We start from the raw sequence: 55,902 nt of genomic DNA on the forward strand, positions 1-55,902 counted from the left end.
TTCCGCAACGACATCCTAGAGGGACCAGGCGGACGACAAATCCTCTGCGAAGACCCGTCCGGCAACGCGATCGAATTATTCGAACCCAAAAGTTCCTGAGATCTCCGCGCTCTCCTGAGGACGTTGAGACTGTTCTCCTATTCCGCCGCTAGCAGAACCTTCTTCTCGCGCGCCGCACGCAGGCGGGCGAAGTCGTCGCCGGCATGGTGGGACGAGCGCGTCAGCGGGCTGGAGGCGACCATCAGGAAGCCCTTGGTGTAGGCAACAGTCTCATAGGACTTGAACTCTTCGGGGGTGACGAAGCTCATGACCTGATGATGCTTGCGGGTCGGCTGCAGGTACTGGCCGATCGTCAGGAAATCGACGTCCGCTGTCCGCAGGTCGTCCATCAGTTGCAGCACTTCGTTGCGCTCTTCGCCGAGGCCGACCATGATGCCGGACTTGGTGAACATGGTCGGATCGAGTTCCTTGACCCGCTGCAAAAGCCGGACCGAGTGGAAGTAACGCGCGCCGGGACGCACCGTCAGGTAGTTTCCGGGTACTGTTTCCATATTGTGATTGAAGACGTCTGGCTTGGCGGCCACGACGCGCTCCAGCGCGCCGGGCTTCTTCAGGAAGTCGGGCGTCAGGATTTCGATCGTCGTCATCGGTGAAGCGGCGCGGATCGCCCAGATCACCTTTTCGAAGTGTTCGGCACCGCCGTCCGCCAGGTCGTCGCGGTCGACGGAGGTGATGACGACGTGGCTGAGGCCCATTTCCTTGACGGCCTTGGCGATGTTTTCAGGCTCGGCCATATCGAGCGCATTCGGCTTGCCAGTGGCGACATTGCAGAAGGCGCAGGCGCGCGTACAGATCTCGCCCATGATCATGAAGGTGGCGTGCTTCTTCTCCCAGCACTCGCCGATATTCGGGCAGCCTGCCTCCTCGCAGACCGTGACGAGCTTGTGCTCCTTCACAATCGAGCGTGTCTCGGCATAGCCCTTCGATGTCGGCGCCTTGACGCGGATCCAGTCGGGCTTGCGCAGAACTTCCGTGTCCGGCCGATGTGCCTTTTCCGGGTGCCTTACGCGCTTTGCGTCTGGATTGATCCTGTCGAGAATCGTGACCATGAAACGTCTACTTTCCGCCGCTTGTCCGCGGCCCATTCATCGCCGGGCGAATTTGGCGAGGAATATCAGAATGCATGCACCAATGAAACCGGTGACGAAAAAACCAAACCTTCCGCCGGGTACGCCGACGTGCAGCCCCGCGAGAATGGCGGCTGCGACCACCGAACCGGCAATGCCGAGGACGATGTTGAGAATGACGCCATACCGCACCTCCATCAGCTTACCCGCGAGCCAACCCGCAAGACCACCGATGATAACCAGACCTAACCAGCCGATACCTTCCATCGAATCTTCGCCTTTAAGCTATCAATCTTGCAAATAGCACCACGACAATCGCGCCCACGGTCGCGTGAATAATCTCGACCACCAGCGGGCTCTCAATTCCCAGCGAGATCCCGAACCAGTTGAACAGGAACCCGCCAACGAAAGCACCGATCACGCCGCTGACCAGGCAACCGATCAAACCACCGCCGCCGCCAACGATCAGGCTGGCGAGAAACCCCGCCAACAGACCGATCAAAAGAAAGACGACCCAAGCTTCCGTACCGATAGACATGATGATTTCCTTTGCAATTTTCCACCCTCAGCATAGAGGGCGTGCAAGGAAATTATCAAGCGTTCAGTACACGGCCGTATGCGTCCAGCACGGCTTCCTTCATCGATTCCGAAACGGTCGGATGCGGGAAGATCGTATGCATCAGCTCCTCTTCCGTCGTCTCCAGGTTCATGGCGACGACAAAGCCCTGGATCAGTTCGGTGACTTCAGCGCCGACCATGTGCGCGCCGAGCAGCTCACCGGTCTTCTTGTCGAAGATGACCTTGACCATGCCCTGATCTTCGCCGAGCGCGATCGCCTTGCCGTTGGCGACGAAGGAGAAGCGGCCGACGCGGATATCGCGGCCCTGCTCCTTGGCCTTGGCTTCCGTCAGGCCGACGGAGGCGACCTGCGGATTGCAATAGGTGCAGCCTGGAACCTTGCTCTTGTCGGTCGGATGCACGTTCGGCAGGCCGGCGATCTTCTCAATGCAGACAACACCTTCATGCTCGGCCTTGTGCGCCAGCATCGGCGGGCCGGCGACATCGCCGATCGCGTAGATGCCCGGCACGTTCGTCTTGCCGTAGCCGTCGATGACGACGCAGCCGCGATCAGTCTTCACGCCGAGCGCTTCGAGACCGAGATTTTCGATATTGCCCTGCACGCCGACGGCGGAGATCATGCGATCGGCAACGATCTGCTGCACCTTGCCATCTTCGGTCTCTACATGGGCGGTGATGCTGTTCGCACCCTTCTCGACCTTGGTGACCTTCGCCTTGGTGATGATCTTCAGGCCGCGCTTTTCGAGCTGCTTGCGGGCGATGCCGGAGATTTCGGCGTCTTCGACCGGCATGATGGTCGGCATGACCTCGACGACGGTGACGTCGACGCCCATGGAGCGATAGAAGCTGGCGAATTCGATGCCGATGGCGCCCGAGCCCATGACCAGCAGCGACTTCGGCAGGAAATCCGGCTTCAGCGCTTCAAAATAGGTCCAGATCAGCTTGCCATCCGGCTCGATGCCCGGCAGAGCGCGCGGACGGGCGCCGGTGGCGACGATGATGTGCTTGGCGGTGTAGGTGCCCTCGCCCTTGACGTTCTTAGGCAACGGATGCTGCGGCTCGACGACGGGCTTGGTCGACTTGCCGACGACGATTTCTCCGGGCTTGGTGATCTTGGCTTCGCCCCAGATCACGTCGACCTTGTTCTTTTTCATCAGAAAGCCGACACCGGTGTTGAGGCGGGCGGAAACGCCGCGCGAACGGGCGACGACTGCCTTTACATCGGCGCTCACCTTGCCCTCGAGAACAAGTCCATAATCCTTCAGATGGTTGGAATGGTCGAGAATTTCGGCCGAGCGGAGCAGCGCCTTGGTCGGGATGCAGCCCCAATTGAGGCAGATGCCGCCCAGGTGCTCGCGTTCGACGATCGCCGTCTTCAGGCCAAGCTGACCGGCGCGCACGGCGGCGACATAACCGCCCGGACCGGAACCGATGATGATGACGTCGTAATTCTCAGCCATGTGTTTCCTGCCTTTTTGGTGGCGGCCGGTAAAGCGTCAGCCTGCCTTGAATTGTTAGATACCCAGCATCATCCGCACGATCGACTCCAGGCCGCGACCGAGCGCCCGGGTGTTTTCCGCATCGAGATGCACGCCGTCGAGCGGCGTTGTTACTGCAACCGAAGCGCCGTCGAAAAAGCCGCAGCCTTCCTCGTCGGCAAGATCACGGTAAAGCGTGGCCAGCTTGCCTGACTCTTCGACCCCGCCAAGGAAACTCGACGCGAAAGCCGCATTGGCTGTTTCGGTGATGACAGGCGGCGCAACAATCAGAATATCGGGGACCTCATGATCGAAACCCCATGTATGATTGCGCACGAGCTGGATCAACCGCCGCACACCCTGCATCGCCGCGAAAGCGGGACCTGCAACAACCGGCTTCATGTCGTTGGTGCCGAGCATGATGATGACGAGATCGAGCGGCGCATGCGTCTGCAGGATCGTCGGCAAAACCCTTGCGCCATTGCGGTCGCAATCGGCAAGATGATCATCGAAAGCGGTCGTACGGCCGTTCAGCCCTTCCGGGATGACGCGGGCCTGATCGCCGAGCGCCTTTTGCAGCACGCTCGGCCACCGATCTTCGAAGGCATGACGACCGATCGTCTCGGCGTTATAGCCCCATGTGAGCGAGTCGCCATAACACAGAACGGTCTTGGTCATTCATGCCTCCGTTTGACGACAAGGCTCAGACGAGCATCCCCATCGGGTTTTCGATGTAGCCCTTGAAGGCACCCAGGAGTTCGGCGCCAAGCGCACCGTCGACAGCGCGATGGTCGGTCGACAGCGTGACGCTCATCACCGTGGCAACGACCATTTCGCCCTTCCTGACAATCACCCGCTGCTCGCCCGCGCCGACGGCGAGGATGGTCGCATGCGGCGGATTGACGACAGCGGCGAAGTTCTTGACGCCCATCATGCCCATGTTGGACACGGCAGTGGTGCCGCCTTGATATTCCTCGGGCTTCAGCTTGCGCTCCTTGGCGCGCTTGCCGTAGTCCTTCATCTCGTTGGAGATGGCAGACAGGGTCTTCAGCTCGGCGCTGCGAATGATCGGCGTGATCAGGCCGCCCGGGATGGAAACGGCAACGCCGACATCGGCATGCTTGTGCTTGACCATGTTGCTGTCGGTCCAGGAGACGTTCGCATCCGGCACGTCGCGCAGAGCCAGTGCCAGGGCCTTGATGACCATGTCGTTGACAGAGAGCTTGTAGGCCGGAACGCCGTCCTTTGACTTCGGAGCGGCATCATTGAGCTGCGTGCGCAGCGCCAGCAATGCATCCAGCTCGCAATCAACGGTGACGTAGAAATGCGGGATGGTCTGCTTGGATTCCTGCAGGCGCTTGGCAATGGTCTTGCGCATGCCGTCATGCGGCACGAGTTCATAGGAACCGGGCTCGAACAGCTTGAGAACGGCGTCTTCCGATTGGCCCTTTGCCAAAGCGGGTGCCGAGGCAGCCGCGGGCTGGGCAGCCGGAGTGGCCTTGGCAACACCGCCGCCGGCAGCAGCGGCTTCGATGTCCTTCTTGATCACCCGGCCATGCGGGCCGGAGCCGACGAGCGCGGTCAGATCGATGCCGGCGTCCTTAGCAAGACGACGGGCTAGCGGCGACGCGAAAGTGCGCTGACCATCCGTTGCTGCCGGAGCCGAAGCCACGGCAGGAGCGCTCGACGCCACCGGAGCAGGCGTTGCCGCAGGAGCCGGAGCAGCTTCAGCCTTTGGCGCAGCGGCCGGAGCCGCACCAGCGCCGGAAGCAGCCGCTGCAACATCCTCGCCTTCGCCGGCCAGAACCGCGATCAGCGCATTGACCTTGACGCCTTCGGTCCCGGCGGGAACGAGGATCTTGGCAACCGTGCCTTCATCGACGGCTTCGACTTCCATCGTCGCCTTGTCAGTTTCGATCTCGGCGATGACGTCACCGGACTTGATCTTGTCGCCTTCCTTGACCAGCCACTTGGCGAGGTTGCCCTCCTCCATGGTTGGCGAGAGGGCAGGCATGGTGATGTTGATAGGCATCGAAAAGCCCTCCCCTTATTTGTAGCAAACGGCTTTCACCGCATCGACCACTTCGCCGACATTCGGAAGCGCCAGCTTCTCGAGGTTGGCGGCGTAGGGCATGGGAACATCCTTGCCGGCAATCGTCAGGATCGGCGCATCGAGATAGTCGAAGGCCTGCTGCATGACGCGGGTGGCGATTTCCGTGCCGACGGAGGACTGCGGATAGCCTTCCTCGACGGTGACCAGACGGCCGGTCTTCTTGACGGATTCGATAACCGTCGGCAGGTCCATCGGACGGATGGTGCGCAGATCGATCAGCTCGACATCGATACCCAAGGCTTCCAGCTCGGCAACCGCCTTGATGGAATAGCTCATGCCGATGCCGAACGAGACGACCGTCACGTCCTTGCCGGTGCGATGGATGCGGGCCTTACCGATCGGAAGAACGAAATTATCGAGCTTTGGCACATCGAAGTGCTGGCCGTAGAGAATTTCGTTTTCAAGGAAGACGACCGGGTTCGGATCGCGGATAGCTGCCTTCAGCAGGCCCTTGGCGTCGGCTGCCGAATAGGGCATCACGACCTTGAGGCCGGGGATCTGGCTATACCAGGCCGCATAGTCCTGGCTGTGCTGAGCGCCGACGCGGGCTGCAGCACCATTCGGGCCACGGAACACGATCGGAGCGCCCATCTGGCCACCCGACATGTAAAGCGTCTTGGCGGCGGAGTTGATGATCTGGTCGATCGCCTGCATGGCGAAATTGAAGGTCATGAACTCGATGATCGGACGAAGGCCGGCCATGGCAGCACCGACGCCGACGCCGGCAAAGCCGTGTTCGGTGATCGGGGTGTCGATAACGCGGCGAGGACCGAATTCCTGCAGCAGGCCCTGAGTGACCTTGTAGGCGCCCTGGTATTCGGCGACTTCTTCACCCATGACGAAAACGTCAGGGTTGGCGCGCATTTCCTCGGCCATGGCGTCGCGCAGTGCTTCGCGCACCGTCATCGACACCATTTCCGTGCCGGCCGGGATTTCCGGATCGGCAGGAGCAGCAGCCTTCGGCTGTGCCGGAACGGGCGCCGGAGCAGCAGCGGCTGCCGGTGCTTCGGTCTTGACCGGTTCGGCAGCCGGAGCAGCCTTGGCGCTGGAGATGTCGGACGCGGATTCACCGTCCTGCAGCAGGATGGCGATCTTGGCGTTGACCTTGACGCCTTCGGTGCCGGCTTCCACCAGCAGCTTGCCGATGATGCCTTCGTCAACGGCTTCCACTTCCATAGTGGCCTTGTCGGTTTCGATTTCCGCAATGACGTCGCCGGAGGTAACCTTGTCACCTTCCTGCTTCAGCCATTTGGAAAGAGTGCCCTCTTCCATCGTCGGAGAAAGGGCGGGCATGAGAATATCGATGGGCATGGTTCTTCCCTCCCCGATTTAGAGCAGAATGTCGGTGTAGAGCTCGGATGCATCCGGCTCCGGATCGGCCTGGGCGAAATCGGCACTGTCGGCGACGATGTCGCGGACGTCCTTGTCGATCACCTTCAGGTCGTCTTCCGACGCCCAACCCTTGTCCAGAAGACGGACACGAACCTGCTCGATCGGATCATGCTCGGAGCGCATCTTCTGCACTTCATCCTTGGAGCGATACTTGGCCGGATCCGACATGGAATGGCCGCGGTAACGGTAGGTCAGCATTTCCAGAATGATCGGACCCTTGCCGGAACGGCAATATTCGACCGCTTCGTCAGCAGCTGCCTTGACGGCACGAACGTCCATGGCGTCGACCTGGATGCCCGGGATGCCGAAGGAGGCGCCGCGCTTGGAGAAGTCGGGCTGCGCGGTGGCGCGCGCCGTCGACGTACCCATGGCGTAGCGGTTGTTCTCGATCACGTAGATCACCGGCAGCTTCCAGAGCTGCGCCATGTTGAAGCTTTCGTAGACCTGGCCCTGGTTGGCAGCGCCGTCGCCGAAATAGGCGACGCTGACGCTGTCATTGCCGCGATACCAGTTAGCAAAGCCGAGACCGGTGCCGAGCGAGACCTGCGCGCCGACGATGCCGTGGCCGCCGTAAAAATTCTTTTCCTTGGAGAACATGTGCATGGAGCCGCCCTTCCCTCGGGAATAGCCGCCCTTGCGTCCGGTGAGCTCGGCCATAACGCCGCGGGCGCTCATGCCTGTTGCCAGCATGTGACCATGGTCACGATAGCCGGTGATGACCTGGTCGCCATCCTTCAGGGCCATCTGCATGCCGACAACGACAGCTTCCTGGCCGATATAAAGGTGACAGAAACCGCCGATGAAGCCCATACCGTAGAGCTGGCCAGCCTTCTCTTCGAAGCGGCGGATCAGCAGCATCTCACGATAGGCACTCAGTTCCGCATCGCGGTCAAATTCCGCGATTGCGCCGCCATTGGTTTCTTTGGCAGGCCTCGATGCTGTCTTGCGGCTGGAAACGGACGCGGATTTACGTGGCGCCATTCAACCCTCCCTGTGTGAGTAGCCTCGTTTTATAGTGTGGCGTAACATAGGGAAGATTGTCCGCCACAGCAATGCTATAATTGCATGGCTCATATTCATCGTAAGCTATTGTTATAGCTTAAAAAAATACAATTAACTTGAATTCGGTTAATTGCGGCTATTTGTTGAAAATGACGATTTCGTCGGCCCTAGAATAGGTCAGCTGATAGCGCGCATATTGATCAAGCATATCCTTATCCAGCGAGCCGTCGCTCAGCAGCGCCACGGCCTTTTCAAGGTGCTCGCGCTTGGCAACGAGATCGGCAAGTTCCTTGCTGCGATCGATGCGACGCTGTTCGAAAACCTCGGTGGCCTTCAGACCATAATCGCCATGAATACAGTGATAGCCGAAATAGCTGACAAAGGCGATCGTGATGGCGGGAAGGACGAAACGACCGAATCTTCTCTTCTTATGATATTTTGTCCACATACTCGCCCGCTCGAAACGCCCTACGGAGTATGATCCCGAACCTTGGGTCCGCGCAGCGCAAATGCGAAGCGGGTTTCCGGATAAGATCATGCCAAATCAAACATCTATGACGACTCTAGCCGGTAGAGATTAACCATCCGTTGACTCTAACGTTTCGCCAACGAAAAACCGCGCCCGAAGGCGCGGTTCAAGACATCATAGACTTTCGAGCCGGTCCGGATCATTTGTCCGAGCCAAGCCCTAATCAGCCGCGAAGAATGGAGGTACCGGCGTACTTTGCCTGCGGGCCGAGGCCTTCTTCAATGCGGATCAGCTGATTGTACTTGGCGAGACGATCGGAGCGCGACAGCGAGCCGGTCTTGATCTGACCGCAGTTGGTGGCAACTGCGAGATCGGCGATGGTCGAGTCTTCGGTTTCGCCGGAACGGTGCGACATGACGGCCGTGTAGTTGGCCTTATGCGCGGTTTCGACGGCGTCGAGCGTTTCCGTCAGCGTGCCGATCTGGTTGACCTTGACGAGGATGGAGTTGGCAACACCCATGCGGATGCCGTCGCGCAGGCGAGCCGAATTGGTGACGAACAAGTCGTCGCCGACGAGCTGCGTCTTCTTGCCGATCAGATCGGTGAGCGCCTTCCAGCCTTCCCAATCGTCTTCAGCCATGCCGTCTTCGATCGAAACGATCGGGTACTTGGCGGCAAGTTCGGCAAGGTATTCAGCCATGGCGCCGGGTTCCAGCGTGCGGCCTTCGCCTTCCAGCACGTATTTTCCGTCCTTGAAGAACTCGGTCGAAGCGCAATCGAGGCCGAGAGCAACCTCTTCGCCTGGCTTGTAGCCGGCCTTTTCGATCGACTTCATGATGAAGTCGAGGGCAGCAGGAGCGCTGGAGAGCCCAGGTGCAAAGCCGCCTTCGTCACCGACATTGGTGTTGTGGCCCTGGGACGCCAGTTCCTTCTTGAGGACGTGGAAGATTTCCGAGCCAATACGCACGGCGTCACGGAAAGTGTCCGCGCCGACCGGCAGAATCATGAATTCCTGGAAATCGATCGGATTGTCGGCATGGGCGCCGCCGTTGATGATGTTCATCATCGGAACCGGCAGCAGGCGAGCGTGAGCACCGCCGACATAGCGGTAGAGCGGCAGGTTCGCACTCTGGGCAGCAGCCTTGGCAACGGCGAGCGATACGCCGAGGATGGCGTTGGCGCCGATGCGCGACTTGTTCGGCGTGCCGTCAAGTTCGATCATGATGTCGTCGATCTGGATCTGGTTTTCAGCGTCCATGCCGCCGATCGCATCGAAGATCTCGGTATTGACGGCCTCGACGGCCTTTTCGACACCCTTGCCGTGATAGCGCTTACCGCCGTCACGAAGCTCGACGGCTTCATGCGCGCCGGTCGAGGCACCCGACGGAACCGCTGCACGGCCCAGGCTGCCATCTTCGAGGTAGACATCGACTTCAACAGTCGGATTGCCACGGCTGTCGAGAATCTCGCGGGCGATAATGTCGGTGATTGCGGTCATGATAGCTTCCTGCTCGCTGGGTTATAAATCGATTGAAATCGTCTTAATCGAAGTCGCGGAAATTACAATGCCGCTCCGCACCTCGATCTGGCGCTCCAACAGGCCGCGTATAGCAAGTTCATGTCAGCCTGTTGAATGCCGCTTAAAGTCTCAAGCCTTGGCGATGGCGTCGAAGGCCAGCAGCTTTTCCAGAAGCTGCGGCATGTCCTTCAAATAGACCATGTTCGGACCATCGGACGGTGCGTTGTCCGGATCTTCATGCGTCTCGACGAAAACGCCGGCAACGCCGACGGCGACGGCTGCGCGTGCCAGCGTCTCGACGAACCGGCGGTCGCCGCCCGTCGAACCGCCCTGCCCGCCCGGCTGCTGCACGGAATGAGTCGCGTCGAAAATCACCGGAGCGCCCATGGCCGCCATGATCGGCAGCGAGCGCATGTCGGAGACCAGCGTGTTGTAGCCGAAGGAGGCGCCACGCTCGCAGAGCATGATGTTCGGGTTACCGCTGTCGTTGAGCTTGGCCAGCACGTTCTTCATGTCCCAGGGCGCCAGGAACTGGCCCTTCTTGACGTTGACGACGCGGCCGGTCTTGGCGGCGGCAACGAGAAGGTCGGTCTGGCGCGACAGGAAGGCCGGGATCTGCAGGATGTCTACCGTCTTGGCAACGACAGCGCACTGCTCCTCGGTGTGAATGTCGGACAAGACCGGAAAGCCATATTCCTTCTTGAGATCAGCAAAGACTTCCATGGCCTTTTCCAGGCCGATGCCGCGCTTGCCGGAGAGCGACGTACGGTTCGCCTTGTCATAGGAAGACTTGTAGACAAGGCCGATGCCGAGCTTGCCGCAGAGCTCCTTCAGAACGCCGGCAACCATGAAGGCATGATCGCGGCTTTCCATCTGGCAGGGGCCGGCAATCAGCGACAGCTTGGCGGTGTTGGAAAACAGAACCTTGGATGCGCCCTCGCCGACGATCACTTCGGAATTGGTGCTCATGCTATCTCCTCGAAGGCGAACAACGCGCCCTGTCCGGGGGCGGGCTTTGCCAGAATACGATTGTTCTTACGCGTGTATGTGACGCCGTTAGCAGCCAAATGCGACGATGTCACGGAAAGATCGCATGTCCTGAAAAGGATTGCGCGCGCCCGAAGGCCAGGATCGCCCGTCGGCAAGGGAAAATCGTAAAAAGCTTCCATGCCTTGCGGGGTCAGGACCTCGATCCTGGCGTTCGCCGTCTCGATCGTCAGCCCGAAGGAATGTTCCGATATCTTTGATCCGTCGGCAACCCGTTCGAAGAAGCCCCGAAACACGGTTGGCTTGGGCGTCGAAACAGCAACGCGCGCAATGCCGGTCACACCATTGGCATGCCGCTCCAGGGCATCACGATCAGCCGGCAAAGGGTTGATGCGCTGGCAGCAGAAGGCCAGGAAATCCGGGGACCGCAGGTCGGCCGCGAAAGCGAGACGGAAACCGGCGATGGTTTCCGAGCCATCCGGCATACGCATCGGCCTCTCGAAATCCAGCATCCGCCCAGCAGACATGGCATTGGCCAGGAACCGCTTGTCATCGGCGACGGCATCCTTCGTGCCGAGAACGATGGCCGAAAACCCTTCCTCACTGACGCGAAAACGATAGGCCTGGTCACGGGCAACGAAAACATTGCCTTCCTCGATGCTCGCTTCGTATTGCTCTTGCGACGCGACGCCTAGGGGCTCCAGATAGGTCTTGTCGGAAAAGAACACGCAGGCATTCTCGGTGCCGAAGGGATGGCGCGCATCGGCGGCGACGGTAAAACCAAGCTTGCCCAGCCGTTCCCGCGCCATGGCAATATTGACCGTCGGCAGTACGAGATGATCCAGCGGATGCGGCGATGAAACCATGGCTTCCCCCTTGATGCATGTCGCAGGTTTGCGCTCTTCCGACGCTCAATTCAAGATGAAAACGCAGCGTTTAAAACCAGGCCGATCGCAAATGGGAGGGCTCATTATCGAATGTGTTGCAACTGCGCGGAAGCCGGGATTGCTCCGGGTTTCAGTGGTTATCGGCTCTCATTTCCGCAGAATCGATCATCGTCGATTTCCGCATATGCTTCATTGATCAGCGCTGAATACTCCGCCGTTCTGCTTACTCGGGACTTGTTATGTTCCCCTTTATTTGATGCGCCGGCAAAACATTCATCGAAAATTAGGGACTTGCGGAACACATATGGAACATATAGTGTCCGTTCTGGATTTGTTTCACGACACCTTCACGATTCTGGGGTTCAAATACGATGTTGACACGCAAGCAGCAGGAACTGCTTCTCTTCATTCACGAACGGATGAAGGAGTCCGGCGTTCCACCTTCTTTCGATGAAATGAAGGATGCGCTGGACCTTGCGTCCAAGTCGGGCATTCATCGTTTGATCACGGCTCTGGAAGAGCGCGGCTTCATCCGCCGACTGCCGAATCGGGCTCGGGCGCTGGAGGTCATCAAGCTGCCGGAAGCCTATAGTCCAAGCCTGCAGCCGCGCCGCGGCTTCTCGCCGAGTGTCATCGAAGGCAGCCTGGGCAAGCCCCAGCCCGTACAGCCGCCGGCCCCCGCCAAGCCGGCAAATGACGAGAACAACAGCGCCGTTTCGGTGCCGGTCATGGGTCGCATCGCTGCCGGTGTTCCAATCTCGGCCATCCAGAACAATACCCACGATATCACTGTCCCCGCCGACATGCTTGGCTCCGGCGAGCATTATGCGCTCGAGGTCAAAGGCGACTCGATGATCGATGCCGGCATCTTCGATGGCGACACCGTCATTATCCGCAACAGCACGACCGCCAATCCCGGCGATATCGTCGTTGCCTTGGTCGACGATGAAGAGGCGACATTGAAGCGCTTCCGCCGCAAAGGTGCCTCGATCGCACTTGAGGCGGCTAACCCTGCCTACGAGACCCGTATTTTCGGACCGGATCGCGTCAAAGTGCAGGGCAAGCTCGTCGGCCTTATCCGCCGCTATCACTGATAGGTGACACGGGCGCGATCGGTGCGCCGAATGTGCCCGTTCGCCAATCATAGGAGCGATGCAAGTTCCACGGCCGCGTTAGAGTATCATACGCGGTCGAGACGATTGGCTTGCCGGCACTGAGATCCATTTCGATAGATCCTGTTCGCCGCAATGTGGCCCCTGTGAACAGCATGGCACCCGAGCGGCAGCGATCGAGCCGCAGCCGGACAGGGGTGACGACGATATTGGCAGTGTCACAGGCGGGAGAGAGATAGGCCGCATCCTCGATGGTGATGAGCATATCGCCATTGTCCAGCATCGCCACGCACCACGCCCGTTTCTGGCAGGCAAAGCCACCCTCCCCCGCTTTATCCAATGCGGCATCCATCGCCTTGCGGACAGCGTTCTCTTCGTCGACAGTCAGGCGGCGGTTCCTGTCCGACTTGCCGATCTTGGGAAGCTGGCTATCGGGTGGAAGCATTGTCGGCGGGCGGAGATCGGTCATCGCCAGTGCCCTTTGCCACTGCTCGAAAATGAAATCAGGCGGCTTTTCGCGATTGGTCGTCAGAGCATCGTCCCGCCGCAAGGCTACCAGCGTGCCATCCTCGGAAATCATTAGATCGGGCTTGTGGGCATCAGGAACAAGCGCCGCAACGACAACCGAGCCAATCATCAGCAACACGCCCGCATGCCGCAACCATGTCTTCAGCAAAGCCATCAATACGAAGCCGGCAATGAATGTCGGGAACAGCCAGACCGGCATGCGGCCGAAAGGAATATTGCCACCCCAGGAGGCGACAGTCTTGGCGATGAGGATGACGATATCCAGCCCCTCGCCAGTGATCTGCCAGAACCATGCATCTAGGCCAAAGGGCATCAGTAGCATCGCGGCCATGCCGAACGGCATGACGATGAAGGAAACGATCGGCATGGCCGCCAGATTGGCGGCAAGGCCATAGGTCGACAGCCGATGAAAATGCTCGATCGAGAAGATCGCCGTCGATGCACCGCCGAGAAAGGAGGTCGACAATACGCCGCCGAAGAAACGCGAGACGAAGAGCAGCGGACGCAATATCCGAAACCGCGAAAGAACGCTCTCCCGATGCCGCCGACGCGTCCAGAGCGAATAGCCGGACACCAAAGCCAGCGTCGCGGCGTAGGACATCTGGAAACTCGGTCCCAACGCTTGCGATGGGGAAAGGACAAGTATGATGATCGCCGATAGTGCGACATTGCGCAGGCTGATGGAGGGCCGGTCGAAAAGCACGGCAACCAGCATGATCGCCATCATGATGAAGGCGCGCTCCGCTGAAACACCGAAACCCGAAATCAGGTAATAGGCAGTGACCGTCAGCAGCGCGCCGATGGCCGCGATCTTCTTCGTCGGCCACGCCTGTGCCACCCCGAAGAACAGGCTGAGGGTATAGCGCAGGCCGACATAGAAGATGCCAGCCGAGAGAGCCATGTTCAGGCCGGAAATGGCGATGATATGGGTCAGACCCGCCGCCCGCAGCGCCTCTGTCGTGTCATCCGATATTGCGCGTCTCTCATCGGTGACAAGCGCTGCCGCAAAGGCACCGGTATCGCCGGGCAGGGTCTTCCTGATCCTGTCACCAATGCTGTTGCGCAAACCCGCAAGCCAGATATCCGCTTTATCGAGAAGAGTTCCATCGCCGATATCGCCGGCAGGTGACATGAGTGCCGGTGTTCCAAAGGCAAAACCATTCGCGCCGATGCCGTTGAAATATGCGCTGAAGGCAAAATCGTTGAGGCCCGGCAGGGCGGGTCCCGCCGGCGGGGTCAGCCGCACCCTGCCCTGGATGCGATCACCGAGTTGGAAGGGCTGCGGCTGTTTGCGCACGAAAATGGTAACCCGCTCCGGTGCCCGGCGGATGCTCGGTTTCTCGGTTGCTTCAAGTGCAACGACATAACGCCAGCGCCCGTTATCGTCCGATTCGCGTCGTTCGATCCGCCCGGTAATCGTGGTCGTCACGGCAGAGTCGAGCATGACGGTCGAGGCTCGCCAGGCCTCGCATTGGGCCAATCCCATGCCGCCGCATGTCAGCATTCCGGCCAGCAGAAGGTGCCGCAGCCAAGGCTCCGCGTGCTGCTTCAGAAAGAAAGCACCCGCCAAGATCAGGAGCGCCGCGAAGACAGCCTGCGGCGGCGGATCGGCGCCGGCTTTAAACCAGAAGATCGCGCCAAGACCGATATAGACCGGCACGAAGAGGAGCGCCCGCCCATGCGCCGCCTCCTCTTCGACCGATTGGTAGATGCCGAGTCTGATCCGGTTCGCGGCCAGATGCAGCCGCGTCACCGATGAGGCCTGATCCTGTGTCCGATCCACCGGCCTGATTTCGGCCGAAACAATAGCGATAGCGGTATCAGAGCCGTTGTCGCGCTCGGCAACCACGGCAAGTTTCAGGCCATCCCTTCGCCGATCCGGTGCCTCTATATTAGGCATGCGCCCCCGCGCCTACGCAAAACCACAGCTATAGCGAGATTTTTGCCGTCACCAGCAGGTGAATTCAACCAAAATCATACGCATGATGGATAAATCGCCTCACTGCCCCTGGAAGCGGGGCAATTTCCTCTACCGCAGTGCCCAAAAGTTGATACCGCAACGCACAAATAGGCGTAAGGATAACTTGGCATTAGGCTCTGGATCATATAGCTAAGCGATAGCCGCTTAACCTTTTGGCGCTTTTTATGGCGTCAACCCCCGCCAAATCTTGGAGGACCAGCATGACGGAACAAAGCGCGAAACTAACTTGGGGCGAAAAGACGGTGGATCTGCCGGTAAAATCCGGAACCATCGGCCCAAGTGTCATTGATATTGGTGCCCTTTATAAGAACACCTCCACTTTCACCTACGATCCTGGCTTCACCTCGACCGCGTCGTGCGAGTCCAGCATCACCTATATTGATGGCGACGAAGGCGTTCTGCTGCATCGCGGTTATCCGATCGAACAGCTTGCCGAACACGGCGATTTCCTCGAAGTCTGCTACCTGCTGCTCTACGGCGAACTGCCGACCGCAGCCCAGAAGAAGGACTTCGACTATCGCGTCGTGCACCACACTATGGTGCATGAGCAGATGTCCCGCTTCTTCACCGGCTTCCGCCGCGATGCGCATCCGATGGCCGTCATGTGCGGCTGCGTCGGCGCTCTCTCAGCCTTCTATCACGACTCGACCGATATCACCGATCCGCATCAGCGCATGGTCGCGAGCCTGCGCATGATCGCCAAGATGCCGACGCTTGCCGCCATGGCCTACAAGTACCATATCGGCCAGCCCTTCGTTTATCCGAAGAACGATCTCGATTATGCGTCGAACTTCCTGCGCATGTGCTTTGCCGTTCCTTGCGAGGAATATGAGGTCAACCCGGTGCTGGCGCGCGCCATGGACCGCATCTTCATCCTGCATGCCGACCATGAGCAGAATGCCTCGACGTCAACGGTTCGCCTCGCTGGTTCCTCCGGCGCCAATCCATTCGCCTGTATCGCCGCTGGCATCGCCTGCCTCTGGGGCCCCGCCCATGGCGGCGCCAATGAAGCTGCGCTGAACATGCTGACGGAAATCGGTTCGGTCGACCGTATTCCGGAATTCATCGCCCGCGCCAAGGACAAGAACGATCCGTTCCGCCTGATGGGCTTCGGCCACCGCGTTTACAAGAACTACGATCCGCGCGCCAAGATCATGCAGAAGACGGCGCACGAGGTTCTCGGCGAACTCGGCATCAAGGACGATCCGTTGCTCGACATCGCGATCGAGCTGGAGCGCATCGCGCTGACCGATGAATATTTCATCGAGAAGAAGCTCTATCCGAATGTCGACTTCTACTCCGGCATCACGCTGAAGGCTCTGGGCTTCCCCACCACCATGTTCACGGTGCTGTTCGCGCTTGCCCGCACCGTCGGCTGGATTGCCCAGTGGAACGAGATGATCGAGGATCCGCAGCAGCGCATCGGCCGTCCGCGCCAGCTTTACACCGGCGAACCGACACGCGAATACGTTCCGGTTTCCAAGCGTTAAGCCAAGCGGCAGAACAACAAAAAACCCGGTCAGAGATGGCCGGGTTTTTTATTGGCTAAAACATCGAGAAGGACCGCCGCCGCCTTCTCGCCGGGCGGCTCTTCCGTCTGCATTCGCTCCCAGACCAGATCGTAGCCCTCCAGCATGGCCGCCCGCTCCAGCGTATCGTTCGACAGGCGTTCCATATGACGCGCCACTTTACCGGCCCGCAGCACATCGTTGAGGAGCTCGGGCACGACGACATAATCCGCAATCAGGTTCGGCAAAGCCGCTGTCCAAACCTTGATGCGGGACATCACAAACCGGGCAAGCCACTCCGTTTTATACGTCGAGAGGACGGGCACGCCGGCAAGTCCCAGCTCCAGGATAACGGTACCGGAGGCGGCAACCGCCGCATCCGCTTCCGCAAAAGCCTTCCATTTGGCCTCCTGGCCGACGAAGATATCCGGCTTGACGCTCCAGTTTTCGACAAGGGAGCGCACCAATGCTTCCTGCCGTGGAACGGTCGGCAGCAGATAGCGAATGCGATCATTTCGCCGGCTAAGTTCCATCACTGACTGCTCGAAAACCGGCATGAGCTTGCGGATTTCCGAGGAGCGCGAGCCGGGAAGCAGCAGGATCGTCTTTTCGCTATCGGGGGGGCTCACGGCTCGGAGCGCACGCTGACGGCGGGTCTCCACCAGGCTCGCATCTACTGTTAGCCGATGTCCGACATAGGTGGTTGCCGGTCCCGCCAACCGCTGCATCGCGGCCGGTTCGAACGGCAGGATGGCCAGGACATGATCGACATAGGCGAGCATCTTCTGCGCACGATATTCCTTCCATGCCCAGACGCTGGGGCAGACGTAATTGACGACCGGCAGGTCAGGCAATGCCGCCCGCACCTTTTTCGCGACACGATGGGTGAAATCCGGGCTGTCGATGATCAGCAGCACATCCGGCTTGGCCGCGATGATGGCATTCGCCGTCTGCCTGATGCGAGCGAGCAGCTTCGGCAGTTGCTTGATCACTTGCGCAAACCCCATGATCGACAGTTCGGAATAATCGAACAGCGATTGTAGGCCCTGCGACTCTAACGCTTCGCCGCCGACACCGATCAACTCCACCGGACCGTCATAACGACGCTTCAGTGCGGCTACGAGATCGCCGCCAAGCAGATCGCCTGAGACTTCGCCAGCAATCACGGCAAGTTTCAATGGCATGCCGCTCACATGAAGCCCTCCGCGCTCAGGCCACGATCGATACCACAGACAAAAAGCCCAGCTTCGTCGGCGGCCGCACTGACTGCTTCACGCTCCAGCACCAGCGCCCTGCCCGCCTCGACCGCAACACCGGCAAGACCGGCCTTCTTGGCGTTCAGTATGGTCGACACGCCAATCGATGGTAGATCGGCGCGTACATCCTGCTGCGGCTTGCAGAGCTTGACCAGCACGCCGCGACGGCGCGTCGATATGCGCCCTTCGACACGCAGACCAGCGACACGCTCGATCATCTTGTCGGTGCCCTCGGCACCCTCCAGCGCCACGACGCGGCCGCCGACGCTGACGGCACCCTGACCGACATCCAGCAGCCCGAGCGCATCGGCAGCTTTCGCGCCCTGGGCGATATCTCTTAGATCCTCTTTGGATGGCGAAAACTTGCCAAGCGGCCCGATAGTTGCCAGCAGATCGGGTGCAATTTCATGCGCGCCGATAACGCGGACATCGCACGCCTCGATCAAACGAATAACCATCTGCAGAACGGCATTATCGCCGCCGGAAAGAAGCGTGCGAATGGTCGAGGGAAGTTCTTTGACCACCCGCCAGGTCGGATGGATCTCTCGCCACGCCGGACGGCGCGCGACACCGCCGGACATGACGACCCGATCGACGCCATAGCGACGGAACATCGCTTCAAGACCGGCAAAATTGCCAACGCCGAGATTGGCATGGTCAAAAGCGGACCAGTTGCGGTCCGCCTCGTTGGTTAGCGCAATAATAACTGGATCTTCGCCGGCTTGACGGGCGGCCTCGGCGACATAGGCGGGCAAAAAGCCACTGCCTGCGATAATCGCCAACCTGCCCTTATTGTCCTGACCGCTCGCGGCCACCTCAGCCCTTACCGCGATTGGGCGAGGACAGTGCGCGATCGCTATCGGCGGCAATGAAATCAAGGATTTCCATCGCTTCCTTGCAATCGGCATATTCGTCGCGGATCGCCGCCGCATTGTCGCGGATCGAACCTTCGCCTTCGAAAATGCTCTTGTAGGCGCGGCGAACCCTGTGGATCACCGAACGCTCGATACCGGCGCGAGTCATGCCGACGATATTCAGGCCCGACAGGACGCCAGGATTGCCGTTCAACATGCCATAAGGAATGACGTCGTAGCTGGCAGCCGAAAGGCCGCCGACGAAGGCCTGACGGCCGATACGGGTGAACTGATGCACCGCGCAGCCGCCGCCAAGAATGGCGCGGTCTTCAACGGTGACATGTCCGGCCAGCATGACGTTGTTCGACATGATGACATGATTGCCAACGCGGCAATCATGGGCGACGTGCGAATTGGCGAGAAAGAGATTGTTGTTGCCGACGATCGTCTTGCCGCCGTAATCGGCCGTGCCGGTATTGATCGTCACGCCTTCACGGATGGTGCAGTTTTCGCCGACATCCAGCGTCGTCTCTTCGCCGCCATGATGCACGCTCTGCGGATCGCCGCCGACGACAGCCATTGGGAAAATCTTCGTACCCTTGCCGATCGTCGTCCGGCCGGTCACGACCGCATGCGTCAGCAGCTGGACAGAGTCATGCAGCACGACCTTCGGACCGACATGGCAGAACGGACCGACGACAACATTCTCGCCGATGACCGCCCCGTCTTCAACGACCGCGAGCTTATGAATGCGCGCGCTTTTTGCAATGCTGCTCATGCCTGATCCGGGTCCTTCCGTACAATCATCGCACCGATATCGGCCTCGGCAACCACCGAACCATCGACCTTGGCGTCGCAGTGGAATTTCCAGATCGTGCCGCGCTGCTTCTGCTTGACGACATGGAACTCCACGCGGTCGCCAGGAACGACCGGCTTGCGGAAGCGGGCATTGTCGATCGTCATGAAGTAGACGAGATTACCGCCAATGCCGTCCTTGCGGGCGCAGATCGCGCCTGCCGTCTGCGCCATGCCTTCAATCAGCAGAACCCCCGGCATGATCGGCGAGCCCGGAAAGTGTCCGGTGAATTGCGGCTCGTTGGCCGTAACGTTCTTGATGCCGATGGCGGAGTTATCGCTATCGATCTCGATGATCCTGTCGACCATGAGGAAAGGATAGCGATGCGGCAACAGCTTCATAATCTCGATGATGTCAGCCGACGACAGCGACGTCTTGGCGTCTTCAGTCATGCTCCGCACTCCCATCCTTCTTCTCTCTGGCTCCGGATCGCTTTGCGACCTCCGCAGCTTCTCTCAGAAAATCCCACAAAGGCCGCGCCGGAATACCCGCGAAGCGCTCGCCCGCCGGGACACTGTTCATGACGCCGCTCATGGCGCCGATCTGAACGCCATCACCGATCTGGATATGACCGTTGATGCCCGTATGGCCGCCTATCTGCACGCCATCGCCGATCACCGCGCTGCCGGCTATGCCGACCTGGCTGACGATAGCGCAATAACGGCCAATCCGGACGTTATGTCCGATCTGCACCTGATTGTCGATCTTGGTGCCTTCACCAATCACGGTATCATCCATGGTGCCACGATCGATCGTCGTGTTGGCGCCAATCTCGACATTATCCTGAATGATGACGCGGCCGATCTGCACGATCTTGATCATGCCGCGCGGGCTTGGCGCATAGCCGAATCCATCCTGACCGATACGTGCGCCGTTGTGGATGATGACGCCGTTGCCGAGATAGGAGCACAGAACGCTTGCGCCGCCGCCGATGGTGCAATTACGCCCGATCTTGACGCCTGGGCCGATAATGGCACCGGCTCCGATGCGGGTTCCCTCGCCGATTTCGGCACCCGGTCCAACGACCGCGCCCGGCTCCACGCCGACATCCGCCTCAAGCTTGGCGGTCGGATCGACGAAAGCGCTTGGCGAAATCACTGTCGGTGTCGATGTCAGCGCAACCGGACGCATGGCTTGCGGATGCAGTAAAGCACCGGCCAGCGCGAAATCCGTATGTGGCTTCTTGGAAAGAAGAACCGGAATGTGTTCCGGGACCAAAGAACTCAAAGTCGGCAAGCAAATGATCGCCGAAGCCCTGCACGTCTCCAGTTCCGCACGATTCTTCCGGGAAAGAATGTAGCAAACGTCGCCATCGCCAGCCCGATAGACCGGCGCGATGGACTTGATGATGACGCCCGCGAAGGCCTCATCAGCAAGTTCCGCCCCAAGATGCTCGGCCAGCGCACGGAGGCTGACACCATCATGGGGCGGGAAAAAACCGATATGTTCCATAAGCACCAGCTCCAGAACGGTGTTAAGCCCGCAGTTCTGGGCTGCCGATATCAGAACTGGTTGGCGATGCCAAACCGGAAATTCTCAACCTTGTCGTAGTCTTCCTTGAGAACCGGTACGGCATAGTCAACACGGATAACACCGAAGGGCGACGACCAGATCAGGCCTGCACCGAGCGAGGCACGGATCGAGCTGTCATTATGCAGGACATCGCCGAACAGATTAGCCTTGTTGCCATAGAGCGTACCCGCATCGGCAAAGGCTGCGAGACGCAGACCGATATCCTGCGGAACACCCGGCATCGGCATGCTTGCCTCAGCCGAGGCCGTGACATAGGTCGTACCACCAAGCGGATCGCCATTCGACGTGCGCGGACCGATGCCGGCATTCTCGAAGCCACGGATTTCACGGCCACCGAGCGTGAACTGGTCGAAGACGTTCAGCTTGCCATCCGTCGGCATGACGTAGCCAGCACCGACCGTCAACGAGCCGATGATATCGGCCTCGTCGCTGATCATCTTATAATAACGCGCCTTGCCGCTCAGCTTGTAGAAGTCGGAGTCGCCGCCCAGGCCCGCATATTCATGCGTGAACTTGGCAATGATACCTTCACGCGGCAGATTCTGGTCGTCCAGCGTGTTGTACGTGAAGGTCTGCGAAACCGTCGACTGAACCCAAGGACCATTCTCGACGAGGTTCAGGTACGGAGCCGACAGATGGTCTTCCCAATCGTTGGTGCCGTCGTAGCTGAGGCGCTTGTAGTTGTAGCGCAGGGTCGTCGCGAAGTTCTCGGTGATCGGCGCGGTCACGCGCAGCGAGAAGCCTTCTTCCGAATAGTCGTAGTAATCGTCGCTCGACGTCTGGTTCTTGAAGATGTCGAAACCAGCAGCCAGACGATAACCGAGGAAATAGGGCTCGGTGAACGAGATGTTGTAGGTACGGTTGCCATCCGTGCCGGCGCCGGCAGCAATACGGATGTACTGGCCACGACCGAGGAAGTTCTTTTCTTCAACCGAAGCTTCGAGCAGCAGACCACCATTGTTACCGACGGCGTAACCAGCACCGATACCGAACGAGCCGGTCGGCTGATCTTCGACGTTGACGACAACGACGACGCGGTCCGGAGCGCTGCCCGGTGCCGTGCTGATGTCAACCTTCGTGAAGTAACCCAGCGCATCAAGACGACGCTTGGCACGGGAAATCATTTCCTGATTGAACGCATCGCCTTCGTTGATGTCGAACTCGCGACGGATAACGTAGTCGCGCGTGCGGGTGTTACCGCGGATTTCGATACGCTCGACATAAGCGCGCTCGCCCTGGTCGACCAGATATTCGATACCGATCGTGTGACCGCTCAGGTCACGGTTACCGCGCGGCGTGATGCGGGCAAACGGATAGCCGGCCGAAGCGACGCGCTTGGAAATGTTTTCGATCGAGGTCTGGATATCCTTGGCGCTGTAGACATTACCCTTCTGAGTAATGACCAGGCTCTTCAGGTCCTCGGCATTGACGCCATCAACCGTCGAAACAACGTTGATGTCACCATAGGTATAGCGCGGACCTTCATCGACGTTGAAATTCAGCGTGTATTCGTTGGTCTGCTCGTTCAGCGTCGCATCGGCGCTGACGATGCGGAAGTCCGCATAACCGTGATTGTAGTAGAACTGACGCAGCGCATCCTGGTCCGCCTGCTGGCGATCGGCGCTGTAGACGTCCTTACGGGTCAGGAACGACATGAAGTTCGTCTTCTTGGTGCTGATCACCGAAGCGAGACGACCACTGTTGTAGGCCTGGTTGCCGGAGAAGTTGATCTTGTCGATCTTGGTACGATCGCCTTCGTTGATGACGAAAGCAACGTTGATGCGGCCCTGGGCAACCGGAACGGTCTGCGTCGTCACCTGGACTTCATTACGACCGATCGCCGCGTAGGCGTCCTTGATCGTCTTGATGTCGGCCTGCACCTGGGTTTCGCTATAGGGACCAGCAGCATGAGTCTGTACGATACCCTGCAGCTTGTCGTCCTTGATCTTGCGATTGCCGTTGAAAACCACGGCGTTGATCAGCTGGTTTTCCTTGACGGAAATGACCAGCGTGCCGCCGGAAACGGTCACGTGCACATCGGAGAAATATCCGGTGGCATAGAGCTGCTTCACCGAGTTATCGATATCACCGGGCGAGAAGCTCTTGCCAGGCTTGATCGTGATGTTGTCGCGAACAGCATCGACACCAACGCGCTCAGCCCCCCTGACATCGATCCGCTGTATGACAGCGGCTTCTGCGACCGAAGCAGAAGCAAGGGTGACAACACCAGCGCCCGACGCAACAACACCAGCAGATAGCGCTACCGCCGACACTGCGTTCAAAAATCTTGAACCAGCCTTCATTTTCACTTCTTACCTTTTTTCAGTCGTCCCCAGCCCCGGGAAGAACCCGATTCCGGCCACGTGTGTCGTTTTACCCGCTTTTGACATACAAGCAAGGGAGCAAGTTAATTTCTGTTTACTTCATTTCAAAGCGTGGCTCATTGGCCACTACAGCTTTGAAACATCGTAAATAAATCCTTATTCCTCTCTAGCTCCCCCATCAGCCTATCCTGGAGCTGATGTCGTTCCATGTCGCAAATACCATGAGTGACAGCACCATCGCGAAACCAATCCGGAAAGCGATGTCCTGCGCTCGGGCACCCAGCGGTTTTCCCCTTACAGCTTCAATCGCATAGAACATCAGATGGCCGCCATCAAGTACCGGGACCGGCATCAAATTTAATAAACCAATTGAAACAGAAAGTATGGCGGCGAATTGGAGTACCGCGGAGAAGCCCAGAGTAGCCATCTGGCCGGAGAGTTGCGCCACGCGAATCGGGCCGCCGAGCTGGTCCGCCTTCATGTAGCCGCCGATGACATTGCCGAGATATTCGAAGGTGCCGGAGATAATGCTGCCGGTCTGCTTGATACCTTCGCTTAGCGCCTGGAATGGCCCGTATGCCTCATAACGCAGCTTGATCGGCTTCTGGCCGTCGGTGATTCCGATGCTGCCGATCTCCGACTCGTTGCCGAAGGCATCGGGTTCCGCCGTCATCTTCGGCGTGACCTTAACGTCACCCGTCACACCGTCATGCTCGACCGACAAGACCACCGTCTTGTCCGCACGCGTGGCGACATAACGCTGGACTTCGCCGATGGAACCAATCGCGCGCCCATCCACAGAAAGAATGCGATCGCCGAGCGCAATGCCCGCTCCGGCGGCCGGGCTATCCTCCGAAATGGTGGCGACGAGTGGATCGACCGGCGAGATGCCGATGCTGCCGATGTCCTTCTTGTTCCCGGAAGAATCAATCTGCGGCAACGCTGCCGGCACCATCGGAAGATCGCGGGTCTGGCCGTTGCGTTCGACAGTCAGGACCACGCTCTTGCCGGGGCGATCACCGATATAGCGAACGATATCATAATAGGTCCCAACATTGTTGCCGTCGACGGCAACCAGGCGGTCGCCAGGCTGCACGCCCGCCTGAGCCGCCGGTCCGCGCGGCTCTACCGCCGTCACCACAGGATCGACGAGCGCAATACCGATGCGGCCCATCTCCATCTTATTGCCAAACTGATCGGTATCTTCCGCAAGCTTCGGCACGATGTTGAAATCGCGCTTCTGGCCGTCGCGCTCGACGCTCAGCACGATACTACGGCCGGGACGCATGCCGACATAGCGCTGCACTTCATCGAAGGTGGCAATCTTGTTGCCATCGATCGCGACAAGACGGTCGCCGCGCTCGATCCCCGCCTCGGCGGCGGCACCGCCGCGCGTGACCATGGCGACAACCGGATCCGCGACCGTGCGGCCGTAGACGCTGAAGAGCACGGCAAAGATCGCGATGGCAAGAATGAAATTGGCGATCGGGCCGGCAGCGACAGTCGCGGCCCGCTTCCAGAGCTTTGCGCCAGCAAATGATTGGGCGCGCTCCTCCTCGGTCATGGCCGAGAGCTGATCGACATCGGTCTTGCTCGAGGCATCCTCGTCGCCGAAGAATCGGACATAGCCGCCGAGTGGAATGAGCGACAGCTTCCAGCGTGTACCATGACGGTCGGTGAAACCGGCGATCTCCGGGCCAAAGCCGACCGAGAAGGCCATGATGCGGATGTCGGACCAGCGGCCGACGAGATAGTGACCCATTTCGTGCACGAAAACGAGCAGCGACAGGACGAAAACAAACGTGATGACGTTGTTCGTCAAGAATCCGATGATGCCTGCCACGCTACCCATGCATTGATCCTGTTCGCGTTGATTTCATACACCGAGCAGGACACTGCCCAATGACATGGTCTCGCCGCTCATTGTCAGCGATATCACGATAGCCAACATGAACGCCGCAAAACAAGCAAAAATTAGTCCATCGACCCGATCCATGACACCGCCATGGCCGGGAATCAGATGGCTGGAGTCCTTGACGCCGAAGCGGCGTTTCATGAAAGACTCGAATAAATCGCCGATTTGGCTGCAAATCGACAGGATCAGGGCGAACACTGGAATCCATAAACCATCCGCGGAGAAATAGCTCCAGACGACCGCCGTTCCGGCAATCACGGCGGCGACGGCGCCGCCGATGGCACCCGACCATGTCTTGCCGGGCGATATCCGCGGCGCAAGCTTTGGTCCGCCAATGGCGCGGCCGACGAAATAGGCAAAAATATCCGTCGCCCACACGGTCGCGAAGATGAACAGCATCAGCACGAAACCGCGCAGGTCGTCGTCGCGGATCTCCGCAAGGGCGATGGCGGTCAATCCGGCATAGAATATTCCGCCGGGTAGCCACCAGCTTTTGCCGCGCATGGCGACCATGATTGCCGTCACCACAACGAAAGCAAACAGCACCTCGACGGAATAGACCGATTCTTCCGTCAGCGTCGCGCCGGCAATCAGCACCAGGCCCAGCCAGCCAAGCGCGTTGCCTTGCGGATCACGACCATGCAGATCGGCTATTGTCGACCATTCGTAATAGACGAGCAGGCCGATCACCGCTGCCAGCAGGCGGAAGCTCAGCCCACCGTACCAGGTGGCGACGAGAACGATTGCGGCAAGAATGATGCCGGAGACAATGCGCAGCCTGAGTTCGCGACTCATTAAGACCCCACGGCGGCCGCCTGTTTGGCGGAGAGGCCACCAAAGCGCCGGTCGCGCGCGGCATATTTTTCCAGCGCGGAGAAGAAGAGGTCCCGGCTGAAGTCCGGCCAGTATTCCGGCATGAACATGAATTCCGAATAGGCAGCCTGCCAGAGCAGGAAGTTCGACAGCCGCTCTTCGCCGCTGGTGCGGATGATGAGGTCCGGATCGGGAATTCCGGCCGTGTCCAAACGGGCGCCGACCAGTTCAGGGCTGATATCCTGCGGGCGCAGCCGCCCGGCCTCGACGTCCCTTGCGAGGCTGACGAGGGCGCGGGAAATCTCATCGCGAGAACCGTAGTTGAAGGCGATGACCAACGTCAGGGCGGTGTTGTCCTTTGTGGTCTCTTCCGCCTCGATCAACAATGGCAGGATGTCACCACGCAGATTGTTGCGGTCGCCGATCACCCGGATGCGGACGTTCTGGCGATGCAGCTCGGCAAGATCTCGTCGAATGAAGGCCTTCAGCAGACCGAGGAGATCGCTCACCTCCGTCTCCGGACGACGCCAGTTCTCCGACGAAAAGGCAAAGAGGGTCAGATATTTTACGCCGATGTCGCCGGCCGCCCGTACGGTTTCGCGCACCGCCTCCACGCCCTTACGATGGCCCATGGTTCGCGGCAGGCCGCGTGCATTGGCCCAACGCCCGTTGCCATCCATGATGATGGCAACGTGTTCGGGTACGGCAGAGAAGGTCGGAAGTGACATATGGGTCCAGTTTTGTTCGGCGGGAAAGGTTCTGGCCTCTTAATCTAGCGCACCCTCGCCGCTTTCAATATCTCGTGATCGAAAGCGCGATGCCCTAGCGTGAAATCAGACCTGCATGATTTCCTTTTCCTTGTCGACTAGCAAGCGGTCGATGTCCGAAATCGTCTCGTCGGTCATCTTCTGCACACGCTCTGACAAGGAGCGGCCCTCATCCTGACCGATGTCACCGTCCTTTTCGGCCTTTTTGAGACCGTCCATGCCGTCGCGGCGAACATGGCGAATCGCCACCTTCGCCTTCTCGGCATATTCGTGGGCGACCTTGACCAGCGAGCGGCGGCGCTCCTCGTTGAGTTCCGGCAGCGGGATACGCAGGTTCTGCCCGTCGATGATCGGATTGAGACCCAGGTTGGATTCGCGGATCCCACGCTCAACGGCGCCGACCATCGACTTGTCCCAGACCGAGACTGACAGCATGCGCGGCTCGGGAACGGTGATGTTTGCCACCTGGTTCAGCGGCATGCGCGAACCGTAGGCTTCAATCGTCACCGGGTCGAGAATGTTGGCGGACGCACGCCCGGTGCGCAGCGAAGCGATATCGCTCTTGAATGCCGCAATGGCGCCATCCATGCGGCGCTTCAATTCCTTGAGGTCAGTGCCTTCACTCATGTTTATACTCCCGTGTAATAGGCGGCGCCGGGAAGGTCCGGCGCCACAGGAACGTCAGTTGTCTGATACGATGGTCTTACGGCCGCCGCCGGTCAAGATTTCCGCGAAGCCGCCCTTTTCATGGATGGAAAAGACGATGATCGGAATGGAATTTTCCCGGGCCAGCGCCACGGCGGCAACATCCATGACGGCGAGGCCCTTTTCGAGCACCTGGCTATGGGTCAATTGCTCGAAGCGGGTCGCATCCGGGAACTTCTTCGGATCGGCGGAATAGATGCCGTCGACCTGCGTGCCCTTGAAGATCGCCTGGGCGCCCATTTCGGCGGCGCGCAAGGCTGCGGCTGAATCAGTGGTGAAGAAGGGGTTGCCGGTGCCGCCGGCAAAGATCACCACACGGCCAAGCGAGAGGTGATAAAGCGTGGCGCGTTGCGAGAAGCTCTCACAGATCTCCGGCATGGAAATGGCGGAGAGGACCACCGTGTCGATATCGAGCTTGCGCAGCGAGGTCGCCAGCGCCAGAGCGTTGATAATGGTTCCCAGCATGCCCATGTGATCGCCGGTCACCCGGTCGCCGCCCTTGGAGGCCACAGCGACGCCACGGAAAATGTTGCCGCCACCGACAACGACGCCGACTTCGACGCCCATTGCGCGCGCCTCTGCAATATCAGAGGCAATCCGGTCGGCGACGGTCACGTCGATACCGAACCCCTGGCTGCCCATCAGAGCTTCGCCGGAGGCCTTGAGCAATACACGCTTGTAGATCGGCTGAGACATCATGGCTCCTTGAAGTGATCGCGGGGAAGATTGTGAAAGCCGGATACACGAAGGGCATCGCGTTGTCACGCGATGCCCACGGGTTTTCCCGGATATGGTTTCACCAATCTGGGGTATGGTTTCGTTTCGTCAACAGACGAAACGAATTCGATGATCAGCCCTTGGCCACGGCAGCGACTTCAGCGGCGAAGTCGGCCTCTTCCTTCTCGACGCCTTCGCCGAGGAGCAGACGGGCCATGCCGACGACTTCGATCGCAGCGCCAGCGGTCTTTTCAGCTTCCTTGATGGCAGCACCGACCGTCAGGTCCGGGTTGATGACGAAGGCCTGCGAGAGAAGAGCGACTTCCTCGAAGAACTTGCGCATGCGGCCTTCCACCATCTTTTCGATGATGGCTTCCGGCTTGCCGGATTCGCGGGACTGCTCGATGAAGACGTTGCGTTCGCGCTCGGCGACTGCGGCATCGACTTCTTCGGCGCGGATAGCCAGCGGGTTGGTAGCAGCAATGTGCATGGCAACCTGGCGGCCGATCGACGTCAGAACGGCCTTGTCACCAACCGACTTCAGGGCAACCAGAACGCCGAGCTTGCCGATACCGTCACCGGCAGCGTTGTGGATGTAGGTCGCCACAACGCCGTGCTCGACTTCAAGCTTGGCCGCACGACGAAGCGTCATGTTCTCGCCGATGGTTGCGATCGCGTCCTTGATGGTGTCGGCGACCGGCTTGCCGGATGCAGGATAGGTCGCAGCCGAAATGGCTTCAACCGTGCCATCGGTGGACAGCGCGACTTCGGCGATGCCGCGAACGAGCTCCTGGAAGGCATCGTTACGGGCAACGAAGTCGGTTTCGGAATTGAGCTCGACGACAACGGCCTTGTGACCGGCGCCGGCAATGGCGACCAAGCCTTCAGCGGCGGTACGGCCGGACTTCTTGTCAGCCTTGGAGATGCCCTTGGCGCGCAGCCAGTCGATCGCGGCTTCGATATCGCCGTTGGTTTCGATAAGCGCCTTCTTGCAGTCCATCATGCCTGCGCCAGACTTTTCGCGCAGTTCCTTTACCAGTGCAGCCGTAATCTCGGTCATAAGCTTCCTCTTGTCGGTTCATACGGTGCGGCAAGCGGCTTTGAGCCGAAGCGGCACCGATTTGAGGGACGAAATGTACCCGTAAGTATGACAGCGTTATGAAGCTGCGTCATACTCTGGAATTCTTGATTGGAACATGCCTGGATCTACCGCCCAGGCCATGCGTTCCCTAAAACAGAACAAGGCCGCTCGAACTCCGTGAAGTCGCAAACGGCCTTGTCCCGGATGTCAATACGCTCGGGCGGACAAGTGTCTGTCCGCCGCGGGGCGTGATCAGGCTTCGGTGCCGCCTTCGACCAGGGTCGGCTCGACCGGAGCTTCGATGGAAGCGCCGAGGTCACGGCCGGATGCGCTCTGCTGGCGAGCGATGCCGTCGATGGCAGCGCGTGCGATCAGGTCGCAGTAGAGAGCGATGGCGCGCGAAGCGTCGTCGTTGCCCGGGATCGGATAGTCGATCAGGTCCGGATCGCAGTTCGAGTCGATGATGGCGACGACCGGGATGCCGAGGCGCTTGGCTTCGTCGATCGCGATCTTTTCCTTGTTGGTGTCGATGATGAACATCAGGTCCGGGGTGCCGCCCATATCGCGGATACCGCCGAGAGCCTTGTCAAGCTTTTCGCGCTCGCGCTCAAGGTTCAGACGTTCCTTCTTGGTGAAGCCCTGGGCGTCGCCGTTGAGGATTTCGTCGAGCTTGCGCAGACGCTGGATGGAGTTCGAAATCGTCTTCCAGTTGGTCATCATGCCGCCGAGCCAGCGAGCATTGACGTAGTACTGAGCCGAACGCTTAGCGCTGTCGGCGATCAGTTCAGAGGCCTGACGCTTGGTGCCGACGAACAGAACGCGGCCGCCACGGGCAACGGTATCGCTGACAACCTGCAGAGCGCGGCTCAGCAACGGAACCGTCTGGGCGAGGTCGATGATGTGGATGTTGTTACGATCGCCGAAGATGTACGGCTTCATCTTCGGGTTCCAGCGGTGCGTCTGGTGGCCGAAGTGAACGCCTGCTTCGAGAAGCTGGCGCATAGAAAAATCGGGCAATGCCATGCCTTTGTATCCTTTTCCGGTTGAACCTCCGCAAGGCGAACAGCATCCTCTTCGAGAATGCCACCGGGCGGAACGATCCGGATTTCTCCCGGACAATCCCATGCCTTACGTGTGGAATGCGGCTGGCCATACATTCGATTTATCGGGAATGCAAGGGCACAGCAGAAAAAAGAGCGATTTGGGCAGCGTTGGCCCGACGCTTTACTGGCAAGCCTTGGCGTCGAGCACTTCCAGCTTGGACAGTTTGCCGGTCAGCACGAAATCGCCATAGTCCATGGTGAGATCGCGGGTGATGCCGTTTTCATAGAGTTTGAACGACATGCGGTAGACCGGTATGGCGTCGCCCTTGGACTTCTCGTTGAAATAGGCAACCGTCACCGGCCAGAACGGTGTCTTGGCAAAGGCGCCTGCCTTGTCGGCATCGGGATCGTCGGTGGCCGGCGTCTCCGACTTGCCGACGACGGTGGTTGCGAGCAACGGCTTGTCGCCATCGTCCGAACCGTCGAAAACCTGGGCCTCGAAGAAGTTTTTGCCGAGCTTGGCATTGTGAATGATGTCGAGCATGTGTTCCGTCGGGAAGCGGCTCTGGATGAGTTCCAGCTGTCTCGGCTTGGGCTGGGTGAGATCGACCTTGATGCCCTTCTGATCGTCCGCCGCCGCGCCGCGCACATCCTTGTCGAGCTGATCGTCGGTATAGGACTTGGTCTCGAAGCGGAATGTGCGCTTGGCAAGATCCTCGAACGTGGTCGTCTGCTGGTCGCTGAGGCGGGTGGTATCACCCGTGTCGATCTGCGTGACGAAGCGGAAATTGGTGGTGAAGCCGGTGCAATCGGAACCGTCGAACTCATAGACCATGCGGCCGAACATGCCGGCAATGCCGGAGCGGTCGGTGGCGTCCTTGAGTTCGAGATCGTAGACGGCGCGGTGGGCGATCAGCCCGCTCGGACCAGCCGCATAGGCTATCGGTGCGCCCAGAGATGCGATGCCCAAACTCGAAACAACGACGGCGGCAAGACTCGAGCGGAACATTCATTATCTCCTGTTGGACTCGCACGCGATGTTATAAGAACGCTTTCGGCTAAAACGAGGCCGCCGGTCCCTTATATGGGAATTTAATCTTGATGCCGGATTTTTGACAGTTTTACAACAAAACGGGAGATGAAAATGTCCAACGCTATCGATGGCCGTCTGAAGGAGCTTGGCATCGTCCTGCCGCAAGCCGCCGCGCCGGCTGCGAATTATGTTCCCTATGTCATCAGCGGCAACCTTCTTTATCTCTCGGGACAGCTGCCAATGGAAAACGGCAAGGTCGGCGTCACCGGCCATCTCGGCAAGGATGTCGACGTTGCCGGTGGCCAGCGCGCCGCCGAGCTTTGCGCCATCAATATCCTCGCCCAGGCGAAAGCCGCCCTGGACGGCGATCTCAGCCGCATCAAGCGTCTGATCAAGCTGAACGGCTTCGTCGCTTCGGTGCCCGAGTTCGTCGAACAACATCTTGTGATCAACGGCGCCTCCAATCTTCTGGCAAATGTACTCGGCGAAGTCGGCAAACACGCACGCGCCGCGGTCGGCATGGCTGCGCTGCCGCTGAACGCCGCCGTCGAGATCGATGCCATTCTGGAAATCGCATAATGAGCAAAATTGCCTGGCTGACTGAACGTCCCGTCGCCCATCGCGGCTATCACGACATGAACAAGCAGGTCTGGGAAAACACGCTATCGGCCTTCTCCCGGGCGATCGAGGCGGGTTTTGCCATCGAATGCGATCTGCACTATGCCTCGGACGGCGTCCCGGTCGTCTTTCACGATGACGATCTGCAGCGCGTCTGCAATCTTCCCGTCGAAGTGCGCGACCGCACGTCGGGCGAACTCGGCCTGCTGTCGATCGGCGGCACCAAGGACAAGATCCCGACGCTGAAGCAGCTCCTGCGGCTCTGTGACGGCAAGGTACCGCTGGTGCTCGAGCTCAAAGGCCGTGAAGGCGACGATGAAGGCTTTGCGGAAACCGTGCTCGAGGTGCTGGAGGGCTACAAGGGCCATGTGGCGCTGATGAGCTTCGACCATTGGCTGCTCAAGGACCTGAAGGCGCTCGACGCCCCCTACCCGGTCGGCCTGACGGCGGAGGGAAATAAGCCCGAGACGTTTTTTAAGCATGACGAAGCCATGCAGCTTGGGCTAGACTTCATCTCGTATTTCTATGGCCATCTGCCGAACCCATTCATCACGGCGCAGCGCCAGCGCGGGATTCCGGTCATCACCTGGACCGTGCGCGACGAAGCAGCCCGTCAACACACATTTGCCAACGCAGACCAGATGACCTTCGAAGGTTTTGATCCCAGGGAGAGCCCTGCCCTCATTTCATGACAGACGAATTATCCATTCGCGTAGAACGTTCCTTCAAGAATATTGCTCCGGAGAGCTGGTCCAGGCTCGCCGGGGCATCGAGAACGGGTACGTTGCTGCCGTACAACCCGTTCATCTCACATGCTTTCCTGTCGTCGCTGGAGGAGTCCGGTTCCGCCACAGACAGGACCGGCTGGCTAGGCAACCACTTGCTGCTGGAAACCGATAGCGGCGAGCTGATCGGCGCCGTCCCCGGCTATCTCAAGAACCACAGCCAGGGCGAATATGTCTTCGATCATGGCTGGGCCGACGCCTTTGAGCGGGCCGGCGGCCGTTATTATCCGAAGCTGCAATGCTCCATCCCCTTCACGCCAGCCACCGGACCGCGGCTGCTGGTGGCCGAAGGTCAGGATCGCAACGCAATCCAGCCGGCGCTGGCCGAAAGCCTGAAGGAAGTGACCCGGCAGATCGGCGTCTCCTCCGCCCACATCACTTTCCTGCCGGAAGACGAGATTTCCGTTTTTGAGACCGACGGCTACCTGCACCGCACCGACCAGCAGTTCCATTTCATCAACGACGGCTATGCCAATCACGATGCCTTTCTGGACACGCTGGCATCACGCAAGCGCAAGGCGCTGAAAAAGGAACGCCGCGCTGCTCTCGAGGGTGGCATCAGCATCGACTGGCTGACCGGCAGCGATCTGACCGAAAGCATCTGGGACCAGTTCTTCACTTTCTATATGGATACCGGCAGCCGCAAATGGGGCCGGCCTTACCTCACCCGCAAGTTCTATTCGCTCATCGGCGAACGCATGGCCGACGACATCCTGCTTGTCATGGCGAAGCGCGAGGGCCGCTATGTCGCCGGCGCCATCAATTTCATCGGCGGCGACGCGCTCTATGGCCGGCATTGGGGCTGCATCGAGGACCATCCCTTCCTGCATTTCGAGGTCTGCTATCATCAGGCGATCGATTTCGCGCTTAGCAAAGGGCTGAAACGGGTCGAGGCCGGCGCGCAGGGCGAACACAAGCTCGCGCGCGGCTATCTGCCGGTCATCACGCATTCGGCGCATTATATCGGCCATCAGGGCCTGCGCCGCGCCGTTGCCGACTATCTCAAGCAGGAGCGCGAGCAGGTGGAGGAGATGAGCGAAATCCTGACGGAACACAGCCCCTTCCGCAAAGGCGAGCGGCAGGATAACTAGGGCAATTCCAGGAAAAGTGTGCCGCGGTTTTCCGCCCGGAATTGTGCAAAAACAAAGAGTTAGACAACCATAATCGGCAGACGAGGAGACCCTTCATGACCAGCCCGGCCTACGACACCAGCAACATCTTCGCAAAAATCCTGAAGGGCGAAATCCCCTCTGTCCGCGTCTACGAGGACGAGCACACGGTCGCCCTCATGGATGTCATGCCGCAGTCGCCCGGCCACACGCTGGTACTGCCGAAATCCCCTTCGCGCAACCTACTCGACGCCGATCCGGCCGCCCTTCAGCATCTGATCACGACCGTCCAGAAGATCGCCGTCGCGGTTCAGGAGGCTTTCGATGCCGATGGCGTCTATATCGCCCAGTTCAACGAGCCGGCCGCCGGGCAAACGGTGTTTCATCTGCACTTCCACGTCATTCCGCGCCACGAGGGCATCGCGCTGAAGCCGCATTCGGGCAAGATGGAAGATGGCGCAGTCCTGGCGGAGAATGCCAAGAAGATCATCGAGGCTCTGGGCTGAATTTCAGCCGAAGACGACCACAGCTGTTAAATCTCTTCATAAGAAATACAACATAAACATATGAAAACGGCTGCATTGTTGCCAATGCAGCCGTTTTGTTTTTTCAAGCAGTCGATGACAGCCTACTTGCGCGGCACCTTCGGTACCGTGCTGCCCTTGCGCGGCGACTTTTCATCCTGCGCATCGCCGGTGGATGCTGCCGTCTTCGGCGAGCGTCGGGCATCCGGAGCGGTGCCGGTCTTGCCGACGCGGCTGCGGGTCTTGACGGTATCGCCGTCATCCTCTTCCACCTCGACCACCGCATCGACCACTTCTGCCTCCGGCTTCGGCCGGATCGGCGCGGTTTCGGAGACGGAGTCGAGCACGATCCCAGTCGTGCCATCTTCCTTCTTGCCGACGGTCACCGTGACAACGCCACCCTTTTTCAGCTTGCCGAAAAGGATTTCGTTCGCCAGCGGCTTCTTGATGTTTTCCTGAATGACACGCGCCAGCGGACGGGCACCCATCTTTTCGTCGTAGCCCTTCTCGGACAGCCAGGCGATCGCATCCTCGTGCAAGTCGAAGGTGACATTGCGTTCGGAAAGCTGCGCTTCCAGCTGCATGATGAATTTCTGCACGACCTTGTGGATGACGACGGTCGGCAGCGGTGCGAACGGAATGGTCGCATCCAGACGGTTGCGGAATTCCGGGGTGAAGAGCCGGTTGAGCGCCTCTTCATCCTCGCCTGTACGCTTGGCAGAGCCGAAGCCGATGGCAGCCTTGGCCATTTCCGATGCGCCCGCATTGGTCGTCATGATCAGGATGACATTGCGGAAGTCGATCTTCTTGCCGTTATGGTCGGTCAGCGCGCCATGGTCCATGACCTGCAGCAGGATATTGAAGATATCCGGATGCGCCTTCTCGATTTCGTCGAGAAGGACGACGCTGTGCGGATGCTGGTCGACGCCATCGGTCAGCAGCCCGCCCTGATCGAAGCCGACATAGCCGGGAGGTGCGCCGAGCAGACGGGAAACCGTGTGACGCTCCATATATTCCGACATGTCGAAGCGCAGCAATTCAACCCCAAGCGACGAAGCAAGCTGCTTGGCGACTTCCGTCTTGCCGACGCCCGTGGGACCCGAGAAGATGTAGCAGCCGATCGGCTTGTTCGGTTCGCGCAGACCCGCACGAGCAAGCTTGATCGCCGTCGACAGAGCCTCGATCGCGGTGTCCTGACCGTAGACGACGGAGCGCAGTTCCTGTTCGAGATTGGCAAGGACCATCTCGTCGTCCTTGGAAACCGTCTTCGCCGGGATGCGCGCCATCGTCGCGATGGTGACCTCGATCTCCTTCTCGGTGATCAGCTTGCGACGCTTCGACGGTGGCAGCAGCATTTGCGCCGCACCGGTTTCGTCGATGACGTCGATCGCCTTGTCCGGCAGCTTACGGTCCGAGATATAGCGAGCCGACAGTTCGACCGCCGACTTGATGGCGTCGTTCGTGTAGCGCAGGTGATGATACTCTTCGAAATAGGGCTTCAGGCCCTTCATGATTTCGATGGCATCCTCGATGCTCGGCTCGTTGACGTCGATCTTCTGGAAGCGGCGGACGAGTGCCCGGTCCTTCTCGAAGAACTGACGGTATTCCTTGTAGGTGGTCGAACCGATGCAGCGGATCGCACCCGAAGACAGGGCCGGCTTCAGCAAGTTCGACGCATCCATCGCGCCGCCGGAGGTCGCGCCGGCACCGATGACCGTATGGATCTCATCGATGAACAGCACGGCGCCGGGATATTCTTCCAGCTCCTTGACGACCTGCTTAAGCCGCTCTTCGAAATCGCCGCGATATCGGGTGCCGGCAAGCAGCGTGCCCATATCGAGCGAAAAGATCGTGGCATCGGCCAGAGCTTCGGGAACCTTGCCCTCGACGATGCGCTTGGCAAGACCTTCGGCAATCGCCGTCTTGCCGACGCCGGGATCACCGACATAGAGCGGATTGTTCTTCGAGCGGCGGCACAACACCTGGATGGTGCGGTTAACCTCCGAATGACGGCCAATCAGCGGGTCGATCTTGCCGTTTTTGGCCTTCTCGTTGAGATTGACGCAATAGGCCTTCAGCGCGTCCTGCTGTTTCTTGTTGCCGCCCTCCTCCTGCTCGCCGCGGGAGGTCGGCTTGCTCTCGGATTCGCTATCTTCGGCGCCGCGCGGCGTACGGGTCTGGGAGGCCCCCGGACGCTTGCCGATGCCGTGAGAAATGTAGTTGACCGCGTCGTAGCGGGTCATTTCCTGCTCCTGCAGGAAGAAGGCCGCATGGCTTTCCCGTTCCGCGAAAATCGCGACGAGAACGTTGGCGCCCGTCACTTCCTCGCGGCCCGAGGATTGGACATGGATGACGGCGCGCTGGATGACGCGCTGGAAGCCGGAGGTCGGCTTCGAGTCCTCGTCATAACCAGTGATCAGGTTTGAAAGTTCATTATCGACGTATTCAGTCAGAGTCTTACGGAGCGCGTCGAGATCAACATTGCACGCGCCCATGACAGCTGCGGCATCGGCATCGTCAACCAAGGCCAATAGCAGATGTTCCAGCGTGGCATATTCGTGATGCCGCTCATTCGCGTAGGTCAGTGCCTGATGCAGCGCCTTCTCAAGACTAGGCGAAAATGTTGGCACGTTCAGATCCTCACTTCTTTTCCATTACACATTGCAGCGGATGCTGGTGCTGCCGGGCAAAATCCATCACCTGGCTTACCTTCGTTTCAGCTACTTCATATGTGAATATCCCGCATTCGCCGACGCCGTGGTTGTGGACATGAAGCATAATGCGGGTGGCACTTTCGAGATCCTTTTGGAAGAAACGCTCCAGGATGTGGATCACAAATTCCATGGGCGTGTAGTCGTCGTTCAAAAGCAGCACGCGGTAGAGATTGGGTTTCTTGGTTTTAGCCTTGGTGCGCGTGATCACCGAGGTTCCGCGATTGCCGTTATCCCCGTTCCTTTCGCTGTCTTTTTGCATCCGGATCGGCTCAGCGATCATTTCATTCATTCCTCAAATCATCCGGCAGAAGCTATCGCATTCCGACTTGGTAAACTGGATTGGGTAACTGACTCGGCCGGGCCGGATATCCGAACCTCTAACGTAGTTCATATTGGCGCGATTTTAAGCCCCTTGCCGAACACTGCAATCACTATTCGTTGCCAAAACGGGCAATGATCAAAAAAGTCGTGGCCGCAGTCCAACCGAAACCGATAATCGAAAACGTAAAAGACCGGCCGCGCGTCGCGCAGCCGGTCTTTCCTGAAATTGCCAGCGATAAGCGAAACGCTTATGCGGAAGGCGCAACCGAAGAGGCAGCCTTGCCTGCAGCCTTCGTGGCAGCGGCAATCGGCGCTTCGAAAGGCTTGTAAGCAGACTTGGCGAGATCGGCGTACATTTCGCCCAGCTTGGTCGCCTCGGCGACGAAGCTTTCATAAGAGGACTTCACGAAGCTGGTCTGCAACTCAAAAGCCGCTTCGAAGCTCTTCACGCCGGCGAGCGTCTCGAAATGAGAAACGCCGTCCTGGAACGACTTCTTGGAATATTCGGCGGTTTCGGCGGCAATCGCCTGAAAGCCCTTGTTGACATCGGTATAGTTCTTCAGCGCCGTGTCGATCGCTTCCTTGCCCTTTTTATTGGCTTCATCGAAATTGAACATGTTTTCTCCGTCCCTTTGCTGATTGGCCGATAGTCGGTCTAGCGAGGCAAAACTTAAATGCAGCGCACAAATAGTCAAGTAGTCTTGTGCATCGCAATATCTATTTAAGATTGCATTTCCAGCAGAGACGCAGCAATGGCTGAAGAGGCCGCGGGGCATCCTTCTGATTTTGCTAAAATATATCAAGCAAGTTGCAACTGCAGGCTTTGGGAGAAAAATTCTTCCTTGCCGGAAAAATCCGGATCTTAGCCTAAATCACACCGAATTCGGTTCGAAATGACGAGCATTTGGATTGTTTTCGAGCGATTACTCAAAAAAAGAGCCGCATTTCGACGAAAATGCGACTCTCTTCGAGATCGGTACACTATCGGAAATCTAGGTATGGACTAGAGATCCATGTCCAGGATTGCCATGGAGAAGTTGTAGGAACGGTCGCCGTCTTCGTCATCGATATAGACAACGCCCAGGAACTCTTCACCGAGATAGACTTCCGCGGAATCGTTCTTGCGCGGACGGGCCTTGACCACCATCTGCGGGTTGAACGTGCGTTTGAAATAGGCGTCGAGCTTCTTGATTTCGTCAGGCTTCACAATTTATCTCCGCGAGGAATCTCAGGTTGGCCGCTTCTTGCATAGGAAAAGCGGCAGTGTAAAGACCGGAAGCGCGCCTTCCACCCTGGCCGGCGCCGCAAAATCCTGAACGCTAAACAGGATTTTCCTTAGATTCCGGCGCCCATGATCTGATCGACGATGATCTTTTCGGCAAGGAGCTGATCCATCGAGCGGGAGGGCTCCGAACAGCCGGCTTCCCCGACCACCTTGGCCGGCACGCCGGCCACCGTCGTCTTCGGCGGCACTTCCTTCAGCACCACCGAGCCGGCGGCAATGCGCGAGCAATGGCCGATCTGGATATTGCCGAGAATTTTCGCGCCAGCGCCGATCAGCACGCCATGGGCGATCTTCGGGTGACGGTCGCTGCCTTCCTTGCCGGTGCCGCCAAGGGTGACGCCATGCAGGATCGAGACATTGTCGCCGATGACAGCGGTTTCGCCGACGACCAGGCCGGTCGCGTGATCGAGGAAGATGCCCTTGCCGATGCGCGCGGCCGGGTTGATGTCGGTCTGGAAAACGCTTGAAGAGCGGCTCTGTAGATAAAGCGCGAAATCGCGGCGGCCGCGATTGAGCAGCCAATGCGCCAGGCGATGGGTCTGGAGCGCATGGAAACCCTTGAAGTAGAGAACCGGCTCCAGAAAACGCAAGCAGGCAGGGTCGCGATCATAGATAGCCTGGATATCGACACGCAGGATCGAGCCCCATTCCGGCCAGTCGGACAGCATTTCCTCGAAAGTCTGGCGTAGCAGAATGCCCTGCATGTCCGGATGGTCCAGACGCTCGCAGATCCGATAGATGACGCATTCTTCCAGCGACCGGTGATTGATGATCGTGGAATAGAGAAAGGCGGCCAGAAGCGGATCCCGATCGGCGGCTGCGCGGGCTTCCTCGCGCATGCTGTCCCAGATGGGGTCGACGACCTTGAGTGAGCCTATGCCTTCGACCGGGCGAATGTCCGTTGCTGCGACCATTGGCGGTCTCCTGATTTCCTATTGGTAGGACATTATATAGAGTAAAAGTCCGACAACATAAATGGGTTAGGCACGTATGAGTTTCGAGCGTGATTTTGCCGGTGGTCTCCTGCGCATAAGCTGCAGCGATGCGGTCGGAACGCTTACCATCGACAATCCCGGCCGCAAGAATGCCGTCACCGCAGCGATGTGGCGTGCCATATCCCAGGCCATCCGCGCCTTGACCGATGAAGCCCACGCACATGTGATCGTCATGCGCGGCGCCGCGGGCGATTTTTCCGCGGGCGCCGACATCAGCGAATTCGATAGCCTGCGCAAGAATGCGGAAACTGCCATCGCCTATGAGGCGCTGAACAGCGACGCCTTCACCGCCATCCGCCACTGCAGGGTGCCGACGATCGCAGCGATCCGCGGCATCTGCTACGGCGGCGGCTTCGGCATCGCGGCCGCCTGCGACCTGCGCGTCGCAGAAGAAGGCGCGCGCTTCTCGGTGCCCGCCGTCCGCCTCGGCATCGCCTACCCCGCCGATGCGGTGCAGGATATCGTCAATGCGCTCGGACCGCAGATGGCCAAGGTCGCGCTGTTCACCGGCGCACCGATGCCGGCCGGCAAGATGGTTACGGCCGGTTTCCTGCTGGAAGAGGTCGCAGCCGATGCCTTCGACGGCGAGGTCGCGGCGCTTGCCCATGCGATCGCCGCCAATGCGCCGATCGCACTGCATGCCTCGAAGCTGGCGGTGCGGGCCGTCGTCGAACAGGATAGCGACCTTCTGCGGGAAGCGGAGGTTATCGGCGCCGAGACTTTCGATAGCGCCGACTATGCCGAAGGCCGCGCCGCCTTCGCCGCAAGGCGCAAACCGCATTTCACCGGCAAGTGACTTGACCTATCAATCGGCCAGCCGCTCGTAGAACTCCAGTACGGCCTTCTTGAACAGCTTGTCCCCAACGGCGAGCATGTGGTCGCGGTTGGGGATATCCAGGACTTCGGCATGCGGCATCAGCGCGGCAAGCTCCTGCGCCGAGCCAGCGATGTCGTCCTTGGTGCCGACAGCGATCAGGGTCGGCTGTTCCACCTTCGCGACATCTTCCCTGGCAGCGAGATCGCGCGAGCCCTTGATGCAGGCAGCCAGCGCCTGGCGGTCGCTCTTGGTCTGGTCGGCGAAGGCACGGAACATGCGGCCGCGCTCATGCGTGACATCGTCCAGCGACGGCGCCAGCAGCGCATCGGCGATCGGATCCCAATCGCCGACACCATCGACCATGCCGATGCCGAGACCACCGAGGACGAGAGACCGAACGCGATCGGGATGCGCCATCGCCAGGAATGTCGAGACGCGTGCGCCCATCGAATAGCCCATGACATCTGCTTCGGGAATGCCGAGATGATCGAGCAGGGCGACGGCATCCTCGGCCATGATCCAGGGATGGTAGGCATCGGCATCGTAGGATTTGTCGCTTGCTCCATGGCCGCGATTGTCGATTGCAATGACGCGGTAGCCTGCATCGCCCAGCGTCTTCAGCCAACCCGGATTGACCCAGTTGGCAATCGCGGTCGAGGCAAATCCGTGAATCAGCAGCACCGGCGGACCGTTCGGATCACCCTCATCGAAATAGGCGAGCTTCAGCCCATCATGGGTGAAATGAGAAAAGGCGGGGACGTTCAGATTCATGGCAAGGTCTTTGCAAACATCGTCTCTTTGGCGCCGGACCTTATTTTATCGGCGATATCAGGTGAACCCCGCGCTTGCGAAAATCTGTGTGCCGAGCCGGAGTTTCGCACTACACAATCGCCAAGAAGGATTATAAAGAAGGGCTACCAAGTCTGGCGCAACATTCATGCCATCCAGGGCAAGACGTATTCGGAGATCATCATGGCCGGCCACAATATTCCCCATTTCCAGAACGACGGCGGTCACCGCGTTATCGAGATCGGCGTGAAGGAATTCATGTGCACCGGCGCCTCGGTCCCCTACGACCATCCGCATATCTTCATCGATCTGGGTGACGAGAGCGAGAAGGTCTGTTCCTATTGCTCGACACTCTATCGCTACAATCCGTCGCTGAAGGCGGATCAGACCAATCCGGCCGGCTGCGTTTTCCAGTTCAAGGCCGCCTGATTCTACGAGACCGGATCGGACATAGCTGAATGCCGATCAAGAGCGCCGCGATCATCGGTGCCGGGATAGCCGGCCTCACGGCGGCGCTGGCGCTGGCAAGGCACGGCATTCGCTCTGAGATTTTCGAACAGGCCGAAGCGCTGACCGAGGTCGGCGCCGGCCTGCAGATCTCCCCCAATGCCTCCCGCATTCTTGACACGCTCGGCGTGCTCGATGCGCTCCTGCCTGTCTGGCTGGAGCCGAAGGAAGTGCGGCTGGTCTCCGGCTCGTCGCTCCGGCTGATCGCCTCCGTTCCCTGTGGCAGCTTCGCCAAGCAGCGATGGGGTTCGCCCTATGGTGCTGTGCACCGCGCCACGCTGCAGAAGGCCCTTCTCGATGCCGTGACTGCCAATCCGCTCTGCACGTTGTATCTCGGCCGGAAAATCGACCCTGCAAACAAAGATGCGCTCGAGGCGGCCATCGGCGATAAGGCGGATCTGATCATCGGCGCCGATGGAGTCTGGTCGAAGGTGCGGGCACTGGTGCCCGGCGGCCCCTCGCCGCTTTTCTCCGGCAATATCGCCTGGCGCTTCACGATCTCCGAAGCCTTGGCTCCCTCCGTTCTCGACAGAGCAAGCGTCACGGCATTTCTTGGTGCTTCCGCGCATCTGGTCTGCTATCCAATTCGGGAAAAATCCTCCTTCAATATCGTCGTAAACACGCCCGGAAGCAGCGCCAGCCACGGCTGGGATGCCACCGGCACCAAAGCGCAGCGCGACCATCTCCTGCAGCGCTTCTCTGGCTGGAACGGCGCGATCACAAAGATGCTGGAACAGCAGGAACAGGCAAGCTTCTGGCCGCTCTACGAAGCGAGTGTAGGGCGCTGGCACAATGGCAAGGATGTCGTCCTGATCGGCGATGCCGCGCATGCGATGATGCCGTTTGCCGCCCAGGGCGCGGCGATGGCGATCGAGGATGCCTTCGAGCTTGCCGGCATGGTGGCTTCACGTCCGCTTGGCGAAGCGCTCGATCTCTTTGAAAGACACCGGGCGCCACGCATCGCGCGCCTGCGCCAGCGCGCCGCCTTCAACCAATTTGCCTATCACGCCCGCGGCCCCGTGCGGCTGGCGCGCGATCTGGTTCTATCCATCCGCCCGCCGCAAAGCCTCGCGGCGGATATGGACTGGATCTATGGCTATCGCGCCACCGGCTGATCAGACCTCTTTCGCGGCAGCAAAGCCCTTTTCGATATCGGCCTTGATATCGGCGACGTCTTCGAGCCCGATCTGCAGGCGCAGAACCGGGCCTTCCGTCGGCGCCTTGGTGACCCGCCGGTCACTGAGCTTGACGTGCAATGCAAGGCTTTCGAAGCCGCCCCAGGAATAGCCGAGACCGAAAATCCTGAGCGCATCGAGGAAGGCATGCGCCTTGGCCTTGAATTTCTCCGGACTGTCGACCGCCAGCACAAAGGAGAAGATGCCGCTCGATCCCTTGAAATCGCGCTTCCAAAGCGCGTGGCTGGGGAAGCTCGGCAGGGCCGGATGCAGGACGCGCGCAACCTCCTCCCGGCCCTCGAGCCATTGCGCGATCGCAAGCGCACTTTCCTGATGCCGCTCCAGCCGCACACCCATGGTGCGCAAACCGCGCAGCACCTGATAGGCGTCATCCGGCGCGCCGCAGATGCCGAGCTGACCGTGGGCATCCAGCAATTTCTGCCAATGCGCCGCATTGGCGGAGACGGTTCCCATCAGAATGTCGGAGTGGCCAGCCGGATATTTCGTCGCGGCGTGGATAGAGATGTCGACGCCATGATCGAGCGGCTTGAAATAGAGCGGCGTCGCCCAGGTATTATCCATGGTGACAACGCAGCCATGTCGATGCGCGGCCGTCGAAATCGCGGAAATATCCTGCATTTCGAAGGTGTTGGAGCCTGGCGCTTCGGTATGTACCAATTTGGTATTCGGCCTGATCATCTGCTCGATGCCGGCGCCGATCAGCGGATCGTAATACTCGACCTCGACGCCGAGGCGCTTGAGCATGGTGTCGCAGAAGAAACGCGTCGGCCCGTAGACCGAATCAACGACCAATGCATGATCGCCAGCGGACAAAAAGGCCAGGAACGGTACGGTGACCGCCGCAAGCCCCGACGGTACGAGGACCGTTCCAGCCGATCCCTCCAGCGCGTCGATCGCCTCGCAGAGCGCGTCCGTCGTCGGCGTCCCGCGCGTACCGTAGGTATATTTCTGGTCGTGCGTCTCCATGGTCTGCGCATCGCGAAACAGCACCGTGGACGCATGAACGACCGGTGGATTGACGAAGCCGTGATAGTCGGAGGGCGAATAGCCGATGTGGGCCAGACGGGTATTGATGCCGGCGTCTTGCAGCGGTGTGTCTTTGTCTTTCATGCCTGGATATGCCTTTGGCGCTGTGGGATTTCGATTTGTGGCGGCCAAGTCTGACGGGGTCAACCCCGAATGGTTCTCAAGCGCCTATTATTACCATCAGCGGAAATACCAAAACGGCAGAATAATACGCTGTTTTCGCGCATTTTTTGACAAAACACTGCCTAAACCGAAGCCAATTGCCCATTTTAAAGCCGTTCCAAGCAAAAATGCCGGAATATTCCTCAATAATTCGGGCAATGTCTTGACCCGAAATGCATTTACGACTGTGATAGGACCACTCGCACCGGGAGGGTGAGGAACACGGTTCTCCGAGAGCCTGCTTCGGGAGCGATACAGTTTAACTATAAAACAAGAGACAAAGGTTGGGAAAGATGAAAAAGATTGCTCTGTCCGCATTCCTCGGAGCGGCGGCATTGGCATACAGCGTTTCCGGCGCGTCGGCATCGACGCTGAGCGATGTGAAGGCCAAGGGCTTCGTCCAATGCGGCGTGAACACGGGCCTTCTTGGCTTCGCACAGCCTGACGCATCCGGGAACTGGGCCGGTTTCGACGTCGACTTCTGCAAGGCCGTCGCTTCGGCTGTCTTCGGGGATGCGACCAAGGTAAAATACACCCCCCTCAGCTCCAAGGATCGCTTCACCGCGCTGCAGTCCGGCGAAGTCGACCTGCTGTCGCGCAACACGACCTGGACCATCAACCGCGATACCGCGCTCGGCCTCAACTTCCGTCCGGTCACCTATTATGACGGCCAGGGCTTCATGGTTCGTAAGGAACTGAACGTCAAGTCGGCTCTGGAGCTCTCCGGCGCCGCCGTCTGCGTGCAGTCGGGAACGACGACCGAACTCAACCTCGCCGACTATTTCAAGTCCAATAACCTTCAGTACAATCCGGTGGTCTTCGACAAGCTCGAAGAAGTCAACGCTGCTTATGATTCCGGTCGTTGCGACGTCTATACCACCGACCAGTCCGGCCTCTATTCGCTGCGCCTGACGCTGAAGAACCCCGACGACAACGTTGTTCTGCCGGAGATCATCTCCAAGGAGCCGCTCGGACCGGCCGTTCGCCAGGGCGACGAGCAGTGGTTCGACATCGTCAGCTGGACTGCCTACGCGCTGATCAACGCCGAAGAGTTCGGCATCACGCAGAAGAACCTCGATGAGATGAAGTCTTCCCCGAACCCGGACGTCAAGCGCTTCCTCGGCGCTGAGCAGGGTTCGACGATCGGCACCGATCTCGGCCTGACCAACGACTGGGCATACAACGTCATCAAGGGCGTCGGCAATTACGGCGAAGTCTTCGACCGCAACATCGGCGCCGGAAGCCCGCTGAAGATCGCTCGCGGCCTGAACGCGCTGTGGAACAAGGGCGGCATCCAGTACGCACCGCCGGTCCGCTAAGCCGCGAAAACGCTCGACTTTTGGAGAAAGGCGGTAAGCCGCCTTTCTCGCCTCAAGAAAACAAGCCTGAAACAGGCACACTGGGGAAAAATTCTGCATGGCAATTACTGTAAATTCGCCTGAGGGCGAGCGATCATTCGTATCTGCAATATATAACCCCAAAGTCAGGGGGGTGTTTTATCAGGTTGTTACACTTGTCATTCTCGTGGCCGTCGGCTGGTTCCTCATCGAGAATACGATCGACAATCTGCGTGCGTTGAACCGCTCCTTTGGCTTCGACTTTCTCGAAGGTCGCTCCGGCTTCAACCTGGGACAGGCGTTGATTCCCTATTCTAGCGACTCCACCAATACCGATGCGCTCATCGTCGGCTTACTCAATACACTTCTTATTTCAGCGGTTGGCATCGTCGCCGCAACGATTGTCGGCTTCATCATCGGCATCGGCAGGCTTTCGAAGAATTGGCTGATCGCGAAGCTTTCCCAGACCTATGTCGAAATCTTCCGCAACATCCCGCCGCTGCTCGTTATCTTCTTCTGGTACAGCGGCGTTCTGGTGCTGCTGCCACAAGCGCGAGACGCCGTGCATCTGCCATTCTCCACCTATCTCAGCAATCGTGGCCTCGCCTTCCCCAGCCCGATTTTCGGTGCGGGCATGTGGGCCGTCGGTCTTGCTTTCGTTGTAGCGATCGTGGCGGTATTTTTCCTGGCGCGCTGGGCGCACAAGCGCCAGGTGGCAACCGGCCAGCAATTCCATACGATCTGGGTATCGATCGGCGTGCTGATCGGCTTGCCGCTAGTGATCTTCCTTGCGGCAGGCTTGCCGCTCTCCTTCGATTATCCAGTTGCCGGCAAATTCAACCTGACGGGCGGATTCGTCGTGGGACCGGAGTTCATCGCGCTTCTCCTGGCATTGTCTCTTTACACCGCGACCTATATTGCCGAAATCGTACGCGCCGGTATTCGCGGCGTAGCAAAAGGCCAGTCGGAAGCGGCAGGTGCGCTCGGCCTTCGCGCGTCGACCATCACCAGGCTCGTGGTCATTCCGCAGGCAATGCGCATCATCATTCCGCCATTGACGAGCCAATATCTTAATCTGATCAAGAACTCTTCGCTCGCCATTGCCATCGGCTACGCCGACCTCGTCGCCGTCGGCGGCGTGATCCTCAATCAGTCCGGCCGCGCGGTCGAAGTCGTCATCATATGGATGATCATCTATCTCGCCTTGAGCATCGCAACGTCGCTGTTTATGAACTGGTTCAATGCCAAGATGGCTCTGGTGGAGAGATAAGATGTCCAACACAAGCCAAAGCTTTGTCAGCAAGACCATTCTTCCGCCGCAGCCGGCTCCGGCAGGCGAAAAAGGGGCCGCTCACTGGATCAGGAAAAATCTGCTGGCGACGCCGAAGGATACGGTCCTGACCATTCTCGCCATCGCCCTTCTTGCCTGGGCCGTTCCGCATATCATTAGCTGGCTGTTCGTCCAAGCTGCCTGGAGCGGCGCCGATCGCAGCTTCTGCGCGACGACCGTACAGGGCGGAACGCAGCCGGACGGTTGGAGCGGCGCTTGCTGGGCTTTCGTCCGCTCGAAATTCGTCATCTTCATGTTCGGCCTCTATCCGCCGGACGAACGCTGGCGGCCTGTGCTCGTTGCGATTCTGACGATTATCGCCTTCGTGCCACTCATGATGCCATCGCTTCCCAGGAAGGGATTGAACGCGATTCTGGCATTCTTCGTGCTACCGATCGTTTCGTTCTTTCTGCTCCATGGCGGCTTCGGCCTAGAGGTCGTGGAAACGGAGAGATGGGGCGGCCTGCTGGTGACGTTGGTGATCTCCTTCGTCGGGATCGCGGTCTCGTTTCCATTCGGCATCGTGCTTGCACTCGGACGCCGCTCGAAAATGCCTGTCGTCCGCATGCTGTGCGTGATCTTTATCGAGGTCATCCGTGGCGTGCCATTGATCACGGTGTTGTTCATGGCCAGCTACATGCTGCCATTGTTCATGCCGCAGGGCTGGACGGTGGATAAGCTGCTGCGCGCCATAGTTGGCGTCGCGATCTTCACCTCGGCCTATATGGCCGAAGTCATTCGCGGCGGCCTACAGGCCGTGCCGAAAGGCCAGTTCGAAGGCGCCGACTCGCTGGGCCTCGGCTACTGGCAGAAAATGCGGCTGATCGTTCTGCCGCAGGCCATCAAGCTGGTCCTCCCAGGCATCGTCAACACCTACATCGGCATGTTCAAGGACACGTCGCTGGTAGCGATCATTGGCATGTTCGATCTGCTCGGCATCGTCCGCCAGAATTTCTCCGACGCCAACTGGGCGAGCCCCGTGACACCGATCACGGGCCTGGTCTTCGCCGGCTTCGTGTTCTGGCTGTTCTGCTTCGGCATGTCGCGCTATTCAGGCTTCATGGAACGCCATCTCGACACCGGTCACAAACGATAAAAACTGAGGGAAAACAATATGGCTGACGCCCAACCGAAAAAACTGACCATTTCCGATACGGAAGTCGCGGTTGAAATGATCAACATGAACAAGTGGTACGGCGATTTCCACGTACTGCGCGATATCAACCTCAAGGTCATGCGCGGCGAGCGCATCGTCATCGCCGGCCCGTCGGGCTCGGGCAAGTCCACGATGATCCGCTGCATCAACCGGCTGGAAGAGCACCAGAGAGGCAACATCTTCGTCGACGGCACCGAGCTCACCAACGATCTGAAGAAGATCGACGAGGTGCGCCGCGAAGTTGGCATGGTGTTCCAGCACTTCAACCTCTTCCCGCATCTGACGATCCTGGAAAACTGCACGCTGGCGCCGATCTGGGTGCGCAAGATGCCGAAGAAGCAGGCGGAAGAAATCGCCATGCACTTCCTCACCCGCGTCAAGATCCCGGAACAAGCGAAGAAATATCCGGGCCAGCTCTCCGGCGGTCAGCAGCAGCGCGTGGCCATCGCCCGCTCGCTCTGCATGAACCCGAAAATCATGCTGTTCGATGAACCGACCTCGGCACTCGACCCGGAAATGATCAAGGAAGTGCTCGACACCATGGTGGGTCTCGCCGAAGAAGGCATGACCATGCTCTGCGTCACCCACGAAATGGGCTTCGCCCGCCAGGTCGCCAACCGCGTCATCTTCATGGACCAGGGACAGATCGTCGAACAGAACTCGCCGAAGGAGTTCTTCGACAATCCGCAGCATGAACGCACCAAGCTGTTCCTCAGCCAGATCCTGCACTGATCCTGCGCAAATATCGAATAATCAAAACCCGCCGGCTGTGACGCAGCCGGCGGTTTTTTCATTTGATGCGACTTATCCGACCATCGCCGCATTAACCATCTTGACACCCGGAACGAACCGGAACATTGTGCGAACAAACAAGGACAAACACAATGGCATCCGGCGAAAAATTCATCATCCTTCCCTACAAGAAGAACCGTGGAAACCTGGTTCCAGGCGAAATGCGCCAAGCCTCCAGCGCCGCCGGCGCCGAGAAGATCGCCTCCTCCATGTCCGCTCGCTTCATCGGCGTCGCCGCCTATGCGGTCATGGTTGATGAAGAGACCGGCGACATGACAGCCCCTCGCCTGCTGGCCCGGCACGGCGAAATCGCGGATCTGAATGCTGCCTGATATTGCTCATCACCAAACCGGATACGGTCTTTAGCGCAAAGGCAATGCATAGGTCTGCTTGACGATCTGGCTCGGAACATCCGTCTTGACGTTCTGGATGCCGTTGATCCTCGTCAGGTGGGTTGACTGGAATTGCCGGTAATCATCAAGATCGGAAACGACGACGCGCAGCAACGCATCGCTTTCGCCCAGCATGATGTAGCACTCCATCACCTGCGGCAGCTTCTTCATCGCCGCCATGAAGTGGTCGATGGTTTCGGCATCCTGGGCCGTCAGCCAGACGCGGGCGAACATCGAGAGAGGCAGCCCGGCCTTGACCGGATCGACCACCGCCACGTAGCGGTCGATGATGCCGGCTTCCTCAAGCAGCTTGACCCGTCGCAGACAGGGTGACGGCGACAGGCCCACTTCCTTTGCAAGTTCGATATTCTGGAGACGCCCATCCCGTTGCAGCGCGCGCAAGATACGTTTGTCGATATCATCCAGCCGCATTGGCATTCCCTACCAATATTTTGTTCAATCGGAATTCTGATGCCAATTAATCAGCAAAAATTGGCGCCTTTGCAACCCGATTGCGCGCCTTTACTCCTACGATGTCCATCATGGAGAACACAAATCTGCTTTTCTTCGCAGCCACCGTGCTGCCGCTCATCTGCACTCCTGGGCCGGATATGCTGTTCGTGGCATCGCAAACCCTGTCGGGCGGTGCCGCGGCCGGGTTGCGCGCAACAGCCGGCGTCTGCATCGGCTATGTGACGCATTCCGCTCTCGTAGCATTCGGTGTCGCCGCCATCATCGCCGCCTCGCCGGCGCTCTTTATCACTCTTCGCTGGATGGGCATCATCTATCTAGTATATCTTGCAGCCCGGCTGATCCGCTCATCGATGACATCCGGCAAGATCGCGCTATCGGCGGCAATCAGCGCCAATCAGCTTCAGCGGGGCTTCCTGACGGCCGTCCTCAACCCTAAAGGCATGATGATCTACTTCGCCATCCTGCCGCAATTCATGCAGCACCGGGGCAACATCGCGCTACAGGCATCCATCCTTTCAGCGACCTTCATCGGACTATGCGCCGCCGTCTACACCATCCTCAGTTTCGCGATCGCGGCAGCCGGCGCGCGGGGCCGCTTCGACGACCGCCGCCGGCGATGGATCGAGGGACTAGCTGGCGGTCTTTTACTTGTTGCAGCCGGCAGGCTGGCGGCCTGAAAAGGCATATAGCGCACCGCCACGAACGCGATATACTATCGCCGGCTGCGCAGGACGCAGTTTTCGCGAGGCGTTGGGGAACGGGGCGTGAAAAAGAGCGACAGGATAGTCATGACACTCGCGCTTCTGGGCGCAGCAATCATCGTCATCAAAATGATCGGGGCGATGTCCGGATACGATTTGATCGAGATGGCGGTCAATGCAACCAGGCCGGCCGATAGCGGCGGCTGGCTGGCGGCGACACGCTGAGGCGCGTTACCTATGCGTTGGGAATGGACAAGCTAGAAATTGGCGACCCCTGCAGGATTCGAACCTGCGACCACCTGCTTAGAAGGCAGGTGCTCTATCCAGCTGAGCTAAGGGGCCTTGAAGCCAAGGCGCCGCGAGCTGGTCGCGGCGGGCACTACATGCCTGAAACTGCCGCCAAACTCAATGGGTGGCGTTGCAATGAACACCTGGCTCAATGAGTCCAGGGCTGGATGCGGCTGAAGCGGAAGTTGTCGGTGTAGGAGACCACCTGACGGTTGGCGTCCTTCGGAGCGATGACGCGGTATTCGATGCCCTCGCGCTGGGCATAGGCTTCGGCCTGCTCCTGCGTGTCGAAGGTCAGCTTGAGCTGCTGGCGCGTGTCGGCCGAGGAGGTATAGCCCATGATCGGATCGATCTTGCGCGGGATTTCCTGGTCGAATTCCAGAACCCAGAGGTGAGTCTTGGCCTTGCCGGACTGCATGGCGGTCTTTGCGGGACGGTAAATCTTGGCAGGCATCGCTGCAGCGCCTCCGAATAAGCGGGACAGCCCGCTTCCTTGCTTCTCTTGTCTTCGCCCAGCCCTTTCGGACAGAGCGCATATGGGATTCTGCTTAGCCGCGAATCCCTTGGTTATCAAGCGAAAAGGCGGCTCCGCCTCATCTCAATCCATCGATAGTTCTAGGGGATTTAAAATGGTCGGAGTGGAGAGATTCGAACTCCCGACCCTCTGGTCCCAAACCAGATGCGCTACCAGACTGCGCTACACTCCGTACCCTTCCGCAATCTTCAGAAGATCGCGCGCCCTGCTTGGCAGAACGAGTGCGGAGATACACGGTTCATCCCTGCGCTGCAACAGCTAAAATCGCATCGAACCGATGATCCCCGGGGAAAGATCTATTTGCCGTGCTTGGCAGAAAGAGTGGCGCTCGTTACCTTGTCGCCGACGGCGAGGCCAAGTTTCTTCACAATCCCGCCATTGAGCTCGATGACGTAAGCGACCGGCCCGCCAGAGCTGATGATCGCTTCCGAATAGGGAACGGCATTTTCCTGGATATGGGTTATGACGCCATTCTTGTCCAGGAAAAGCATGTCCAGCGACAGCTTGGTATTTTTCATCCACATCATCACCGGACGCGATGTGCCGAAATCGAACAGCATGCCGTGATCGGCCGGCATCGTGTCGCGATACATCAGGCCGAACTCCAGCTGCGGTTCGGTCAGCGCCAATTCCACCGTGAACTTGTGCGTCGCGCCCTTCGCCGTCGTGATCGACAGCGGCTCGGATTGAAACTTGACCGTTTGCTCGCTCGCGGTCTGTGCGGCAAAACTCGTTGGGACGGCGCCGCAAACAAGAAAAAGCGCCAAAGCGGCGCTCTTCAAAACGACAAAAGACAGTCTTGCGGTCATCTCAATGCGGCCGCGTTGCCGGGCTCGGCGCATCCGGATGGATTTCCGCCGCCATCAGCCCCTTTTCGCCCGGCCCGAAGCGAACGAGAACCACCTGCCCCGGCCGCAGCTCGGCGAGACCGAAACGGCGCAACGTTTCCATATGCACGAAGATGTCCTCTGTGCCCTCGCCGCGCGTCAGGAAGCCGAAACCCTTGGTGCGGTTGAACCACTTGACCAAGGCGCGCTCAAGGCCGCTCGTCGCAGTCACCTGGACATGCGTGCGCACCGGCGGCATCTGCGACGGGTGCACGGCAGTCGACTGGTCCATGGAGAGGATCTTGAAGGCCTGATAACCACGTTCACGGCGCTGGATCAGCGCGACGATGCGCGTTCCCTCGAGAATAGTCTGATAACCGTCACGGCGCAGACAGGTCACATGCAACAAAACGTCCTGCATGCCGTTATCCGGAACGATGAAGCCAAAGCCCTTGGCAACGTCGAACCATTTTACGACGCCTGAGATCTCGATAAGATCGACGGCTTCGCCCGATAACTCTCCGAAGTCGGCTATTCCCTTCGATGAAATTCTGTCGCTCATCCTGGCCAGCCCTCGATTACGCGTCACACTGTTACGGTTAACTGATTCCTTGAAATCAAGTTTAACATCTTGGTAACGGAAATGCGCAAGTCCTAGTTTTGTTTATTCCCACCCTTGATTATCAAGCCGAAGTCTTGCCTGAAGCTGGTGTCCCGTTTCATGATCGGTCCAGCACAACATTAGAGAGGAAATAGAATGCGTTATCTCCACACCATGGTCCGCGTGACGGATCTCGAGGCGTCACTGCATTTTTATAGCACTCTATTCGGCCTTACCGAAACCCGCCGCTATGAAAACGAAAAAGGCCGCTTCACGCTCGTTTTCCTGGCCGCCAGCGAGGATGCCGAATCATCGCGGAACAGCGGCGCACCCAGCCTCGAGTTGACCTACAACTGGGATCTGGAGGAGTATACCGGAGGACGCAACTTCGGTCACCTCGCCTACGAGGTCGACGATATCTATGCCACCTGCCAGAAGCTCCAGGACAACGGCATCACGATCAACCGGCCGCCACGTGACGGTCATATGGCCTTCGTGCGCTCGCCGGACGGCATTTCCATCGAGATTCTCCAGAAGGGCGCCAACCTTGCGCCCGCTGAACCCTGGGTTTCGATGCAAAATACAGGCGCCTGGTAAAAGGCTAGCTTTCGCGAGGCTTACGGCGTGCGCGGAACAATTGGTTTCGCGCTTGCCGGCCATACCCGATCTCCGGCATGCTTGGACGACTCGAAGCATCATGCATCGGATTTCGCGGGGTCACATCGTTCCCAGTCAACGTCGCGCGACATCATCGTCCCTCGCAAGAGGCCGTTCCGGTGCACAGTCTTTAAAGCGGGGAACGTCCTTTGTGCGATCAGCAGATTCTATCCGGCAATGAGAAGCGCGCAAGCGCTATTGCAGTCGCTCTCTCTTTTTTGATGCTCTCCGGCTGCGCGACGACGGGCGACAAGCCAAAGCTGGCGGAGACCCCAACGCCGCCGAACGCCGCCGAACAGCTTGCGGACTCTCTCAACAGCAACGCCGAGGCGAAGCGGCTAAAAGGCGACGTTGCCTATCGCGATCCGCTGGTCCGCAGCGTGCATGGCGTCAGGCGACAGATCGTCAGCGAGCAGGCGAACGATCAATCTGCCTTCCCGCCCGCGCCAATCACTGCTCAAGGTGTTCCCACGGATATACCGGCCGGCATCGGCGGGCTGGTAACCCAGCCGACGGCGGTAAACGCCAGCAGGAGCAGCATCTACGCCGCGCCGGCACCGATCGCCGTCAATCCGGACGGCACGCTTGCCAAGACACAGCAGGACGCTGGCCAGCAGGGAATCACGCCGTTCATGCGCAGTGTCTACACCTTGCCGCCTAGTGCCGCGCAGAACGTCGCACCTCAGCAGGGCGATGGGGGCATGCCGGTGGGTCGGACCTCCGAAGCCGTGCTTCCCCCGCCCGTCATCCGCAACGCCGCCCCACCATCGACGAGCCCGATGAAGCCGACGGCGGACGCCACCCCCTCGAAAATCATGCCGGCACGCGGCTCCTCCGCCCGCAGGATCGACAGCAAGGAAGCCCTCATGCTGGCGCACATCGCCGCGTCGAAGGGCCAGGGCACGGACACCAAACCGCTGATCGCACAGACGCCGAGCGCAACGGGGCTATAAGCCACTTCCCTTCGCAGACCTTCACAACATCCTGTTAAGGCAGGCTTATTCAAATTTCGTTGTAGCTTCATGCACCTGTCATTTTTTCGAAGAAAAAGCGAAATAGGCGCTTGCGGGAATGAAATCACCCCGCTATAAGCGCGCCACACAACAGCACGCGCCCTTCGTCTATCGGTTAGGACGACAGATTTTCATTCTGTAAAGAGGGGTTCGACTCCCCTAGGGCGTGCCACTGTTGCTCTCTCCTCATTCACAAGAATGCCTGTTCCGCTTGCGACGGCTTTGCGCTATTCCTATATGCGAGCGAGCGCACCATGCGCCCTTCGTCTATCGGTTAGGACAACAGATTCTCATTCTGTAAAGAGGGGTTCGACTCCCCTAGGGCGTACCAAATGGAACTACCTCGAAGTTTTCCACAATCGCCTCGAAAAATCTGCTCCTAGCCATGGATTTTTCTCGATTTTCCGCTTGCGGGATCAAAAGGTGCTGACTATAAGGGCGCCACAGCACGCGCCCTTCGTCTATCGGTTAGGACGACAGATTTTCATTCTGTAAAGAGGGGTTCGACTCCCCTAGGGCGTGCCACTGTCTTTCCCCCGAAATCATTGAATTCATATTGCTATTTTCGCTCGACGGTCAAAACCATCGGCATAGCCCAGGTAGCGTTTGAAAGCGGCCACCTTAAGAGCCGAACCTCATCACCATACACTTGCGCCTCCCAGCGCGCATAGAGTTTTCTCTGGAAACCCGACAGCCGGACGCTTTGACAAGCAATCGGCCCACCATCGAAATTGAGCGCTGTCTTCAAATCCAGAGGAGATCTTTTTAGAAACTCAGCCAATGGACCGAGCGGAAAAAAAGCTTCCTTCGTCGTCCCGACGATGATGCGACCGGCACCATCCTTGCCAACAAAGGTGCGATTGGCGAGCCAGCGGCTATTTGTCGTGACGTGAGTCTGCCCGTCTGCTCCGATCAGAAGAGGATAGGAAACCATCGCATTTGCCGCACCTGTCAACGCAGCTTGCCAATCCTGGTGAGACAGATCCTTGATATCAGCGAAACCGTCACCTGCGACAAAGGCTCCGGCCCTCGCATCGTATGTTGTCGGCCCCAGAGCGATGCCGTTACTTATGATCGGCGTATCGGGTTTGCCTTTCAGGTCATAGTAGCTGCCGTTAACGATGAGGATTGCGTTTGGTAGGGTCTGTTCCCATTCATCAATCCCCTTATCGCCGTTTGGCGCGTTTCTCGCCACAAAGCGGTAAAGCGTCGGGTCGATGCGGTTCAGTAGTATACGGTCAACCTCTTGGCCATTGACCATAACCGGCAGCTCTGCAACCTCGAAGCCCTTTTCGGGTTCTTGCCAAACCAGAGGTCCCGGTTGCGCGACTGGCTGTGGATCGCTCAGAGCAAGCCGCATAGACGGTGACAA

General features: G+C 59.0%; 58 protein-coding genes and 5 tRNA genes (2 of these 63 running past the window's edge). 22 read left to right on the forward strand and 41 right to left on the reverse strand.

Annotated features, from left to right (window positions below):
* Window positions 1-99: the end of a VOC family protein gene (locus AB6803_RS07165; protein WP_371108223.1), read on the forward strand. The gene continues 276 nt to the left of window position 1, outside the view; the window shows 99 of its 375 coding nt (coding positions 277-375); its start codon lies beyond the left edge, outside the window; it ends in the stop codon at window positions 97-99.
* Between the two features lie 38 nt (window positions 100-137).
* On the opposite strand, the gene lipA is transcribed toward AB6803_RS07165, so the two are convergent.
* The 12 genes from lipA to AB6803_RS07225 form a co-directional block, all read right to left on the reverse strand.
* Entirely contained in the window at window positions 138-1,109 is a 972-nt protein-coding gene (gene lipA / locus AB6803_RS07170) for a lipoyl synthase (protein ID WP_174162709.1), read from the reverse strand.
* Window positions 1,110-1,145: 36 nt separating this feature from the next.
* Window positions 1,146-1,394 (reverse strand): GlsB/YeaQ/YmgE family stress response membrane protein, encoded by a 249-nt coding sequence (locus AB6803_RS07175; RefSeq protein WP_047454741.1) that lies wholly within the window; start codon window positions 1,392-1,394, stop codon window positions 1,146-1,148.
* A 13-nt stretch (window positions 1,395-1,407) separates the two neighbouring features.
* Window positions 1,408-1,665, reverse strand: coding sequence for a GlsB/YeaQ/YmgE family stress response membrane protein (locus AB6803_RS07180; RefSeq protein WP_371108224.1), 258 nt, complete (start codon window positions 1,663-1,665; stop codon window positions 1,408-1,410).
* 55 nt (window positions 1,666-1,720) lie between these two features.
* The gene (lpdA, locus tag AB6803_RS07185) at window positions 1,721-3,166 is read right to left on the reverse strand and encodes a dihydrolipoyl dehydrogenase (protein WP_371108225.1); all 1,446 of its coding nucleotides are present in this window, start codon (window positions 3,164-3,166) and stop codon (window positions 1,721-1,723) included.
* Window positions 3,167-3,220: 54 nt separating this feature from the next.
* Window positions 3,221-3,862, reverse strand: coding sequence for an SGNH/GDSL hydrolase family protein (locus AB6803_RS07190; protein ID WP_371108226.1), 642 nt, complete (start codon window positions 3,860-3,862; stop codon window positions 3,221-3,223).
* A 25-nt stretch (window positions 3,863-3,887) separates the two neighbouring features.
* Entirely contained in the window at window positions 3,888-5,216 is a 1,329-nt protein-coding gene (locus AB6803_RS07195; RefSeq protein WP_371108227.1) for a pyruvate dehydrogenase complex dihydrolipoamide acetyltransferase, read from the reverse strand.
* A 15-nt stretch (window positions 5,217-5,231) separates the two neighbouring features.
* Window positions 5,232-6,608 carry a pyruvate dehydrogenase complex E1 component subunit beta gene (locus AB6803_RS07200; protein ID WP_371108228.1) on the reverse strand — a complete coding sequence of 459 codons (1,377 nt, stop codon included), beginning with the start codon at window positions 6,606-6,608 and terminating at the stop codon, window positions 5,232-5,234.
* An 18-nt stretch (window positions 6,609-6,626) separates the two neighbouring features.
* Window positions 6,627-7,670 carry a pyruvate dehydrogenase (acetyl-transferring) E1 component subunit alpha gene (gene pdhA, locus AB6803_RS07205; protein ID WP_371108229.1) on the reverse strand — a complete coding sequence of 348 codons (1,044 nt, stop codon included), beginning with the start codon at window positions 7,668-7,670 and terminating at the stop codon, window positions 6,627-6,629.
* Window positions 7,671-7,827: 157 nt separating this feature from the next.
* Window positions 7,828-8,139, reverse strand: a complete 312-nt coding sequence (locus tag AB6803_RS07210; RefSeq protein ID WP_153365702.1) for a septum formation initiator family protein — start codon at window positions 8,137-8,139, stop codon at window positions 7,828-7,830.
* A gap of 244 nt (window positions 8,140-8,383) precedes the next feature.
* On the reverse strand, window positions 8,384-9,658 hold the full coding sequence (eno, locus tag AB6803_RS07215) for a phosphopyruvate hydratase (protein WP_153365703.1): 1,275 nt from the start codon (window positions 9,656-9,658) through the stop codon (window positions 8,384-8,386).
* A gap of 150 nt (window positions 9,659-9,808) precedes the next feature.
* Window positions 9,809-10,648 (reverse strand): 3-deoxy-8-phosphooctulonate synthase, encoded by an 840-nt coding sequence (gene kdsA, locus AB6803_RS07220; RefSeq protein WP_007693448.1) that lies wholly within the window; start codon window positions 10,646-10,648, stop codon window positions 9,809-9,811.
* Complete coding sequence (locus AB6803_RS07225; protein ID WP_371108230.1) at window positions 10,645-11,532, reverse strand: VOC family protein; 888 nt, start codon at window positions 11,530-11,532, stop codon at window positions 10,645-10,647. The genes kdsA and AB6803_RS07225 overlap by 4 nt, the downstream gene beginning before the upstream one ends.
* A gap of 392 nt (window positions 11,533-11,924) precedes the next feature.
* On the opposite strand from AB6803_RS07225, the gene lexA reads away from it, so the two are divergent.
* On the forward strand, window positions 11,925-12,647 hold the full coding sequence (gene lexA, locus AB6803_RS07230) for a transcriptional repressor LexA (protein WP_007693442.1): 723 nt from the start codon (window positions 11,925-11,927) through the stop codon (window positions 12,645-12,647).
* Here the strand turns inward: lexA and AB6803_RS07235 are convergent.
* A complete protein-coding gene (locus AB6803_RS07235; protein ID WP_371108231.1) occupies window positions 12,628-15,093 on the reverse strand; it encodes a ComEC/Rec2 family competence protein in 2,466 nt (821 codons plus the stop codon). The two genes, lexA and AB6803_RS07235, sit on opposite strands and share 20 nt — an antisense overlap.
* Before the next feature lie 281 nt (window positions 15,094-15,374).
* Here AB6803_RS07235 and gltA point away from each other — a divergent pair, with 281 nt between their 5' ends.
* Complete coding sequence (gene gltA, locus AB6803_RS07240; RefSeq protein ID WP_371108232.1) at window positions 15,375-16,664, forward strand: citrate synthase; 1,290 nt, start codon at window positions 15,375-15,377, stop codon at window positions 16,662-16,664.
* 29 nt (window positions 16,665-16,693) lie between these two features.
* Here the strand turns inward: gltA and lpxB are convergent, their stop codons facing one another.
* The 14 genes from lpxB to AB6803_RS07310 form a co-directional block, all read right to left on the reverse strand.
* Window positions 16,694-17,875: a lipid-A-disaccharide synthase gene (lpxB, locus tag AB6803_RS07245; protein WP_371108233.1), complete on the reverse strand. Its 1,182-nt coding sequence runs from the start codon at window positions 17,873-17,875 to the stop codon at window positions 16,694-16,696.
* Window positions 17,872-18,753 carry an LpxI family protein gene (locus AB6803_RS07250; RefSeq protein ID WP_371108234.1) on the reverse strand — a complete coding sequence of 294 codons (882 nt, stop codon included), beginning with the start codon at window positions 18,751-18,753 and terminating at the stop codon, window positions 17,872-17,874. Before AB6803_RS07250 ends, lpxB begins: the two co-directional genes overlap by 4 nt.
* 1 nt (window position 18,754) lies before the next feature.
* Window positions 18,755-19,570, reverse strand: coding sequence for an acyl-ACP--UDP-N-acetylglucosamine O-acyltransferase (gene lpxA / locus AB6803_RS07255; RefSeq protein WP_371108235.1), 816 nt, complete (start codon window positions 19,568-19,570; stop codon window positions 18,755-18,757).
* Complete coding sequence (gene fabZ / locus AB6803_RS07260) at window positions 19,567-20,040, reverse strand: 3-hydroxyacyl-ACP dehydratase FabZ (protein ID WP_007693429.1); 474 nt, start codon at window positions 20,038-20,040, stop codon at window positions 19,567-19,569. Before fabZ ends, lpxA begins: the two co-directional genes overlap by 4 nt.
* On the reverse strand, window positions 20,033-21,100 hold the full coding sequence (gene lpxD, locus AB6803_RS07265; protein ID WP_371108236.1) for a UDP-3-O-(3-hydroxymyristoyl)glucosamine N-acyltransferase: 1,068 nt from the start codon (window positions 21,098-21,100) through the stop codon (window positions 20,033-20,035). The genes fabZ and lpxD overlap by 8 nt, the downstream gene beginning before the upstream one ends.
* 50 nt (window positions 21,101-21,150) lie before the next feature.
* Window positions 21,151-23,484: an outer membrane protein assembly factor BamA gene (gene bamA / locus AB6803_RS07270; RefSeq protein WP_371108237.1), complete on the reverse strand. Its 2,334-nt coding sequence runs from the start codon at window positions 23,482-23,484 to the stop codon at window positions 21,151-21,153.
* A gap of 199 nt (window positions 23,485-23,683) precedes the next feature.
* Entirely contained in the window at window positions 23,684-25,357 is a 1,674-nt protein-coding gene (rseP, locus tag AB6803_RS07275; RefSeq protein ID WP_371108238.1) for an RIP metalloprotease RseP, read from the reverse strand.
* 24 nt (window positions 25,358-25,381) lie between these two features.
* Window positions 25,382-26,215, reverse strand: coding sequence for a phosphatidate cytidylyltransferase (locus tag AB6803_RS07280; protein WP_371108239.1), 834 nt, complete (start codon window positions 26,213-26,215; stop codon window positions 25,382-25,384).
* A complete protein-coding gene (locus tag AB6803_RS07285) occupies window positions 26,215-26,961 on the reverse strand; it encodes an isoprenyl transferase (protein WP_371108240.1) in 747 nt (248 codons plus the stop codon). The genes AB6803_RS07280 and AB6803_RS07285 overlap by 1 nt, the downstream gene beginning before the upstream one ends.
* Before the next feature lie 105 nt (window positions 26,962-27,066).
* Complete coding sequence (gene frr, locus AB6803_RS07290; RefSeq protein WP_007693413.1) at window positions 27,067-27,627, reverse strand: ribosome recycling factor; 561 nt, start codon at window positions 27,625-27,627, stop codon at window positions 27,067-27,069.
* A gap of 54 nt (window positions 27,628-27,681) precedes the next feature.
* Window positions 27,682-28,404 carry a UMP kinase gene (gene pyrH / locus AB6803_RS07295; protein ID WP_371108241.1) on the reverse strand — a complete coding sequence of 241 codons (723 nt, stop codon included), beginning with the start codon at window positions 28,402-28,404 and terminating at the stop codon, window positions 27,682-27,684.
* A gap of 151 nt (window positions 28,405-28,555) precedes the next feature.
* Complete coding sequence (gene tsf, locus AB6803_RS07300) at window positions 28,556-29,482, reverse strand: translation elongation factor Ts (protein ID WP_007693408.1); 927 nt, start codon at window positions 29,480-29,482, stop codon at window positions 28,556-28,558.
* A 273-nt stretch (window positions 29,483-29,755) separates the two neighbouring features.
* Window positions 29,756-30,526, reverse strand: coding sequence for a 30S ribosomal protein S2 (rpsB, locus tag AB6803_RS07305; protein ID WP_007693406.1), 771 nt, complete (start codon window positions 30,524-30,526; stop codon window positions 29,756-29,758).
* A gap of 201 nt (window positions 30,527-30,727) precedes the next feature.
* Window positions 30,728-31,555 (reverse strand): cell envelope integrity EipB family protein, encoded by an 828-nt coding sequence (locus tag AB6803_RS07310; protein ID WP_371108242.1) that lies wholly within the window; start codon window positions 31,553-31,555, stop codon window positions 30,728-30,730.
* A gap of 135 nt (window positions 31,556-31,690) precedes the next feature.
* On the opposite strand from AB6803_RS07310, the gene AB6803_RS07315 reads away from it, so the two are divergent.
* From AB6803_RS07315 to AB6803_RS07330, 4 genes are all read left to right on the forward strand, one after another.
* Window positions 31,691-32,158, forward strand: coding sequence for a RidA family protein (locus tag AB6803_RS07315; RefSeq protein ID WP_371108243.1), 468 nt, complete (start codon window positions 31,691-31,693; stop codon window positions 32,156-32,158).
* The gene (locus AB6803_RS07320; protein ID WP_371108244.1) at window positions 32,158-32,889 is read left to right on the forward strand and encodes a glycerophosphodiester phosphodiesterase; all 732 of its coding nucleotides are present in this window, start codon (window positions 32,158-32,160) and stop codon (window positions 32,887-32,889) included. The genes AB6803_RS07315 and AB6803_RS07320 overlap by 1 nt, the downstream gene beginning before the upstream one ends.
* Window positions 32,886-34,073 (forward strand): GNAT family N-acetyltransferase, encoded by a 1,188-nt coding sequence (locus tag AB6803_RS07325; protein ID WP_371108245.1) that lies wholly within the window; start codon window positions 32,886-32,888, stop codon window positions 34,071-34,073. The genes AB6803_RS07320 and AB6803_RS07325 overlap by 4 nt, the downstream gene beginning before the upstream one ends.
* A gap of 95 nt (window positions 34,074-34,168) precedes the next feature.
* A complete protein-coding gene (locus AB6803_RS07330) occupies window positions 34,169-34,597 on the forward strand; it encodes an HIT family protein (RefSeq protein WP_371108246.1) in 429 nt (142 codons plus the stop codon).
* Between the two features lie 122 nt (window positions 34,598-34,719).
* Here AB6803_RS07330 and clpA read toward each other — a convergent pair whose 3' ends face one another.
* The 5 genes from clpA to cysE all read right to left on the reverse strand — a co-directional run bounded on the left by clpA (window position 34,720) and on the right by cysE (window position 39,849).
* The gene (gene clpA / locus AB6803_RS07335; protein ID WP_371108247.1) at window positions 34,720-37,245 is read right to left on the reverse strand and encodes an ATP-dependent Clp protease ATP-binding subunit ClpA; all 2,526 of its coding nucleotides are present in this window, start codon (window positions 37,243-37,245) and stop codon (window positions 34,720-34,722) included.
* Window positions 37,246-37,255: 10 nt separating this feature from the next.
* Window positions 37,256-37,609, reverse strand: coding sequence for an ATP-dependent Clp protease adapter ClpS (gene clpS / locus AB6803_RS07340; protein WP_007693397.1), 354 nt, complete (start codon window positions 37,607-37,609; stop codon window positions 37,256-37,258).
* Between the two features lie 289 nt (window positions 37,610-37,898).
* Window positions 37,899-38,267: a phasin family protein gene (locus AB6803_RS07345; RefSeq protein WP_007693396.1), complete on the reverse strand. Its 369-nt coding sequence runs from the start codon at window positions 38,265-38,267 to the stop codon at window positions 37,899-37,901.
* A 386-nt stretch (window positions 38,268-38,653) separates the two neighbouring features.
* Window positions 38,654-38,857: a DUF3126 family protein gene (locus AB6803_RS07350; RefSeq protein ID WP_007693395.1), complete on the reverse strand. Its 204-nt coding sequence runs from the start codon at window positions 38,855-38,857 to the stop codon at window positions 38,654-38,656.
* 128 nt (window positions 38,858-38,985) lie between these two features.
* Entirely contained in the window at window positions 38,986-39,849 is an 864-nt protein-coding gene (cysE, locus tag AB6803_RS07355) for a serine O-acetyltransferase (protein WP_371108248.1), read from the reverse strand.
* Window positions 39,850-39,925: 76 nt separating this feature from the next.
* On the opposite strand from cysE, the gene AB6803_RS07360 reads away from it, so the two are divergent.
* Window positions 39,926-40,726: an enoyl-CoA hydratase-related protein gene (locus AB6803_RS07360; RefSeq protein WP_371108249.1), complete on the forward strand. Its 801-nt coding sequence runs from the start codon at window positions 39,926-39,928 to the stop codon at window positions 40,724-40,726.
* A 9-nt stretch (window positions 40,727-40,735) separates the two neighbouring features.
* On the opposite strand, the gene AB6803_RS07365 is transcribed toward AB6803_RS07360, so the two are convergent.
* Window positions 40,736-41,518 (reverse strand): alpha/beta fold hydrolase, encoded by a 783-nt coding sequence (locus AB6803_RS07365; RefSeq protein ID WP_371108250.1) that lies wholly within the window; start codon window positions 41,516-41,518, stop codon window positions 40,736-40,738.
* Window positions 41,519-41,719: 201 nt separating this feature from the next.
* Here AB6803_RS07365 and AB6803_RS07370 point away from each other — a divergent pair, with 201 nt between their 5' ends.
* Entirely contained in the window at window positions 41,720-41,965 is a 246-nt protein-coding gene (locus AB6803_RS07370; RefSeq protein ID WP_007693387.1) for a zinc-finger domain-containing protein, read from the forward strand.
* 29 nt (window positions 41,966-41,994) lie between these two features.
* Complete coding sequence (locus AB6803_RS07375; RefSeq protein WP_371108251.1) at window positions 41,995-43,158, forward strand: FAD-dependent monooxygenase; 1,164 nt, start codon at window positions 41,995-41,997, stop codon at window positions 43,156-43,158.
* Here the strand turns inward: AB6803_RS07375 and AB6803_RS07380 are convergent, their stop codons facing one another.
* Complete coding sequence (locus AB6803_RS07380) at window positions 43,159-44,349, reverse strand: cystathionine beta-lyase (protein ID WP_371108252.1); 1,191 nt, start codon at window positions 44,347-44,349, stop codon at window positions 43,159-43,161.
* Window positions 44,350-44,720: 371 nt separating this feature from the next.
* Here AB6803_RS07380 and AB6803_RS07385 point away from each other — a divergent pair, with 371 nt between their 5' ends.
* The 5 genes from AB6803_RS07385 (at window position 44,721) to AB6803_RS07405 (ending at window position 49,374) form a co-directional block, all read left to right on the forward strand.
* Window positions 44,721-45,746 (forward strand): amino acid ABC transporter substrate-binding protein, encoded by a 1,026-nt coding sequence (locus AB6803_RS07385; protein WP_371108253.1) that lies wholly within the window; start codon window positions 44,721-44,723, stop codon window positions 45,744-45,746.
* A gap of 97 nt (window positions 45,747-45,843) precedes the next feature.
* Complete coding sequence (locus tag AB6803_RS07390) at window positions 45,844-47,034, forward strand: amino acid ABC transporter permease (protein ID WP_371108254.1); 1,191 nt, start codon at window positions 45,844-45,846, stop codon at window positions 47,032-47,034.
* A 1-nt stretch (window position 47,035) separates the two neighbouring features.
* Window positions 47,036-48,190 carry an amino acid ABC transporter permease gene (locus tag AB6803_RS07395; RefSeq protein ID WP_371108255.1) on the forward strand — a complete coding sequence of 385 codons (1,155 nt, stop codon included), beginning with the start codon at window positions 47,036-47,038 and terminating at the stop codon, window positions 48,188-48,190.
* Between the two features lie 18 nt (window positions 48,191-48,208).
* Window positions 48,209-48,982, forward strand: a complete 774-nt coding sequence (locus AB6803_RS07400; protein WP_371108256.1) for an amino acid ABC transporter ATP-binding protein — start codon at window positions 48,209-48,211, stop codon at window positions 48,980-48,982.
* Window positions 48,983-49,134: 152 nt separating this feature from the next.
* Complete coding sequence (locus AB6803_RS07405) at window positions 49,135-49,374, forward strand: hypothetical protein (RefSeq protein WP_012651345.1); 240 nt, start codon at window positions 49,135-49,137, stop codon at window positions 49,372-49,374.
* 30 nt (window positions 49,375-49,404) lie between these two features.
* On the opposite strand, the gene AB6803_RS07410 is transcribed toward AB6803_RS07405, so the two are convergent.
* Window positions 49,405-49,872 (reverse strand): Lrp/AsnC family transcriptional regulator, encoded by a 468-nt coding sequence (locus AB6803_RS07410; protein WP_371108257.1) that lies wholly within the window; start codon window positions 49,870-49,872, stop codon window positions 49,405-49,407.
* A gap of 104 nt (window positions 49,873-49,976) precedes the next feature.
* Between AB6803_RS07410 and AB6803_RS07415 the strand changes: the two genes are divergently transcribed.
* Window positions 49,977-50,585, forward strand: a complete 609-nt coding sequence (locus tag AB6803_RS07415; RefSeq protein ID WP_371108258.1) for a LysE family translocator — start codon at window positions 49,977-49,979, stop codon at window positions 50,583-50,585.
* Window positions 50,586-50,696: 111 nt separating this feature from the next.
* Window positions 50,697-50,834 carry a hypothetical protein gene (locus AB6803_RS07420; RefSeq protein WP_007693366.1) on the forward strand — a complete coding sequence of 46 codons (138 nt, stop codon included), beginning with the start codon at window positions 50,697-50,699 and terminating at the stop codon, window positions 50,832-50,834.
* Between the two features lie 40 nt (window positions 50,835-50,874).
* Here the strand turns inward: AB6803_RS07420 and AB6803_RS07425 are convergent.
* From AB6803_RS07425 to AB6803_RS07445, 5 genes are all read right to left on the reverse strand, one after another.
* Window positions 50,875-50,951: transfer RNA gene (locus AB6803_RS07425), tRNA-Arg, on the reverse strand.
* Window positions 50,952-51,045: 94 nt separating this feature from the next.
* Window positions 51,046-51,351, reverse strand: coding sequence for an ETC complex I subunit (locus AB6803_RS07430; protein ID WP_007691017.1), 306 nt, complete (start codon window positions 51,349-51,351; stop codon window positions 51,046-51,048).
* 176 nt (window positions 51,352-51,527) lie between these two features.
* Window positions 51,528-51,604: transfer RNA gene (locus tag AB6803_RS07435), tRNA-Pro, on the reverse strand.
* A gap of 124 nt (window positions 51,605-51,728) precedes the next feature.
* The gene (locus AB6803_RS07440) at window positions 51,729-52,241 is read right to left on the reverse strand and encodes a DUF192 domain-containing protein (protein WP_371108259.1); all 513 of its coding nucleotides are present in this window, start codon (window positions 52,239-52,241) and stop codon (window positions 51,729-51,731) included.
* A 1-nt stretch (window position 52,242) separates the two neighbouring features.
* Window positions 52,243-52,821: a cold-shock protein gene (locus AB6803_RS07445; RefSeq protein WP_007691013.1), complete on the reverse strand. Its 579-nt coding sequence runs from the start codon at window positions 52,819-52,821 to the stop codon at window positions 52,243-52,245.
* Between the two features lie 195 nt (window positions 52,822-53,016).
* On the opposite strand from AB6803_RS07445, the gene AB6803_RS07450 reads away from it, so the two are divergent.
* The 5 genes from AB6803_RS07450 (at window position 53,017) to AB6803_RS07470 (ending at window position 55,055) form a co-directional block, all read left to right on the forward strand.
* Entirely contained in the window at window positions 53,017-53,457 is a 441-nt protein-coding gene (locus AB6803_RS07450) for a VOC family protein (protein ID WP_371108260.1), read from the forward strand.
* 209 nt (window positions 53,458-53,666) lie between these two features.
* Window positions 53,667-54,470 (forward strand): hypothetical protein, encoded by an 804-nt coding sequence (locus tag AB6803_RS07455; RefSeq protein WP_371108261.1) that lies wholly within the window; start codon window positions 53,667-53,669, stop codon window positions 54,468-54,470.
* 157 nt (window positions 54,471-54,627) lie between these two features.
* Window positions 54,628-54,702, forward strand: a tRNA-Glu gene (locus AB6803_RS07460).
* Between the two features lie 84 nt (window positions 54,703-54,786).
* Window positions 54,787-54,861, forward strand: a tRNA-Glu gene (locus AB6803_RS07465).
* Between the two features lie 119 nt (window positions 54,862-54,980).
* Window positions 54,981-55,055: transfer RNA gene (locus AB6803_RS07470), tRNA-Glu, on the forward strand.
* A gap of 34 nt (window positions 55,056-55,089) precedes the next feature.
* On the opposite strand, the gene AB6803_RS07475 is transcribed toward AB6803_RS07470, so the two are convergent.
* Window positions 55,090-55,902, reverse strand: partial view of a phosphodiester glycosidase family protein gene (locus tag AB6803_RS07475; protein WP_371108262.1) — the 3' portion only. 165 nt of this gene lie beyond the right edge of the window; the window shows 813 of its 978 coding nt (coding positions 166-978); its start codon lies off the right edge, out of view — the gene reads right to left on this strand; its stop codon occupies window positions 55,090-55,092.

The organism is Rhizobium sp. RCC_161_2 (assembly GCF_041355235.1).
Lineage (GTDB): Bacteria > Pseudomonadota > Alphaproteobacteria > Rhizobiales > Rhizobiaceae > Rhizobium.

Excerpts from the sequence above, each read along its gene's own strand:
- lipA (WP_174162709.1), bottom strand. The coding sequence starts at position 1,109 with ATGGTCACGATTCTCGACAGGATCAATCCAGACGCAAAGCGCGTAAGG.
- AB6803_RS07175 (WP_047454741.1), bottom strand. The coding sequence starts at position 1,394 with ATGGAAGGTATCGGCTGGTTAGGTCTGGTTATCATCGGTGGTCTTGCG.
- AB6803_RS07180 (WP_371108224.1), bottom strand. The coding sequence starts at position 1,665 with ATGTCTATCGGTACGGAAGCTTGGGTCGTCTTTCTTTTGATCGGTCTG.
- lpdA (WP_371108225.1), bottom strand. The coding sequence starts at position 3,166 with ATGGCTGAGAATTACGACGTCATCATCATCGGTTCCGGTCCGGGCGGT.
- AB6803_RS07190 (WP_371108226.1), bottom strand. The coding sequence starts at position 3,862 with ATGACCAAGACCGTTCTGTGTTATGGCGACTCGCTCACATGGGGCTAT.
- AB6803_RS07195 (WP_371108227.1), bottom strand. The coding sequence starts at position 5,216 with ATGCCTATCAACATCACCATGCCTGCCCTCTCGCCAACCATGGAGGAG.
- AB6803_RS07200 (WP_371108228.1), bottom strand. The coding sequence starts at position 6,608 with ATGCCCATCGATATTCTCATGCCCGCCCTTTCTCCGACGATGGAAGAG.
- pdhA (WP_371108229.1), bottom strand. The coding sequence starts at position 7,670 with ATGGCGCCACGTAAATCCGCGTCCGTTTCCAGCCGCAAGACAGCATCG.
- AB6803_RS07210 (WP_153365702.1), bottom strand. The coding sequence starts at position 8,139 with ATGTGGACAAAATATCATAAGAAGAGAAGATTCGGTCGTTTCGTCCTT.
- eno (WP_153365703.1), bottom strand. The coding sequence starts at position 9,658 with ATGACCGCAATCACCGACATTATCGCCCGCGAGATTCTCGACAGCCGT.
- kdsA (WP_007693448.1), bottom strand. The coding sequence starts at position 10,648 with ATGAGCACCAATTCCGAAGTGATCGTCGGCGAGGGCGCATCCAAGGTT.
- AB6803_RS07225 (WP_371108230.1), bottom strand. The coding sequence starts at position 11,532 with ATGGTTTCATCGCCGCATCCGCTGGATCATCTCGTACTGCCGACGGTC.
- lexA (WP_007693442.1), top strand. The coding sequence starts at position 11,925 with ATGTTGACACGCAAGCAGCAGGAACTGCTTCTCTTCATTCACGAACGG.
- AB6803_RS07235 (WP_371108231.1), bottom strand. The coding sequence starts at position 15,093 with ATGCCTAATATAGAGGCACCGGATCGGCGAAGGGATGGCCTGAAACTT.
- gltA (WP_371108232.1), top strand. The coding sequence starts at position 15,375 with ATGACGGAACAAAGCGCGAAACTAACTTGGGGCGAAAAGACGGTGGAT.
- lpxA (WP_371108235.1), bottom strand. The coding sequence starts at position 19,570 with ATGAGCAGCATTGCAAAAAGCGCGCGCATTCATAAGCTCGCGGTCGTT.
- fabZ (WP_007693429.1), bottom strand. The coding sequence starts at position 20,040 with ATGACTGAAGACGCCAAGACGTCGCTGTCGTCGGCTGACATCATCGAG.
- lpxD (WP_371108236.1), bottom strand. The coding sequence starts at position 21,100 with ATGGAACATATCGGTTTTTTCCCGCCCCATGATGGTGTCAGCCTCCGT.
- bamA (WP_371108237.1), bottom strand. The coding sequence starts at position 23,484 with ATGAAGGCTGGTTCAAGATTTTTGAACGCAGTGTCGGCGGTAGCGCTA.
- rseP (WP_371108238.1), bottom strand. The coding sequence starts at position 25,357 with ATGGGTAGCGTGGCAGGCATCATCGGATTCTTGACGAACAACGTCATC.
- AB6803_RS07280 (WP_371108239.1), bottom strand. The coding sequence starts at position 26,215 with ATGAGTCGCGAACTCAGGCTGCGCATTGTCTCCGGCATCATTCTTGCC.
- AB6803_RS07285 (WP_371108240.1), bottom strand. The coding sequence starts at position 26,961 with ATGTCACTTCCGACCTTCTCTGCCGTACCCGAACACGTTGCCATCATC.
- frr (WP_007693413.1), bottom strand. The coding sequence starts at position 27,627 with ATGAGTGAAGGCACTGACCTCAAGGAATTGAAGCGCCGCATGGATGGC.
- pyrH (WP_371108241.1), bottom strand. The coding sequence starts at position 28,404 with ATGATGTCTCAGCCGATCTACAAGCGTGTATTGCTCAAGGCCTCCGGC.
- tsf (WP_007693408.1), bottom strand. The coding sequence starts at position 29,482 with ATGACCGAGATTACGGCTGCACTGGTAAAGGAACTGCGCGAAAAGTCT.
- rpsB (WP_007693406.1), bottom strand. The coding sequence starts at position 30,526 with ATGGCATTGCCCGATTTTTCTATGCGCCAGCTTCTCGAAGCAGGCGTT.
- AB6803_RS07310 (WP_371108242.1), bottom strand. The coding sequence starts at position 31,555 with ATGTTCCGCTCGAGTCTTGCCGCCGTCGTTGTTTCGAGTTTGGGCATC.
- AB6803_RS07315 (WP_371108243.1), top strand. The coding sequence starts at position 31,691 with ATGTCCAACGCTATCGATGGCCGTCTGAAGGAGCTTGGCATCGTCCTG.
- AB6803_RS07320 (WP_371108244.1), top strand. The coding sequence starts at position 32,158 with ATGAGCAAAATTGCCTGGCTGACTGAACGTCCCGTCGCCCATCGCGGC.
- AB6803_RS07325 (WP_371108245.1), top strand. The coding sequence starts at position 32,886 with ATGACAGACGAATTATCCATTCGCGTAGAACGTTCCTTCAAGAATATT.
- AB6803_RS07330 (WP_371108246.1), top strand. The coding sequence starts at position 34,169 with ATGACCAGCCCGGCCTACGACACCAGCAACATCTTCGCAAAAATCCTG.
- clpS (WP_007693397.1), bottom strand. The coding sequence starts at position 37,609 with ATGATCGCTGAGCCGATCCGGATGCAAAAAGACAGCGAAAGGAACGGG.
- AB6803_RS07345 (WP_007693396.1), bottom strand. The coding sequence starts at position 38,267 with ATGTTCAATTTCGATGAAGCCAATAAAAAGGGCAAGGAAGCGATCGAC.
- cysE (WP_371108248.1), bottom strand. The coding sequence starts at position 39,849 with ATGGTCGCAGCAACGGACATTCGCCCGGTCGAAGGCATAGGCTCACTC.
- AB6803_RS07360 (WP_371108249.1), top strand. The coding sequence starts at position 39,926 with ATGAGTTTCGAGCGTGATTTTGCCGGTGGTCTCCTGCGCATAAGCTGC.
- AB6803_RS07365 (WP_371108250.1), bottom strand. The coding sequence starts at position 41,518 with ATGAATCTGAACGTCCCCGCCTTTTCTCATTTCACCCATGATGGGCTG.
- AB6803_RS07370 (WP_007693387.1), top strand. The coding sequence starts at position 41,720 with ATGGCCGGCCACAATATTCCCCATTTCCAGAACGACGGCGGTCACCGC.
- AB6803_RS07375 (WP_371108251.1), top strand. The coding sequence starts at position 41,995 with ATGCCGATCAAGAGCGCCGCGATCATCGGTGCCGGGATAGCCGGCCTC.
- AB6803_RS07380 (WP_371108252.1), bottom strand. The coding sequence starts at position 44,349 with ATGAAAGACAAAGACACACCGCTGCAAGACGCCGGCATCAATACCCGT.
- AB6803_RS07385 (WP_371108253.1), top strand. The coding sequence starts at position 44,721 with ATGAAAAAGATTGCTCTGTCCGCATTCCTCGGAGCGGCGGCATTGGCA.
- AB6803_RS07390 (WP_371108254.1), top strand. The coding sequence starts at position 45,844 with ATGGCAATTACTGTAAATTCGCCTGAGGGCGAGCGATCATTCGTATCT.
- AB6803_RS07395 (WP_371108255.1), top strand. The coding sequence starts at position 47,036 with ATGTCCAACACAAGCCAAAGCTTTGTCAGCAAGACCATTCTTCCGCCG.
- AB6803_RS07400 (WP_371108256.1), top strand. The coding sequence starts at position 48,209 with ATGGCTGACGCCCAACCGAAAAAACTGACCATTTCCGATACGGAAGTC.
- AB6803_RS07405 (WP_012651345.1), top strand. The coding sequence starts at position 49,135 with ATGGCATCCGGCGAAAAATTCATCATCCTTCCCTACAAGAAGAACCGT.
- AB6803_RS07410 (WP_371108257.1), bottom strand. The coding sequence starts at position 49,872 with ATGCCAATGCGGCTGGATGATATCGACAAACGTATCTTGCGCGCGCTG.
- AB6803_RS07415 (WP_371108258.1), top strand. The coding sequence starts at position 49,977 with ATGGAGAACACAAATCTGCTTTTCTTCGCAGCCACCGTGCTGCCGCTC.
- AB6803_RS07420 (WP_007693366.1), top strand. The coding sequence starts at position 50,697 with ATGACACTCGCGCTTCTGGGCGCAGCAATCATCGTCATCAAAATGATC.
- AB6803_RS07430 (WP_007691017.1), bottom strand. The coding sequence starts at position 51,351 with ATGCCTGCCAAGATTTACCGTCCCGCAAAGACCGCCATGCAGTCCGGC.
- AB6803_RS07440 (WP_371108259.1), bottom strand. The coding sequence starts at position 52,241 with ATGACCGCAAGACTGTCTTTTGTCGTTTTGAAGAGCGCCGCTTTGGCG.
- AB6803_RS07445 (WP_007691013.1), bottom strand. The coding sequence starts at position 52,821 with ATGAGCGACAGAATTTCATCGAAGGGAATAGCCGACTTCGGAGAGTTA.
- AB6803_RS07450 (WP_371108260.1), top strand. The coding sequence starts at position 53,017 with ATGCGTTATCTCCACACCATGGTCCGCGTGACGGATCTCGAGGCGTCA.